Here is a 55,600-nt window from a genome sequence, read left to right as displayed (position 1 = left end):
GCTGGCGTCGATGGAGCGTCGTACGACGAACGCCGCGAGGTTTACCGAGGCGTATCGACGGTACTGCTGGCCGACCGACGGGCTGGACGGAGTACGGCTGGCGCCGTTCCAGGTGCTCGCGTCCGAGGGAGCGACATACCAGGATCGACCGCATGCTTGGCATCTCGACGTCGCCGACCGGATGGTTGCCAAAGGCCCGGAGCTGATCACGCAGACCCGGCGCCTGTTCGTCGACGCGGACATCTGGGACGACGGGATCGCTTGGTGGGAGGAGCTCACCGGCGCCGGGGGAGAGGGCATGGTCGTGAAGCCGGCCGCGAACCTGACCCGCACCGCCAAGGGCCTCGCCCAACCCGGTCTGAAGGTGCGCGGCCAGGAGTACCTGCGGCTGATCTACGGCCCCGACTACACCGACCCCGCCAACTTCACCCGCCTCCGCGACCGCAACCTGGGCCACAAGCGCTCCCTCGCCCTCCGCGAGTACGCCCTGGGCCTGGAGTCCCTCGACCGAGCCGCCCGCGGCGAGCCCCTCTGGCGCATCCACGAATGCGTCTTCGCCGTACTCGCGCTCGAATCGGAACCGATCGACCCACGACTCTGACCGCTGTCCCGCAGGCAGAAAGAGGCTTCATGACCAGCTACACGATTCCAGGTATGCATGTCCGTGAGCACACCGTCGACGTACCGCTCGACTGGTCGAACCCCGGCGACACGATCACGGTCTTCGCCCGCGAACTGGTGGATCCGACCCGCAAGGACGAGGACCTGCCGTGCCTGCTGTTCCTGCAGGGCGGTCCGGGCGGGAGGGGTCCGCGGCCGATCGGTGTGACCGGGTGGATCGGGCAAGCGCTGAAGAAGTACCGGGTCGTGCTGATGGACCAGCGGGGCACAGGGCGGAGTACGCCGGTCACCCGCCGGCGGATCGCGGCGATGTCGGCCGAGGAGGGCGCCGACTACCTCGCGTGCTTCCGGGCGGACTCGATCATCGCCGACGCCGAGCACCTGCGGAAGACGGTCTTCGGCGCCAAGCCGTGGTCGACGCTCGGGCAGAGCTACGGCGGGTTCCTGACGCTCACCTATCTGTCCAAGGCGCCTGAGGGTTTGACTGCGTGCTACGTGACCGGCGGGCTCGCGTCGATCGATCCGTCGGCGGCCGAGGTGTACCGGCGTACGTACCCGCGGGTCGAGGCGAAGAACCGCGAGTTCTACAAGCGCTACCCGCACAACGTGGAGCGGGTCGGTGCGATCGCGGACCGGCTGGCGGCGGACGACGTACGGCTGCCGGATGGCGATCGGCTGACTGTACGGCGGTTCCAGTCGCTCGGAATCGCCTTCGGGATGAAGCCTGGGTACGAGCGGATCCACTGGCTGATCGACGAAGCCTTCGACGGTGACGAGCTCTCGGACACCTTCCTGGGGCAGGCTCTCGACCTGTCGTCGTACCTCGAGGAGCCGTTGTTCGCCGCGCTGCAGGAGAGCATCTACGGATCCGGCGAGGGCGCGACCGGATGGGCGGCCGACGCGGAGCGGGCGCGGCGTCCGGAGTTCGCCGAGGACGCACGGCCGCTGCTGTTCACCGGCGAGATGATGTACCCCTGGATGTTCGAGGAGATCCGCGGGCTGCGGCCGTTCCAGGGCGCGGTCGAACTGATGGCGCAGCGGCCGCACTGGCCCGAGCTGTACGACCTCGAGCGGCTGGCGGCGAACGACGTACCGGTGGCTGCGGCGGTCTACTTCGACGACATGTACGTCGACTCCGGGTTGCAGCTCGACACCGCCGGGCGGGTCGGGAACCTGCAAGCCTGGGTGACGAACGAATACGAACACGACGGCCTCGGGACGGACCGCGTCTTCGAACGCCTCACCGAACTGGTCGCGTCGATCGGCGGAGGCCCTCAGAGGAGCTGACGATGGAGTGAGTCGGCAACAAACGTCTCGAACTCCTCCGGAGTCCAGCCGGACTCGTCGACCAGCTCCTGATACACACCGGGCGCCGCGAGCGCGCGGTAGACGGCCTGCGCCTGCTTGAGCGGGATCCGTAGATCAGCCTCCAGCGAGGCGATCATCGCATCCATCACTTGGTTGCGCCCGGCAAGCTTCGAGCGCAGGAGAGCTTTGGTTTCAGGGCTTTCGTCGGTCGCGGCCTCGAAGATCAGCACGACGTCGAAGCCGGCCGCGTACAAGTTGGTGAGCCAACCGGCCGCGCCGCGGAGACGGTCTGCCGGGCCCTCGATCGCAAACACCTGCTCGGCCCGCTCGAGTGCACCGGCCTCACTGAGCCACTGGTCGCAGATCAGCGACAGGATCTCCCGTTTGGTGCCGAACGCCGAGTAGACGGTCCGCGTCGCGACACCGGCCTCCTTGGCGATCGCGTCGATGCTCGTCGCGCCGTACCCCTGCGCGGCGAAGAGCGTGCGGGCCGCGCGGGCGATCCGCAGGCGGGTCTCTTCCGCCTGCACCTGGCGATAGGACTTGACAGCCTCGGGCATGTCGGCACACTATCACTGTGTTCAGTGCAGTGACACTGCATCGAGTGCACTGCTAGTGCAATCTCTTTGAGGGGGAATCATGGAAGGACCACGTGAGGTGCTGGAGCGGATCCTGCACGAGGGGTTCGCGACCGGGAACGACGCGATCGTCGACGAGCTCTGCGCGCCGGACCTGGTCGAGCACCAGTTCCGGCCGGGCCAGTCCGGCGGCGAGGCCCGCGAGCAGGTGAAGGCCGCGATCCGGCAGGTGCACGAACTGATGCCGGACATCAAGTACACGCTGGAGGAGTCGGTCGTCGTCGGCGATGTCGTCTGGGCCCGAGGCCGGGCACGAGGAACCGCCACCGGCGCCTTCTTCGGCCCACCCAGCAACGCCCCGATCGACATCGCCCTCTTCGAGATGGCCCGGGTCGTCAACGGCCAGATCGTCGAACACTGGGGCTGCCCGGACCGCTTCGCCCTCCTCGAGCAGACCGGCGCCCTGGCACGGCTCTGACAGCAGCGCACCGACTGCCCGGCCGACCCCGAAGCCCGAACCGACATCTACATCTCGGACGAAGGTTTCACCTGCGACGGCGGACAGTTGCTCGGGCACGACGTGCACAGGACCGCGATCACGTGCGGATCACGAAGTCTTGAGGGCCTGCTTCGCAGTAGTCGCCGCGTCGGCGCCGTACGCCGTGGTGAGGCGGTCGAGGAAAGTGCCGTGGTCGAGGGTGTACTCCTGGGTGCCGACCGTTTCCAGGACAGTGGTGGCGAGCGTGCAGCCGAGGTGGGCGGCTGACTCGTGGTCGAGGCCCGAGGCGCGGCCCGTGAGGTAGCCGGCGCGGAAAGCGTCGCCGCCGCCGGTGGGGTCGACCAGGCCGGGAGCGGGCACGGCCGGAACCTTCGCCAGTACGCCGGTAGTGTCCTCGATCACCACACCGTCGCCGCCGCGAGTCGTCACGCGGACGCCGACCCGCTCGAGGATCTCGTTGTGGCTCCAGCCGGTCTTCTGCACCATCAGGCCGGCCTCGTACTCGTTGCTGAACAGGTACGCCGCCCCGTCGATCAACCGACGGATGTCCGTACCCTCCATCCGCGCCAGCTGCTGTGACGGGTCCGCCGCGACGGCGATCCCGTGCTGCTTGGCCAGCTCGGTGTGCTTGATCATCGCGTCCGGGTCGTCGGCCCCGATCAGCACCAGGTCGACGCCACCGGTGGCCTGATGGATCGCGCCCAGGTCGAGCTCCCGCGCCTCGGCCATCGCGCCGGTGTAGAACGAGGCGATCTGGTTCGCGTCCTGGTCCGTCGTACAGGTGAACCGCGCGGTGTGTACGTTCTCGCAGACGCGGACATGCGACACGTCCACGCCGGCCTCCGTCAGCGCCGCGCCGTACTCGGCGAAGTCGGCGCCGACCGACCCGACGAGCACCGACCCGAACCCGAGCTGGGCCATGCCGTAGCAGATGTTCGCGCCGACGCCGCCGCGGTGCACCACCAGCTCGTCGACCAGGAAGGACAAGGAGACCTTGTGCATCTGCTCCTCGAGGAACTGGTCCTTGAACCGGCCCGGGAACGTCATCAGGATGTCGGTCGCGATCGAACCGGCGACGGCGATGCGCATACGGAATGCTCCCTCGGGTGGGGTCGGTGTACGGCCAACAGACAGCCAATAGAGACTACAGGCGACCGAACAAATACACGGAGGGCGGGAATTCATGGGCCATCAGGTACCGGTGACCGAGGAACTGCACGACTACATGGTCGCCCACGGCATGCCACTGGACGAGATCGCGACCGAGCTGCGCGCCGAGACCGAGAAGCTCGGCAGCCCCGCGGGGATGCTGACCACCGCCGACCAGGCCGGCCTGCTGACCACGCTGACCCGGCTGATCGGCGCCCGCCGTGCGGTCGAGATCGGCACCTTCACCGGGTTCTCCGCGCTGGCGATCTCGCGCGGACTGCCGGACGACGGCGAGCTGATCTGCCTGGACGTCAGCGACGAGTGGACCTCGATCGGCCGCAGGTACTGGGAGCGGGCCGGCGTCGCGGACAAGATCGACCTGCGGATCGGTGACGCGCACGACTCCGCGGCCAAGCTCGACGGCGAGTTCGACCTGGCGTTCGTCGACGCCGACAAGGACTGGTACATCAAGTACTTCGAGACCGTGCTGCCGCTGATCCGCCCGAACGGGCTGATGCTGTTCGACAACACGCTGGCCGGCGGCCGGGTGATCGACGCGGACGGCCCGGCCGACCGCAAGGAGTTCAACGCCCACGTCGCGCAGGACGACCGCGTCGACGTGATCATGCTCGGCATCGGCGACGGGCTGACGCTGGTCCGGAAGAAGTGAGCTGCACTAAATGAGCAAGAAGGCGGCGCCGCGGCTGACGGTCACGGACCTGCAGCACAAGTACGGCGACCGGCCGGTGATCGAAGGCCTGACCTTCACGCTGGCCGCAGGACAGGCGATCGCGCTGGTCGGGCCGAACGGCGCCGGCAAGACGACCGTCCTGAAGTGCATCGTCGGTGCGGCCGAGCCGGCCGCCGGGAAGATCCTGCTCGACGGTCTGCCGATCGACGAACGGGCCGAGATGGTACGGCGTGACGTCGCGACGCTGCTCGACGATCTCGACTTCTTCCCGGACCTGACCGCGGCCGAGCATCTCGACCTGCTCGCCCGCGCGCACGGCAACGCGTCGCCGGAAGATCTCGTCGACACCACGCTCGACGACATCGGCCTGCTACCGGCCGCCGATCAGCTCCCCGGCTCGCTGTCGTCCGGTCAGCGCCGTCGCCTCGCACTGGCGACGGCGCTGGTCCGGCCGCGCAAGCTGATGGTGCTCGACGAGCCCGAAGCGCGGCTCGATACCGACGGCGTGCAGTGGTTGTCGAACCGGCTGATCGAGGAGAAGAAGTCCGGTACCTCGATCCTGTTCGCCAGTCATGATCCGGCCCTGGTCGAGACGGTCGCCGACTCCGTCGTGACGCTGACGCCGCTCCCATGAGCTCAGCGGACGGCCCTGTTGTCTTCGATCCCAGCGACTTCGGGGCGATCCCGACGTCTCGGTCGTTGCGGCAGTGGATGCGCACAACCCGGCGACGGCACGCGGATCGATCGTTCTGGCAGATCTTCGAGGACGTGTACCTGGTCCTGTTCACGCTGGCGATGGTCGGCGCGACCGCCGGCAACGTCGTCCGGCACCTGAACTCGAACGCGGCGCAGTGCGCGTCCTGGACCTGCGGTGAGCTGACGCACTGGATGCCGTGGATCCTCGTACCGTTGCTGTTGGCAATCACTCTGCGGATGTTGCTGGCGGTCGGTCCGGTGTCCGCGTCCCGGGCCAGTGGGTTCTGGCTGCTCGCGACGCCGGTGAACCGCGCGGGACTGCTGCGACCGGCGTACCGGCTGGTGGTCGGTTCTGTGGCGGTGATCGGGTTCCTGGTGGCGGCGATCATCTGGGCGCTGCTCGGGCGACAGTTCGTCGAGGTGCTCGAGGGTGCGGTGCTGATCAGCGCGCTGTTGGTCTGCGCTGTGATCGCGACGGTCTGGGCGCAGCAGACGGCGCGACGTTCCCGGTGGACGCTCCGGATGGCGGACCTGCTGCTGGCCGCGGCCGTGGTGCCGACGCTCGTTCTGGCACTTCAGCCCGACCCGACCAAGGGCGCCCAGGTGGCGAACGTGGTGCTCACCATCGGCGACGTACAGGACAACAACCTGGGCGGCCCGAGTGGGCTGCAGCTCTTCGTGACCTTTGCAGTGGCTGTTGTGGTGTGCGTCGGGTTGATGACCGTGACCTCGCGGACGCTCGATCGGCTGGGGCGGTCGAGTGTGATCGCCGGTGGTGAACTGCTGGCCGGGCTTGCGGGTGCGGCGAGCAGTTTGGACATCAGCATGCTGGGCGACGTGATCGCCGGGCGGCACTGGCGGTTGAAGGGCCGGGTGCGGTCGCGGCGCGGTATGGGGTCGCGGGGCGGGGCGATCGTGCAGCGCGAGTTCTTCCGGATCCTGCGCTGGCCGCGGCGGCTCGTGATCGCGGGCGCCTTGCTGGTCGTGCCGTACGCCGTCGCGGGTGCGGGGTTCGACGTACTCGTTCCGATCGCGGCTGCGTTCGCTGGGTTCATCGCCGTACGGCCGATGCTCGATGGACTGCGGACGGTCTGCCGTTCGACGGGGCTGGCGCGGGCGATGGGGATGGATCTGCGCGATCTGCGCGTCGTGATGGCGGTGGTTCCGGGGCTGTTCGCGGTGCTGTGGGCGGGGCTCGCGTTCCCGGCGATCGGCAGTCTGTCGGCGACGTTCGCGGTCGCGGGCGGGGTCATCTCCGGTGCGGTGCGGCAGGCGTCGGCGCGACCTCCGACGTACGCCGGTCCGCTCGTCGCCTCGCCGATGGGTGCGATCCCGCCGGGGCTGTTCTCGCAGCCGGCCCGCGGGTTCGACCTGCTGATCCTGTGCCTGGCGCCGGTGCTGCTCAACCTGCCGCCGCTGTGGGTCGTCGCGATCCCGGCGTTCGTCCTCACCGTGATGTTCTCGGTCCGCCCGAAAACTGACTGATCCTCGACTTGGCTTATCTTGGCGTGGACAGGTACCTTGTCTCGCATGGTAGCCGAGAAGGTCTTCACGCAACTGCGCCGCGGGACGCTGGAGTTCTGCGTCCTGGCGCTGTTGCAGGGAGAGCCTCGTTACGGTTTCGAGTTGGTCAAGGCGCTGAGCGAAGTCGACGGGATGGTCACGACCGAGGGCACGATCTACCCACTGCTGGCCCGGCTGCGCCGTGAAGGCCTGGTCGAGACGAGCTGGCAGGAGTCCGGATCGGGCCCGCCGCGGCGGTATTACACCTCGACACCCGAGGGCAGCCAGGCGCTGGCCGCGTTCACCGCGGACTGGCGACGGTTCTGCACCTCGGTCGACAAGATCTTAGAGAGTGGGAGACGGGGATGAGCATGGAACTGGACAGCGATCGCCTGATCGACGCGTACCTGAACGAGCTGGCCGCGGAGGCCGCGGAGTTGCCGGCCGGACGGCGCGACGAACTGCTCGCCGACGTGCGGGCGCATATCGCCGAGGCGCGCGCGGAGGGTGCCACGTCCGAGGACGAGATCCGCGAGATGCTGCAGCGGCTCGGCCGGCCGAGCGAGATCGTCGCCGCCGCGACCGAAGGCCTGGTGCAGGTCGAGGTGCCGCCGCGGCTGCGTCCGCGGGACTTCGTCGCGCTCGGGCTGTTGCTGGTCGGTCCGTACCTGCTGTCGGCCAGCGTGATCGTGGCCGTCGTTGCCTGGGGCATCGGCCTCGGTCTGCTCTGGACGTCGAACCGCTGGACGACAACCTGGAAGCTGATCGGCACCTTGAGCTGGCCCCTCGGGTACGCCGCGGCTATTGCCCTGGACACATTCCTCCAGGCCCCGATCTGGCTCAGCCTCCTGACCGACTCAGTGATCTCCCTCGGCCTCATCCTCGCCCTGGCCCTGAACGCCCGCCCCCCACGTCGGCCCTCGTAGACCAGCCACTTGCAACTTCAGCAGGAAACAGTCGCACCACAACGCACCAGGCCCCACCGACAACTGTCGGTGGGGCCTGGTGGGTTGTGTCAGGCCTTTTCGTCGACTGTGGGGAAGGGGTCGAGGTCGGGGAGGCTTGGTTCGGGGTCGGTGGTGGGGTCGGGGGCGGGCGGCTCCTGGGTGGGGTCGCCGTCTACTTGGAGGCTTTTGGGGGCGGTGGCCCAGACGGCGGCGGCTGCGCGGGCGGCGTCGGCGGCGTCGGTCTGGCGTTCGTAGTTCTTGATGTCGAGTGCGTACGCCTTCACCACCGCGGTGAGGTCGCGGCGCAGCTGCTTGTGCACCCAGAGGGCGTACGCCTGCGAGCGTGCCTCGATGAAGTTCTTGAGTTCCTGCATCTGGGCAGGCGTCATGTCGTCGTCCTCCGAATGGCCAGGGGTGAATTCGCCGCGGGCGATCGCGGCACGGGCGGGGTCGCCGGGGCAGTCTGTCGGCTCCGGGCGGACCGCGGAGTGCGGCCGGATCGCCGTACCGCGGGGGTAGAGCCTGCGGAAGTCGGCGATCACCGCGCGGGTGGTCGCCTTCATCGCGGCGGACGGCTGCTCGCCGGTGACGAGCACCAGCAGGATCGCGCCGTACCGCTCGTTCACGTCGTTGTCGCCGTTCGCGCCGGACTGGGTCCGCAGCCCGCGCAGCGTCCAGGCCCGCCCGGACTGGTCGACCGCGACCTGGTACGCGATGTCGGACCAGCCGCGGCTGTCCATGTGGTAGTCCTGCCACCCGCGCAACGCGGACGCGACCGCCGCCTGGGTGTGGATGACCTTCGTCGAGCCGGTCCCCGGCCAGTGGATCACCGCGCCCTCGACCCGGGACACGGTCAGGTTCCCCGGTCCGCCGGCTTTCGGCGGTCGCGCATTCCACGCGGACCGGGGCAGATAGTTGACCATCGATGCTCCTCACGTGCCTCACAGCGCCACATACCCACCGCTGGCGCTCGGTAATCAACCGATCACACTGGGCACGCGGCAGTCAAGCGGTGAGCAGCATCCTTTCAGCTCACTGGCGCAGCAGGGGCAGGAGTTGGTCGCCGATCCGGATGGTTTCTTCGCGGTACGGCGTGTCGGACAGGATGAAGTGGGTGATGCCGAGGTCGCGGTACTTGTTCAGCGACTTGGCAACCTCGTCGGGGGAGCCGACCAGCCACGTCGTGCCGGCGCCGCCCCCGCCGTACTTCCCGGGAGCCGTGTAGAGGTTGTCGTCGAGGACCTCGCCGCGCTCGGCCAGGTCGAGCAGGCGCTGCTGACCGACAGCCTTGAACCAGCGGCGGTCGCGATTGCCCTGCGCCTCGGCCATCTTCGCGACCTTCGCCTCCGCGTCGGCCCACGCCTCGTCGGCCGTATCGCGAACCAGCGTCGTGATCCGCAACCCGAACTCCAGTGGCGCATGCTCGCGCCCGAGCTCCTTCTCCAGATCCCGCAGATGTGAGATCCGCTCCGCGATCCCGTCCAGCGGCTCGCCCCAGAACAGTTGTACGTCGGCGTCCGTCGCCGCCACCCGCTGCGCCGCATCCGACGCCCCACCGAAGTACAGCCGCGGATGCAACCGCCCTTCCCGTACGACGGGACGGGTCGCGACCGTCGATCCGGTCACCGAGAAGTACTCGCCCGTGAACGTCACGTCCTCCTCGGTCCACAACCGCCGTACCAACTGGAGGAACTCCTTCGTCCGGGCGTAGCGCTGGGGCTGGTCGCCCTCGCTGTCGCCGTACGCCGCGAGGTTGTCCTGGCCGGAGACGATGTTGATCAGCAACCGCCCGCCGCTGAGCTGGTCGAGCGTGCTCGCCGACGACGCGAAGTGCGCCGGGTGCCAGTACCCGGGCCGGATCGCGGCCAGCGGCTGGAACGTCGTCGTACGCGCGGCGAGGGCGGTCGCGACCGTGAACGTGTCGGGCCGGCCCCACCCCGTGCCGAGCAGGGCGCCGGACCAGCCGTGGTCCTCGGTGAGCCGGGCCAGCTCGGTCAGGCGCTCGATGCTGTTGTGTCCCTGGACGGTGTCGTCGCCGCGGTGACCGGGGGCGACCTGGTTCGGGATGTACCAGAGGAAAGTCATGGAAATCAGCTTAAGTTCACTCGATTAGTCGACTTAGGATGTCTTGCTGGTCAAGATGGCGGTGCCGGGGCGACTCTGGAGAGATGGACGAGCCACTGACGGCGAAGGAGCGTGCAGCGCAGGGGAAGGCAGTCCGGAAGGAGGTACCGCTCGAGTCCCATGCTGAGGTCCGGCTGAGTGCGACCCGGGACCCGGTCGGGCTGCTGCTCACCCAGGCCGATGGGCGGGTGCCGGAGCTGGTGCCGATCCGGCACGGCCGCATGCTCGTCTCGCCGTTCACGTTCTACCGCGGCGCCGCGCTGGTGATGGCGGCCGACCTCGCGGAGACGCCGGCGACCGGGCTGCAGGTGCAGCTGTGCGGAGATGCGCATCTGTCGAACTTCGGTGCGTACGCGTCGCCCGATCGGCGGCTCGTCTTCGACGTGAACGACTTCGACGAGACGCTGCCGGGACCGTTCGAGTGGGACGTGAAGCGGCTCGCGACGAGTTTCGTGGTGGCGGGGCAGGACAACGGGTTCGATGCGAAGAAGTGCCGCGAGGTCGTGCTGAGCGTCGTACGGACGTATCGCGAGACGATGCGCGAGTTCGCCGGCCAGCCGATTCTTGCGGTCTGGTACGCGCGGCTGGACATCGAGGATACGGTCGCGCGGTTCAAGTCCTCGTTGCCGTCGGGTCAGCGGAAGGGATTGAAGGCAGCGCGCGGCAAGCTCGCGAAGGCGTACACCCGCGACAGCATGCAGGCGATCGGCAAGCTCACCACGACCGTCGACGGCCACCGGCGGATCGTCTCGAACCCACCGCTCGTCATGCCGATGAACGAGTTGGTCAACCTCGACGGGGCGCTGGTGCTCTCTCGGCTGCAGAACCTGGTGAGTGGTTATCGACGCACGCTCCAGCAGGACCGCCGTCATCTGCTCGATCACTTCCGGCTCACCGATGTCGCGCACAAGGTCGTCGGCGTCGGGAGCGTCGGCACCCGGGCGTGGATCATGCTGCTGGAGTCGACGGTCGCCGACGAGGCGTTGCTGCTCCAGGCGAAGCAGGCGGGTCCATCGGCGTTGTCGACGTACGCCGGATCGTCGGAGCGGATGAACCAGGGGGAGCGGGTCGTCGTCGGCCAGCGGATGATGCAGGCCACCAGCGACATCTTCCTCGGGTGGATGCGCGCGGACACCGCCGATGGCGAGCAGGACTACTACGTCCGCCAGCTCCGCGACTGGAAGATGTCCGCCGACATCGAGAGCCTCAGCCCCGACGCTATGACCCTGTACGCCCGGCTGTGCGGCTGGACCCTCGCCCGCGCCCATGCCCGCTCCGGCGACCGGTTCGCCCTCGCCGCGTACCTCGGCAAGTCCGACCGCTTCGACCAGGCAGTCACCGACTTCGCCAGCACCTACGCCGCGCAGAACATCCTCGACCACGAGACCTTCGCCAAAGCCGTCGCCGACGGCCGGGTCGAAGCCCGGACCGGAGTTTGATCAGGTCCCGTTGTAACGCATCGTGACGAGAACACGATGTAGCGGCCGACAGGGTCGCGCTCTGTGACCCGATCATAGGGGGGAATACTCGTGGGACAGCAGATCGTCCTGCCGAGGCGTGCGGGAATGCCGGTCGCGCAGGGAATGCAGATGAAGCTGCGTCACCCGGTCGGGGTCTGGCTCGGGCTGCCGTTGATCACGCTCGGGATCTATCACCTGGTCTGGTACTACAAGATCCACAAGGAACTCGCGCACTTCGACCGCCGGCGCGTGGTTCCGGTGGCCGGCCCGATGCTGGTGCTGCTCTTCCTGAGCTGGACCCTGGTCGCGCCGATGATCTCGTACTTCCGGACCGGCAAGCGGATCGCGGAGGGTCAGCGGGCCGCCGGGCTGCCGGTTACCTGCAGCGCCGGGATCGGGTTGTTGCTGATGTTCGTGTTCGGTCTGGGGACGCTGTACTACCAGCTCGAGCTCAACAAGGTGGTCAACTCGTACGGCGACGCCCCAGTGGGTACGCCGATCTCGCTGTACGTCTGACTCATCGCTGCGACTTGTCGGCGTCAGTAGTAACGCCTGTTGGACTCCTGCGCGGGAGCGTGATCTGGTGGCTGGAAACGTTCCCGTCTTCTAGGAGGGTGTTATGCCGCAGGCAGCGCAGCGTTCGTTGGGTGCAGGGGGAACGGCGGTCAGTGCGCTGGGCATGGGGTGTTGGGCGATCGGGGGACCGCATGCCCGGCAGGGGAATCCGGTCGGTTGGGGTGTCATCGACGACGGTGAGTCGAAGCGGGCGCTGCAGCGCGCGTACGAGCTCGGGGTGACGTTCTTCGACACCGCCGACGTGTACGGCTGCGGCCACAGCGAGACGCTGATCGCGGACGCGCTCGGCGACGTCCGCGACGACATCGTGATCGCCTCCAAGGCCGGTTACACGTACGTCGAGGAGACCCGCGAGGCGCCGGGGGAGAACGGCGACCCGGACTACATCCGCTGGGCCTGCGACGAGTCGCTCCGGCGGCTGAACACGGACCGGATCGACCTGTACCAGTTCCACCTCGGCGGGTACGACCTGGCCAAGGCGGACGACGTACTCGCGGTCTTCGAGGAACTGGTTGCCGCGGGCAAAGTTCGCGCGATCGGCTGGAGCACCGACGACCCGGAGCGGGCGGCGCTGTTCGCGAAAAGCCCGCACTGCAAGGCGATCCAGCAGCACTTCAACGTATTCGGCGGCAACGCCGACGTACTCGCGTTGTGTGAGGAGAAGGGGCTCGCGAGTATCGTCCGCGGTCCGCTCGGGATGGGCCTGCTGACCGGGAAGTTCGACCAGGACAGCAGCCTGCCCGAGGACGACGTACGGCACGGCTGGAACTTCCGTACCGGCGACCAGGCCGAGTCGTTGCGCCGCCTCGACGCGATCCGCGACGTACTCACCTCCGACGGCCGGACGCTGGCGCAGGGTGCGCTCGGCTGGCTGTGGGCGCGTAGCGAGGCGTTCGTCCCGATCCCCGGGTTCAAGACGGTCGCGCAGGTGGAGGAGAACGCCGGCGCGCTGCAGCACGGTCCGCTGGCCCCGGCGCAACTGGATGAGATTGCCACGATCCTGGGCCATTGACATCGTTGTCTGGTGCGACGACGATACATCCTCGGAAGCTCGGTGAAACGTTTCCAAGCCGCTCGAGGAGATCCGCCCATGGTCTTGCACCGTCGTACCTTCCGTCTGCTCGTGGCCGGGGCGGTGACGCTGGCGATCGGGCTGGGGTCACCGCCGGCCGGCGCCACTCCGCCGCATGCCGACGGCCCGACCGCCACCGCGCGCGCCCGCGTCGCGGCCGACGAACTGATGAGCTCGTACGAGCCGAACAAAGCCTGGTTCCCCTCGAGTTGGTGGAACTCCGCGGTCGCGCTGCAGACCATCGGCGACTACATGCAGCGCACCGGCGACCGGCGCTACCTGCCGCAGCTGGACAACACGTTCGAGAAGGACAAGGGCAAGTTCCCGGCCGGCTACCTGTCCGGTGACGAGCTGCTCGGCAACTTCACCAGCCGTGCGATCGACGACTCCGAGTGGTGGGGTCTGACCTGGATCCAGGCGTACGACCTGACCAAGAACCGCAAGTACCTCGACATGGCGGTCAAGATCGCCGAGTACGTTGAGGGCTACTGGGACCCGAGCACGTGCGGCGGCGGTGTCTGGTGGAACGGCGAACGCACGTACAAGAACGCGGTCACCAACGGCCTCTGGATCCGCCTCACCGCCGAGCTGCACAACCGCATGCCGCACGACAAACGCTGGCTCGGCCGCGCGCAGGAGGGCTGGAACTGGTTCACCGCCAGCGGCATGATCAACTCCGCCGGCCTGGTCAACGACGGCCTGAGGGACGACTGCACGAGCAACGGAGACACGGTCTGGAGCTACAACCAGGGCCTCGCGATCGGTGCAGGCCTCGAGCTCTATCGAGCCACCCACGACAGCAAGATCCTCCCAACAGTCCGGCGATTGGCCGACGCGGCGATCGCTCCTGGCGGCCTGGTCACCGACGGCGTCCTGACGGAGTACTGCGATGCGCCGGGCCGCACGTGTGACGACAACGGCAAGCAGTTCAAGGGCATCTTCATGCGCTACTGGATGGATCTCGCCGACACCACTCGCGACCCGCGCTACACCGCCTTCGTCGCGCAGCAGGCCGCCACGGTCTGGGACAACGACCGGGACGCGTCCGACCGGCTGGGGGAGCGGTGGTCCGGCGCCGAACCGAACGTCTTCGACTGGCGTACCCAGGCCAGTGCACTCAGCGCCCTGATCGCCGCCGTACCCACCTCGCCGCCGACCCGATCGTTGTCCGCGACAACCAATCCGGCCCTGCCGGTGATCATGCCCGCGACCGGCAGCGCGACGCATGTGAAGGTCACCGTCGGTCTGCAGGCGACCGGGTCAGCGCCGCTCCAGGTGGTGGTCCGGCCGTCCGCTCCTTCCGGATGGACCGTGACCCCGGCGCGGAAGACCGTCACCCTGCGCCCGCACGGCAACGCCGTACCAGTGCAGGCCTCCGTGGACCTCGACGTGACGATCCCCGCCGGCACCGCGGACGGTCTCCACTCGGTGACCGCCACCGCGACCTCCGGATCACTGTCGTTCAGCACGCGGTCGGACATCCTGATCGCGCACACCGCCGACTTCGACACCGGTACGGCGGCCGAGACCCCGTGGCTGTTCGACGCGGACGGTTCGCAGAGCAACGGCGTACAGAACAGGTTCGCTGACGGGCACTCGTACTTCGTCTACCGCTTCCCGTTCCCGGCCGACACCACGTCCGCTTCGGCGACCCTGACGATCGACAACGAGTTCGTCGTCCAGGTCAGCGGCGACGGGCAGACCTGGACCACGGTCGCGACCGAGACCAACCCGTACCACGACGGCGAGAACAAGGCCGCCCGCACGTTCGACCTCACGCCGTACCTCGGCGCCGACAAGGCCGGCTACGTACGAGTCTCGGACTCGTTCCCCGACGACGGCTGGGGCGGCCGCGTCTACCACATGACCGCGACGTACAACTAAGCAGCGGCGCGATCGGTGATCGTCCGGCGGCGCAACGACGCGTCGAGGATGGCCGGGGTGTCGTAGTCCATGTCGAGTCGGCCGACGTCGGTGCCGGGCGGGACGATCTTGTCGAGCTGGTCGAGGATGGCGTCATCGAGGGTGACGTCCATCCCGGCCAGTGCGTCGTCGAGATGCTCCATGGTTCGCGGGCCGATGATCGCCGACGTGACGCCCGGGTGCGCGATGGCGAAGGCCATGGCGAGGTGGGTCAGCTTGAGCCCGGCCGCGTCGGCGACCGGGATCAGCTGCTCCACGACCTCGAGCCGGCGCTCGTCGGTCATGTGCTTGAAGATCGCCGTACGCCGAAGATCCGCCGGCGCCCGCCCGGTCAGCTGCCCCTGGGCGAGCGGGCTCCAGACCAGCGCACCCATGCCGTACTTCTGCACCATCGGCAGCACCTCACGCTCGATTCCACGATTGAGGATCGAGTACGGCGGTTGCTCGGTCCGGAACCGCTCCAGCCCGCGACGTTCCGCGACCCACTGTGCCTCGACGATCTCGCTCGCCGGTGTCGCTGACGAGCCGACAGCGCGAACCTTCCCGCTGCGGATCAGGTCGGTCAGCGCCGACAGGGTCTCCTCGATATCGGTGTCCGGATCGGGCCGGTGCATCTGGAACAGGTCGATGTAGTCGGTCTGCAGCCGGCGCAGCGAGTCCTCGACCGCGGTGATGATCCAGCGCCGCGAGTTGCCGCGCTGGTTGGGGTCGTCACCCATCGGCAGGTGCGACTTGGTGGCGAGTACGACGTGCTCGCGGCGGCCCTTGAGCGCCGCGCCGACGATCTCCTCGGACTCGCCGTGCGAGTAGAAGTCGGCGGTGTCGACGAAGTTGATCCCCGCGTCCAGTGCCTTGTCGATCATCCGGAGCGACTCGTCGCGGTCGTTGTTGCCGACGGCACCGAACATCATCGCGCCGAGGGCGTACGGGCTGACCTTGATACCGGTCCGGCCGAGTGTGCGGTAGTGCATGCTTGTTCCTCCTTGGGATTGCCTCCAGGCTTGCTGCCGGGCCGACGGCGGAGAAGGCCCACTTCATCCACGGACAGGTTGTCCCTGGTTAGGCCTTGGGGCGTCGCGGATGATGGACGGTGTGATCGATCGTGACGGCCTGGCCGACTTCCTCCGCCGGCGCCGGGAGGTGCTGCACCCGGCCGACGTCGGGCTGCCCGACGGCGCACGCCGCCGTACGCCGGGACTGCGCCGCGAGGAGGTCGCTCAGCTCGCCGGTATGTCCACGGACTACTACTCGCGGCTGGAGCAGTCCCGGGGCGCGAATCCGTCCGAGCCGATCGTCGCGAGCCTGGCCCGCGCCCTCCGCTGCGACCTGGATGAGCGCGACCACCTGTACCACCTGGCCGGCCTCAACCCGCCGCTACGCCGGGCCGGTCGCCACATCCCGCCCGGCATGCTCGCACTGGTCAGCCGTCTGACCGACATTCCGGTGGTCATCTGCACGGATCTCGACGAGGTCCTCTGGCAGAACGCGTTGGCTGACGTCGTCATCGGCCCGCTCGCCGCCGAGGGCCGGGCCCGCAACCTCACCTGGCTGTGGTTCACCGATCCGGCGATCCGGCGCATCTTCCCCGAGGAGGACTGGGACGTCCACTCGGCCTCCCACGTCGCCGACCTGCGCGCGACGTACTCCCGCCGGATGGGCGACGCCGACATCACCGAGCTGGTCGACGATCTGACCGCCCGCAGCGAGGAGTTCCGCGCGTTGTGGCAGCTGCACGAGGTCGCCGTACGCCGTCTGCCGCGCAAGCGCTTCCTGAACCGCGAAGTCGGCGATCTCGACCTGACCTGCGAGACCCTCCTGACTCCTGCGGCCGATCTGCGCGTCCGCGCCTTCCTCCCGATCGAAGGCACCGACGCCCGCGAGAAGCTGGACCTCCTCCGCGTGATCGGCACCCAGAGCTTCGCCTAGCGGAGCCCGTTCACCAGGAGCGCGAGCAGGCGCTCTGTCTGCTCGCGCTGCTGCTCCGGCTCGGCAGCGATCACCGCGCCGGCCATCGCCGCGACCACGTCATCCGGTCGTACGTCGGACCGGAAGATCCCCGCGGCCACCCCGGCGTCGAGGAAGTGCGCGACCGCAGCGGTGAGCCGAGCGCGGGTGTCCGACTGCGTGATCGCACCCGAGGCGACCATGGCGCGTAGCGACATTCCCATCGCCCGCTTGGAGTCGACGAAGTCGAGATAGCGGTGCATCCACGCGAGCAGGCGTTCGTCAGCCGGTCCGGCGGCGGCCATCCCGGGAGCGGCGTCGCAGAGTCGCGCCAACTCCTGGCGGTAGACGGCCTCGAGCAGCGCCTCGCGGTTGGGGAAGTGGCGGTAGAGCGTGGCAACGCCGACCCCGGCCCGTGCCGCGACCCGATCCAGCGACAGCCGCACCTCCGAGCCGTCGCGCGCGGCCAGGGCGAGGTCAGCCAGCTCGTCGCCGGCCGCGACCACAACCTGCTCCCGCTTCCGCGCAGCATCCGCCCGCATAAGTGGAGAAACCTCCAGTTAGTGCTATCGTCGATCCGCAAGTGGAGAAACCTCCATTTCTCACTCTACCTGAGGACTCCGATGACCTCCCAGCGACCAGGCGGCACCGTCAAGCTCGGACAGCACGAGATCAGCAGGATCGGGTACGGCGCGATGCAGCTCGAGCAGGTGGACACCGCCGCGGCCACCGCCGTACTGCGCCGTGCCGTCGAGCTCGGCATCAACCACGTCGACACCGCCTCCTTCTACGGCCACACCACCGTCAACCAACACATCCGGGCCGCCCTGCACCCGTACGCCGACGATCTCGTCATCGTCAGCAAGGTCGGCGCCCGGCGCCTCGAAGTGCCGGTGCGAGTGCGGTTGGGCGAGGTGGAGGCGCCGGTGCACCTGGCGCTGGCGCAACGGCCCGAGCAGTTGCGCGAGCAGATCCACCTCGACCTGACCTCACTCGGCCTCGAACAGGTGCCGGTGGTCAACCTGCGCCGGGCGGACCACGGCCCCGGCTTGATCGCCGAAGGCGACCAGCTGGTTCCTCTCGACGACCAGCTCGCCGAACTGATTGCCCTGCGCAACGAAGGCTTGATCGGCGCGATCGGCCTCAGCAACATCAGCACCGAGCAGCTGAAGCAGGCACTCCCGGCCGGCATCGTCTGCGTCCAGAACGCCTACAGCCTCCTCGACCGCTCCTCCGAGGAACAGCTCCAACTCTGTGCGGCCAACGACATCACCTGGATCCCGTACTTCCCGCTCGGCTCAGCCTTCGACCGGATCCCGTCCCCGACCGAACACCCCGCCGTACAAGCCCTCGCAACCCGCCTCAACACCACCCCGGCGGCCATCTGCCTCGCCTGGATCCTCGCGCACGGCAACCACACCGCCCTGATCCCCGGCACCCGCAGCGTCGACCACCTCGAGGAGAACGTCCGCACAGCAGACGTCGAGCTCGACGAGGAGGCCCTCGCCGAGCTCGACGCCGTCGTCAACGCTTGAGCTGGATGCTCTGGGTGTAGGCGTCCTGGTTCGGGGTGTTCACGCCGGGCCGGCCTCGGAAATCGGTCCAGCACGGGTGGATGCGCAGGTCGTTGCCGATGGCGACGGCCGAGTAGTCGCCGATGAACACGCCCTGTACCTCGGTGCCGTCCGGGTTGACGGCGAGGAACTGGACCTGCGGGTCCTCCGAGACCGTCGTGATCCGCCGGGTGTCGGCCCGGCTGAGCGACTGGGTGCTGGAACCGGCCCAGTACGCGTAGTCGAGGTTGATCCCGTTGCGGTCGTAGTGCCTCGTGTACGACGCGATCGCGACCTTGCCGTCGCGCGCGGCGACCGCGCTGAAGAACTCGTCCTGTGGTGTGCCGATGACCAGCGGGCGGGACCAGTTCTTGCCGTTGCCCGATGCGGACACGACGTTGTCGCCGTTCGTGCGCACAGACGCTCCGGTGGTCGCGTCGTACAGGCCGTTGCGGTCGTCGGACCAGACCACCGTCAGCTTCTCGTTGGTCCGGTCGTAGGTGAGTTGCGGGTAGCTGTTGAGCCGGAAGTTCTCCCCGGTCAGCGTGTCCGGGAAGTCGTAGTTGGTGTCGATGATCGCGTGCCGGAACGTGCGTCCGTGGTCGGTCGAGGTCGCCACCACCGTGGCGTCCCGATCGGTCGCACCGTCACACGCTGCCGTCGCGCAGACCGAGGCCTCGTAGGCGATGTACAGCTGCCCGTCGTTGCCGACCTGCGGGTTCGAGCCCTGGTCGTACGGCGTGATGCCGCCGGGGAAGTTGGTCAGCGAGGGCGGTACCCGGACCGGCGTCCCGAAGTGGGAGCCGAAGTCGACACTGGCCGACGCCATGATCGGCGACTCGAGATAGTTGTCGTCGTTGTCGTAGGTGAACTTGGTCCAGGTCACGTAGACCCGGCCGTTGGACGGGTCCGCAGCGATCCACGGCTTGTCGTTGAAGATGTGGGTCACCGCCGGAGTGCCGTCCGGGTTGACGCCGTTCATCGCGACGACGTGCGGACCGCCCCAGTGCAGGCCGCCGTCGTGGGACACGTTGACGACGATCGCGGTGGCGTCCTGACCGCCGAGCGGCGCGGACCGGCTGAACAGCAGGCTGGCGAAGTACACCGTGTTGCCGGGACCGAAGGCGACGACCGGGTCACCGGACCCGTCGAACCAGCTGAAGGCGCCGGTTCCGCCCGCGGTGATGGTCAGGCCGGGGATCGCGACGTTCCTCCAGCTGTGTCCGCCGTCGAACGACGTGTACGCGAAGCTGGCGCTGTCGTTGCGGTTCTCGCGCGCATTGAACAGCCGGTAGTCGTTGGCGCCGGCAACGATATTGCGCGGGTTCCGCGGGTTGACCGCGATCGTGGTCTCGTTCTGGGCCGCGCTGCACCCGGCCTGCGAGCCCACCGGGACTACCGTGTCTCCGACGATCTGGTCGACGTTCGGTGCCGGGTTCCCGTACGGGTTCGGATGCCCGAGGAACGACTGGCACAGCGCGGACTGCGCCGGGTCGTCCTGATCGGGCTCCTCTTCCTCTGCCAGCACTTCCTTCAGCAACGGGTTGTGCACGGCGACCGCGGCGGCGTCCGAAGTGGCGGCGGTGGCAGGCGTAGCGACCAGTGCGAGCGACCCGATCAGGCTGATGACACCCAGGATCGCCGACCGGCGCATGATTGACGGCCTCACAGTGTTCCCCCTTCCGTGCCCCCGAGGGATAACACAGCGCATTCTGCGCCTCACCGGGAGGCCGGTCCAGGGCAGAGAAAAACCCTGTCCGGACCGGCCGGACAGGGCTTCTCAGCTACGTCTCAGTTAACTCAGACGTCGTAGTACAGCTCGAACTGCCACCGTGGCGTTGGGTGTCGTTGGTAGCCGACGGCAATCGGCGTCTGACCTTGGATCTCTCCGTTGGTGGACGTTGGCGAACGTTGAGCCGATACGGCTGTCTGACGGAACAGGGGCGGAACAGCGGAGCCGCGGACCTCCCCGCAACCGGTCTACCTCAACCCATCAGATCTGAGCGGCCCCCGCCGGTGCTGAAGACACCAGACGAGGGCCTAGACCGAACGCTAGGAGTTCGACCGTGAACACATCATCTACTAATCCCGAGGCGATCAACGCCCTCGTGGATTCGCTGGAGTCGCACGAGGGTGCGATGACCGAGCACGAGCGGCAGCTCTGCTCGACCCTGCTCTACGGGCTCGCGTCCGCCGGCCGCTTGGCGGGGGTTTCCCTCTCCGGTCATCTGCCGGACTTCGACTTCGAGGCCGCGTCCGAGTCTTAGCGGTGGGCGTACGACCAGGGCTACGAGCGCGGCTGGGATGCCCGCATGGACCTCGCGGGCATGGACATGGACGACGTGATCCACGAGATGCGGAATCTCGTCACCGTGCTCGACCGCCTCGCTACCGAGGCAGAGGGGCAGTCATGACCGAGGTGATCCGGGTCAGCATGCCGCTTGTCGAGCAGTTGCTGATCATCGGTGGCGCGTTCGTGACTGGCTTCTTCGGAGGCTGGTGGACGCGCGGCAAGTAGAGAGAGGATTTGAGCCATGGAGCTCAGTCGGAGAAGTTGGGTCCCGGACATCGAACTGATGGCACAGCAGCTGATCGCTGATGTCAGGACCGCCGAGACCGAGTACGAAGGCAACCTAGACGCTGTCGGCACGTTCAACGTGTTCGAGCAGGTCGCGGCAGCCGCCGGCGAAGAGTTGCAGCCGGATGACTACCAATCGCTGGCGATTCTGTTGGCGAGGATGTGCGCTGGTTTCGTACCGATGCCGGACGTCTGATCCGGCGTACGCACGCAACGCAGCACCCCACCGGCACGGGGGAACCGGTGGGGTGCTGCTGTGTGACCGGGCGCAACCCTGCTACGGACGCCCGGTCAGAACAAGATGCGCATCGACGGCTGTTCGGCTGCCGCGTGCCGGGCGAGCTTCTCGAGGTCGTCGCCGTCGAGCTCGGTCCAAATCCGGACCACGCGCGGCGGTTCCTTGTCGCGCCGACGTTCGGTGGACTTGGCCGTAGCGCGCTTGCTGGTCACGGGGTGACCACGTCGACCATGATCGCGAACCCGGACGCGCCACCGACCAGGCCGAGGCCGTAGCCCGCGATCGTCGACGTCGCGACGGTCAGCACGGACGTCTTGGGCAGGTAGTCGGTCTCGGTGATGACCGGCTGGGCTTCGAAGTACCGCGCGCCGGCTGCCAGGTTCGCGACCGTGATGAACCCGGTGTTGACCGCCGAGCTCGGGTACACCAGCGCACCGGAGAACTTCGTGAACCCTTCGGCCTGGGTGACACCACCGATCGGGGACACGTCCTGCAGCAACGCGGCGTTGGCCGGGTTCACCAGGATCACCAGATCCGCGGCGTCCGCGGCGGCGGTGTTGTCGATCACCTGCGCCATGGCCGTACGGATCGCGGCCGGCACGTCCGCGGTGAACGCGACCGCGGAACCGGCAGCGGTCTCGGTCGCGTCGATCAGCACCTTGTCGAGGTCCTTCGCGCAGGCGATCGTGTGCATGCCGACGATCGCGCCGGCGTCGGCACCGATCAGCGACTCGCGGGACAGGTCGGTCCACCGGCCGAAGCGGGCCAGCGTCACCGATCCGGCAGTCGACGCGGCGTACTCGGAGAGGGTGACGGTCTCGGCGACGCTCGCTGATGCCGTGGGCAACGTCAGGTTCGGGACCTGGGCGAAGATCGCGTCCACCGGCTGCTGCGGTACCCCGGCGGCCATGTGCAGCAGCCGCGGGCCGTTCAGGACGTTCGAGCCCCACGCCCGCGGAGCACCGAACGTGCCAGTCGTCAGCGCAGCACGTTGCTCCATGGCGCCGAACCGTCCGGACGTGCGGGAGTCGATCGCGGCCTGCACCGCATCGAGGGTCTGCGACGTGTACGCCAGCGGATGCCGGGACTCAGCCGCGGATGAGCCACCGGCCCGGTACGTCGCGTCGCGCGTGTTCAGCTGGCCATCGAGCGCCGCGTCCTCGGCCTGCAGCTTCTTCAGGGCCGCGATCTCGCCATCGGCCAGAGAGACATCCTCGGCGGCCGCGCGCTTCTGTTCCATCAGCTGCCGGGCCCGGTCAGCCTCGGCATCGTTCAGCAAGCTCCGGCCGGCGTTCTCGGCCAGCGACTGCAGATCCTTGACGCCACGGACGGCGTCGTTGACGCGCCGCTCGGCGTCGCGCCGCTTCGACTCAGCGGCAGCGATCAACTGGGGGTAAGTGGATGTGGTCACAGGGCACCTTCTTCAGGGCATGCGGGATCAGGGAAGTCGATCCGCGCCCGTAGCCACGGTCCGCACCTACCAACGTGGCCGAATCCGGATGCCGACCGGAGACCCGGCCCGCCCCAATCCCGCTCGGGAGGTGCTGACGCCATGCTACGGCCAGACACGCTCAATCCTCCAACCCCGACACGTCATCCGGCGCCACAGGAGCACCCGGCATGTCGGCCGGATCGATGCCGCGCCGGCGGGCGATGGCGTCGGCAACGAGCAGATACAGCGATTCCTTGTCCGGTCCCGGCTCGAACTCAGGGTTCGTCTCGTCCAGCCGGCCACGGAGCTCGAGCAAGCCATTCTCGGTCAACAGCCCAGCCGCGACCTGCTGCCGCCACTCGTGGAACAAGACTCGCCGGGCAAGCAGACCAGCTGCCTCGGGGGTGAACTCGGTCATCGTCGGGGTTCTCCTTGGATTCGTTCGTCGCACCGCCTGCGAGACGGTGAATGTGGGGGGTGGGGAGTAGGGAAACGCTACGGATAGACACCAGATGAGTGCGGTCATAGCTGGTCCTGGGTCTGAAAAACCGTGACCTGAGTCAGTCATTCTTCGGGGCGGGAGCGAGTGGTTCGGTGATCCCCCATCGCGCCATCAGGCGCGCGCTCATCGAGCGTTCGCCGGGTGGTCTGAGTGGGCATCGCCGGGTGTGTCGTACGACGATGGTGATGCAGCCGCCGATGGGGTCGCGGGTGGGGTGTGAGCATGCCGGTGCAGACGCTGCAGCCGCCGGGTTGTGCGGCTTGGTCGAGTTGGCTGAGGGTGAACTGACAGCTGGTCATCGGCCGGCCTCCGATCGGGTGGAGCTGTGTACTGGCTTGTCGAGGATGACGATGAGGTCGCGGACGGCGGGGATGTTGCGGCAGCGCTTGCCGTGGCCGCAGGTGCAGAACCAGCCTTCGGTGGGCAGGTGGCCGATGCGGTGAGTCTTGCTGTCGTCGGTGGTGACGAGTGCGTCGACGACGCGGTGGGCTGCGACGACGTGCCGGATGGTGATCTTCATGCCTGCCGATCCTTGGTCCACGAGGGTCGGGGACTCCCGGTGTCCCACACATACCTTCGGTATATGTGTGTGGGACTTGGGACTCCTGTCCCGCGGGTCATTGGGACTCCGTGGGACTGATGGGAATCTCTTCCTGCCGGTTGTCGACGGCGAGGGTGTAGACGGTGCTGCGACCTTCCTTGCGTTCGATCACCAATCCCTTGCCGATAAGGGCTTTGATGGATCTGTAGTACGTCGTCTTGGGCTGGTTCGTGGCTTCCTTAAGCTCGGACTTGGTAGCTCCGGCCGTCCCAAAGGAGTCCCGAATTACGCTCAAAAGCTCCAGCTCCGATTCGGTGCCTAAGGCAACGAGTCCCACGGCCTCGTGGGACAAAATCGCTGACTCTCCGCAACTGATCAAACTGAGAGTCATCGCGGGCTGTGCCGGCGCGTCCTTCTGCTTCGGGTTGGTGACGCCGACGGTGCTGCCGTCCTTGCTGGTCCGGATGATCGTCGTGGCCGCTCCCTCGAGCGCGGTGGAGCCGCGGAGGTTGTCGCCGTTGCGTGGCTCATGGTGGACGACGAGCACGCAGGCGCCGGACTCTCGGCGGAGCCGTTCGAGCGCCTCGACGAACAGGCCCATGTCGCGGCTGGAGTTCTCCTCGGCGCCGGTCGTGACGCGTGCTTGGGTGTCGAGGATGACCAGGAGTGGACGGAGCTCGGCGAGCAACTGGGAGAACGCGGACACGTCGAGCGAGGTCATCAGGTGAACAGGCACCGGGAGGAACGCCACCTGGTCGACCGCGGTGCCGTTGGCCAGCGACCAGGCCTCGACCCGCCGGCCGAGCCCGGATGCGCCCTCGGCGATCACGTACACGACTCGTCCGGGGGTGGTGTCGTGGCCGTGCCAGGATCGGCCGGTGCCGATGGAGCAGGCGAGGTCGACGGCGAGGAACGACTTCGCATGGCCCGGCTTGCCGCTGAGCCAGGCGAGGGAATCGGCGTACAGCCATCCGTCGACGATCGGCTCGGGTGGCCGGATGTCCCGGAGGCCGGCCGCGTCGACCAGGAGGGCGCGGAGCTCGTCCGCGCGCACCTTGCTGCGGTTGCTTGCGGATTGCTCGCCGGCCTGCTCGTCCTCGTCCCAGGGCGGCGGTATGTCGACGTCGCCGTAGTCGCGCCCGTAGGCGATGGGGAGTTCGGTCATGACGCTTGCTCCCGGCAAGGGCAGCTGTTCCGCCTGCTCCAGCCTTCGCGCTCGAGTACGCCGAGCGCGCCGCATCGGCCCGCGCACGGATCAGGTTCGGCTGGTTCGGGCGCGATGCCGGCGCTGAGCCAGGCCGCCTCGAGCGCGGCGAGGATGCGGCGGCGATGACGACGCGCAAGGTCCGGGGTGCGTTGTACCCTGGCCTCGATCGTCTCGCCGACGTCCGTGGATCCGGTCTCCATCAGGAGGCCGGATCTTTCGTTGTTAGGCGGCATCCCCGCCACCCGACTGTGCCTCACGCTCTGCCTTGAGCCAAGCCTCCACATCCTCGGCGGCGTACAGCACGCGGCGGCCCAGCTTGAAGCTCGCGGGTCCCTTCCGGATGTGTCGCCAGTACCGCACCGTCTCAGGCGCCGTCCGGCATAGCTCGGCAACCTCCGGTGTGGTCAGGTACCTCACTTCGGACATTCCGCCCCTCCTTTCGCTTGTCACCGTTGGGAACTGTTGACAACAGTGGCACGGTGGGGGCAGGGTTGTCCCTGCCAACAAGGCAGGGGCTTCTGGCGAGGAGAACACCGTGGTCTGGGAAGGTAAGCGACAGGTCACCGGCAGTGGGTTGGTGGGACTGGGCGATGGCGTCACTGCCAAAGAGGCGACGTTGACGTTCGAGGGCATCAAGGGTTCGCCGGATGCGACGGTGCGGTTCGAGTTGCGCGACGGTCGGCCGGAATGCGTCGAGATCAACGTGCGTGCCAAGCCGACCGGGCGTGGCATCCGGTCCGCCGACATTCGGATGTTCAACGTGGACGAGTTGACGATCGACGTATTCACCGAACTCGGCACCGTCGGCGTACGCGACGAACAGGTGATCGTTGCAACTGCTCGGTCGGTCCGAGAGGCACGGTCGGAACGCCGCGGTACCGTCTCTCGCGCGGAGCTCGAGAAGGTCGCCCGAATCTACCGGGAGTACCTCAACGACAAGCATGGGCCGACAGCAGCTGTCCGGGCGGCCGGAGGGTACACCGAGCGGACCGCCGCCCGCAGGGTCAAGCAGGCCGAAGAGGCGGGACTCCTGCCGAAGACCACGCCAGGCAAGCGCCGAGGGGGCGGGGACTGATGGGCTTCACGAAGGATCTCTGGAACACAACCGTCACGGATGCCGAGGGCAACAAGACAAAGGTTCCCACCGCACGGAACGGCAAGGGCAAACGCTGGCTGGCGGTCTGGCACGAGTCCGATGGACGGGAGCGCACGAAGGCGTTCGAGCGGAAGGTGGACGCTGATCGGTACTGGCCAGGCCAGGAGACCGACGTCAACCGCGGGACATACGTCAGCCCGGCGGACGCGAAGACCACAGTCGACGAGTGGTGCACGACCTGGCTCAAGGGGTACGCCACCCGGCGCGCCTCGACCGTGCGCCAGGCCAAGACGCACGTCGCGCTGATCCGGAAGGCCTTCGGGGAGCTGCCTCTCAACGGCGTGCGCCCGTCCGCGGTTCGGAGCTGGTGTGCGCAGTTGAAGGGCGACGGCTACGAGGCGTCGTACGTCTACGCGCTGCACGCGCGGCTGAGTCAGATCATGGCCGACGCGGTGCACGACGGGATCCTGAACAAGAATCCGTGCAGCCGGCGCACATCGCCCGGCGCCGGAAAGCAGAAGCCGTACTGCGCGACCACCGAGCAGGTCTGGGCGTTGTACGACGCGTTCCCGGAGCACCTGAGGCCTGCGATCCTGCTGGGAGCGTTCGTCGGGCTGCGGACCGCCGAGGCCTGCGGCGCCCGGATCGAGGACACAGACTTCATGCGCGGCGTGTTCACCCCGGCTGTCCAGTGGCCGGCGCAGCCGTTGAAGACGGACGCGTCCAAGACGCCGGTGCCGATGCCGGCCGAGCTCTCACTTCAGCTCTCGGCCGCCGTCGGCCGCTGGGGGAGCGAGTGGCTCGTGACGGACAGCGCGGGCGGTCAGGCGTCGACCTGGTCGATCGACCGGGCGATGCGATCGGTACGGAAGCGGCACGTCAAGCCGCTGCCACACGACCACGCGAAGGACTGCCGCGGTTGTCTGGTTCCGGGGCTGCCGGCCGAGTTCGTGTTCCACGACCTGCGGCACTACCTCGCGTCGCTACTGATCGCCTCGGGAGCCGACGTGAAGGTGGTGCAGGCCAGGCTTCGGCACGCGAGCGCGAAGACGACGCTCGACACGTACAGCCACTTGTGGCCGGACGCAGACGAGTCGACCCGCGCCGCCGTTGGTGCTGTGCTGGCGGCACGGGTCGGGAGTCTCACGGAACAGCCACGGAACGCGGGGGAGTCATGATGACGTTCCCGCAGGTCAGCGGCCGATCACCGGTCACACGTCGTAGTACAGCTCGAACTCGTGCGGGTGCGGGCGGAGCTGGATCGGGGCGATCTCGGACTCGCGCTTGAGGTCGATCCAGGTCTCGATCAGGTCCTCGGTGAAGACGTCGCCCTCGAGCAGGAAGGCGTGGTCGGCCTCGAGCGAGTCGATCACGGCCGGCAGCGAGGTGGGGACCTGCGGGATGCCCGCGTGCTCCTCCGGCGGCAGCTCGTACAGGTCCTTGTCGACCGGGTCGGCCGGCTCGATCTTGTTGCGGATACCGTCCAGGCCGGCCAGCAGCTGGGCCGAGAAGGCCAGGTACGGGTTCGCCGACGGGTCGGGGCAGCGGAACTCGATCCGCTTCGCCTTCGGGTTCGACCCGGTGATCGGGATCCGGATGCAGGCCGAGCGGTTGCGCTGCGAGTAGACCAGGTTGACCGGGGCCTCGAAGCCCGGCACCAGGCGGTGGTACGAGTTCACCGTCGGGTTGGTGAAGGCCAGCAGCGACGGGGCGTGCTTGAGCAGACCGCCGATGTACCAGCGGGCGATGTCGGACAGGCCGCCGTACCCGGACTCGTCGTAGAACAGCGCGTCGCCGTTGGAGAACAGCGACTGGTGGACGTGCATCCCCGAGCCGTTGTCGCCGAAGATCGGCTTCGGCATGAAGGTCGCCGTCTTGCCGGCCGCCCACGCGGTGTTCTTGACGATGTACTTGAACTTCATCAGGTTGTCGGCGGTCTTCAGCAGCTCGTCGAAGCGGAAGTTGATCTCCGCCTGACCCGCCGTACCGACCTCGTGGTGCGCACGCTCGACGACCAGGCCGGCCTTCTCCAGCGCCAGCGTGATGTCGTCACGCAGCTCGCCGAAGTGGTCGGTCGGCGCGACCGGGAAGTAGCCGCCCTTGTAGCGGACCTTGTAGCCGCGGTTACCGCCGTCCTCGACCCGGCCGGTGTTCCAGGCGCCGGCGACCGAGTCGATCGCGTAGTACCCGGTGTTGGCCTTGGTCTCGAACCGGACGTCGTCGAAGACGTAGAACTCGGCCTCCGGCGCGAAGAACGCGGTGTCCGCGATCCCGGTCGACTTCAGGTACTCCTGCGCCTTGCGCGCGATGTTGCGCGGGTCACGCGAGTACGCCTCGCCGGTGAGCGGGTCGTGGACGAAGAAGTTGATGGCCAGCGTCTTCGTCCCGCGGAACGTGTCGAGGAAGGCCGTGGTCGGGTCGGGCAGCAGCTTCATGTCCGATTCGTGGATCTGCTGGAACCCGCGCACCGACGAACCGTCGAACATCAGGCCGTCTTCGAAGACCTCCGGCCCGAACGACGACACCGGGACGGTGAAGTGCTGCATGATGCCCGGCAGGTCGGAGAACCGGACATCGATGATCTCGATGCCCTCGTCCTTGACGTAGGCGAGCAGCTCCTCAGCGCTGGAAAACATACGTACTCCTAGGGTGGCTCAGAGATTGCATCTGAACGTAGGGCCCGCCGGTTTCTCCGTCGTGACCCTGATGTTTCGCGGATGTTACGCCCAGCGTGTCCGCGCTGACCCACTGGTGTACGGCGGCTACGCCCTGAGATCTTCCGGTCCTGGGTGAACCGGTCGCTGGCGCCGTCCGTAGGCTAGTCATCATGGCATCGTCGGCGCAGCCGGGCACAGGACCCACCGAAGAATTCCGATTTCCGGGGAGCCGGCTGGGTCTGCCGGAGGACGGCCCGGGCTCGGTCGCGGGCTGGGGGCGCCGGCTGCTGGCGCTGCTGATCGACTGGCTGATCGCCGGCCTGGTCGCGTCGGTCGTGGTCGGCAAGCCGATGTGGGCGGGCGGCAACGACTACAACACGTCACACCTGGCGATCTTCTTCCTGATCACCGCGATCCTGACCGGCCTGGCCGGCGGTACCATCGGCCACCGGATCTGCGGGCTGCGCGTGCTCAACCTGAAGAGCAAGGACGTTCCGCAGGTCGGGCTGCTCGGGGGAGTGATCAGGTCGTTCCTGATCTGCCTGCTGATCCCGGCGGTGATCTTCGATCGCGATCACCGCGGCCTGCACGACCTGGCCGCGAAGACGGTCGTCGTACGGCGTTGATCAGCGGCGCGTGAGCCGGAGTTGTACGTCGTCGAGGTATCCGGTGCGGAAGCCGGCCTCGGAGTACGCGAGGTAGAACTCCCACATCCGCCCGAACGTGTCGTCGAAGCCCAATGCGGAGATGGCCGGCCAGCGCTCGACGAAGCGGTTCCGCCAGACCCGCAGCGTGCGCGCGTAGTCCGCGCCGAGGTGCCGTACGACGTCCGCCCGCAGGCCGGTGTGCTGGGCGGTGACGTCCTCGATCACCTTGATCGACGGGATCAGGCCGCCGGGGAAGATGTACTTCTGCACCCAGGTGAACGTGTTCCGGGTCGCCAGCATCCGCTCGTGCGGCATCACGATCGCCTGTACGACGGCGACGCCGCCCGGCGCCAACCGGCGCTCGATCGCCTCGAAGTACACCGGCCAGTACTTCTCGCCGACCGCCTCGATCATCTCCACACTCAGTACGGCGTCGAACTCGCCGATCTGGTCGCGGTAGTCCCGCAGCGCGACCTGCACCCGGTCGCCGACGCCCGCATCCGCGATCCGGCGCTGCGCCAGCAACGCCTGCTGCGAAGCGATCGTGATCGCCGTCACCCACGCGCCACGCTGGGCCGCCCGGATCGCGAGACTCGCCCAGCCGCACCCGATGTCGAGCACCCGCGACCCGGACACAATCCCGGCCGCATCGAGGATCGAGTCGAGCTTGCGCAGCTGGGCATCGGTCAGCTCGTCGTACGACGCCGTTGCCAGATCACTGTGAGCAGCATCACCGAAGTACGCCGCCGAATAGGTCAGCGTCGGATCGAGGAACTCCGCGAACATCGCGTTGCTGAGGTCGTAGTGCCGGCTGATGTTCTCCCGCGCGCCGGCCCGGTCGTTCTCCTGGTCGCCCGGCTGGGAGCGGGTGACCAGCCAGCGCAGCGACTGCGCCCACTTCGGCAGCAGGTGCCGGGTCTCCTCGTTGCTGAACCGCTCCGCGAACGGGACCAGCAGGTCGGCCAGGTCGGTGCCCGGCTCCGGATCCCAGTCGCCCGCCAGATACGCCTCGCCGAACCCGGAGCCCGCGTCGTGCCCGAGCCGGTCCAGGAACGCCGACGTCCGGTGCACCCGCATCGCCGGCCCGCCGAGACCGTACGACCGGTTGCTGTCCAGGTGGATCGTGGCGGGCAGGTCCTTGGCGATCAGCTTGATCGCGGTGGCCGCGCCGTACCTCCGGACCGGATTCGAGCGTGGCCGAGCCAGTGTCGGCCACGTCTCGGCCACCGGTTGGTGCACACGTCGGTGCACTGGCGGCATCAGATCCGTCATGTCAGCTGTTCCCCTGTAATCCGTCCTGGTCGCACCCTAAGGGCTCCCAGCCTCCCCACGGCGCATGTCTGAACAGATCAACTGTCGAGCATGCCGCTTGGTTACCGTCCCCGCATCGCCTGACGGGCGCCCTTCAGGCTGCTCGGCACCGGCCCCTTCGGCATCGGCACCTGCGGCCGGACCGCGTCCAGCGCCTTCAGCCGCTGGAGCAGATCGGTGATCTCCGACGGCTGCATCACCGCCGGCAGCTTCATCACGTACTTGGTGAGCTTGCGGATGTCGATCTCACCCTCGCCCTGACCCGCGACGATCTGCGTCACCGGGGCGCCGCCGGCGACCCGGTTGTGCTTCTTGGCCTCGGCCGTCAGCAGGTTCTTCACCCGGCTCGCCTGACCCTCGCCGACCAGGATGATCCCGGGCCGGCCGACCACGCGGTGGACGATGTCGGCGTTCTTGGTCACCGCGATCGCGGGCGTCACGTTCCAGCCGCGGCGCAGCGTCTGCAGCGCCGACGCGGCCGCACCGGCCTGGCCCTCGATCTGGCTGTACGCCGCCTTCTCGACCTTGCGGCCGAACACCAGCGTCGCGGCCAGGAAGCCGAGCGCGACGCCGAGCGGGATCCAGATCACCAGCGGGCCGACCAGGAATCCGCCGAGCACGGCGAGCCCGACGATGCCGAGGAAGATCCCGGCGAGCACGAGGCCGACCGTCGGGTCGGACTTCTGGGTCAGCTTGTACGCCGACACGATCTGCTTGAGCCGGCTGGTCTTCTCTTCGGGCGCGTCGTTCTTGGCCATCTCTACCTGCTCTACCTGTCCTGGATGTTCATACGTGACTCAACGGCCTGACGGTACAAGCGTCCGGCGCGGTACGAGGACCGTACCAGCGGCCCGGACATGACTCCGGCGAAACCGATCTCCTGCGCCTCGGCGTCCAGCTCGACGAACTCCTCGGGCTTGACCCAGCGCTCGACCGGGTGGTGCCGCACCGAGGGACGCAGGTACTGCGTGATCGTGATGATCTCGCAGCCGGCAGCGTGCAGGTCCTTCAGTGCCTGGCTGACCTCGTCGCGGGTCTCGCCCATGCCGAGGATCAGGTTCGACTTTGTGACCAGGCCGTAGTCGCGGGCCTGGGTGATGACGTCCAGCGACCGCTCGTAGCGGAAGCCGGGACGGATCCGGCGGAAGATCCGCGGGACGGTCTCGACGTTGTGCGCGAACACCTCCGGCCGGGAGGAGAACACCTCGGCCAGCTGCTCGGGTACGGCGTTGAAGTCCGGCGCGAGCATCTCGACGCCGGTGCCCGGGTTGAGCTCGTGGATCTGGCGGATCGTCTCGGCGTACAGCCAGGCGCCGCCGTCGTCCAGGTCGTCGCGGGCGACGCCGGTCACGGTCGCGTACCGCAGACCCATGGTCCGGACCGACTCGGCCACGCGGCGCGGCTCGTCGCGGTCCAGCGCCTCCGGCTTGCCGGTGTCGATCTGGCAGAAGTCACAGCGCCGTGTGCACTGGTCCCCGCCGATGAGGAAGGTCGCCTCGCGGTCCTCCCAGCACTCGAAGATGTTCGGGCAGCCGGCTTCCTGGCACACCGTGTGCAGTCCCTCGGACTTCACGAGTTTCTGCAGCGCCTGGTACTCCGGGCCCATCTTGGCGCGGGTCTTGATCCACTCGGGTTTGCGCTCGATCGGGGTCTCCGCGTTGCGCACCTCGAGCCTGAGCAGTTTCCGTCCTTCTGGGGCGATGGTCACGCCCCCAAGGGTACGCGTCCGCGCTCAGGGCCGTCTCACCCGTACGCTGATGAGCTATGTCCCAGAGTTCATGGACCCGGCCCGCGCCGACCGCCCGCGAGCAGCGGTACGACGTACTGCTGGGACTCGGGATGGCGCTGGCGTCCCTGCTCGGGACCGAGCTGGCCCGCGGCGGCTCGCCGACCCACGTCGACCTCGGCATCGGCGGCGTCGAGCCGTACGTGCTGAGCGCGGCGATCGCGCTGCCGCTGTGCTTCCGGCGCCGGTGGCCGATCCCGGTGCTGCTGGTGGTCGCGGGGCTGTTCGTGCTGAACGGCGAGCGGGCGATCTTCGCGTTCGCAGGCAACCTGGTCACCCAGTCGACGATGTTCATGGCGATCTACGCGGCCGTGGCCTGGGCCCGCGACCGGCGGCTGATGAAGGCGTCGGTCGCGGTCGTCTTCGTGGTCATGTTCGGCTGGCTGGCGATCAACTTCGTCCGTGCGCTGCGCGCCAACTCGATCGAGGGCCCCAACCACGCGCTGTTCTCGCCGTACGTCTCGAACGTGGTCCTGGCCGTCGCGCTCAACGTCCTCTACTTCTTCGGCGCGTACTTCTGGGGCCGTACGGCGTGGGGCACCGCCCGGCAGCGCGCCGAGCTCGAGCAGCAGGCGACCGAGCTGGCCGCGCAGCAGGAGGCGAACTCCCGGCGTGCGGTGATCGACGAGCGGCTGCGGATCTCCCGCGAACTGCACGACGTCGTCGCACACCACATCAGCAGCATCGGCGTCCAGGCCGGGGGAGCCCGGCGAGTGATGGACAGCGATCCGGATGCCGCGAAGAGCGCGCTGAACGTGATCGAGGAGTCCAGCCGGAGCGCCGTGAACGAGATGCGCCAATTGCTCGGCATGCTTCGCGCGGCGGATCCCGATGTCGACGTCACCACACCGGACCCGAAGGCGCCGCAGGCCGGCGCCGATCGGCTGCCGGCGCTGATTTCGGAGGTGAACGGTCAGGGCCTCGAGGTCGGGTTCCACCAGATCGGCGCGCCGTCCGAGCTGCCCAAGACCGTGTCCGTGTCGGTGTACCGGATCGCCCAGGAGGCGCTCGCGAACGTCCGCAAGCATTCGACAGCCCGTAGCGCTCACCTCACGTTGCGTTATCTCGGCGACACGGTCGAGCTCGAAGTACTCGACGACGGCCGCCCGAAGCACGCGCCGGTCGGCAGCCGGCTGGGTCACGTCGGGATCCGGGAGCGGGTTGGTCTGCTCGGCGGCGAGAGCGAGATCGGCCCGCGGCCCGTGGGAGGATTCCGGGTCCGGGTCCGCATCCCGTTGGACCACCCGATGCTTGATCAACCACTGTCTGGAGCGCCACATGAGTGACCCGATGCGGGTCCTGCTGGTCGACGACCAGGACCTGGTCCGGGCCGGCTTCCGGATGATCCTGTCGGTCGAGCCGGAGATCGAGGTCGTCGGTGAGGCGTCCGACGGCGAGAAGGCGATCGAGCTGGCGCTCGCGCTGCGGCCTGACGTCGTACTGATGGATGTCCAGATGCCCGGGATGGACGGGATCACCGCTACCCAGCGGATCGTCTCCGAGGACGCCGGGAAGGTGGTCATCCTCACGACGTTCGACCGCGACGACTACCTCTTCGAGTCGCTCGGGGCCGGTGCGAGCGGGTTCCTGCTCAAGAACACCGCGCCCGAGGACCTGGTCGAGGCGATCCAGATCGTCCACTCGGGCCACGCGCTGCTCGCGCCCGAGGTGACGCGCCGGGTGATCAAGCGATTCACCGGCGGCGGCGAGCGCGTGTATCGGCCCGATCTCCTCGCGGACCTGACCGAGCGTGAGCGCGAGGTCCTCGGCCTGATCGCCCGCGGCCTCACCAACACCGAGATCGCCACCCAACTCTTCGTCGGCGAGGCCACGGTCAAGACCCACGTCTCCCGGGTCCTCCTCAAACTCGGCCTCCGCGACCGCGTCCAGGCCGTCGTCTTCGCCTACGAATGCGGCCTGGTCACCCCGGGGGACGACACCTCCGCCTAGCGGGTGACCCGCGCGATCACCCTCGCGGGCGACGTACCCGGAGGCCTGTCCTCACTAGGTTTGTCAGTGTCGGGTGAACGCCCGGCGGGGGCTGACCTGTAGGGAACGGTGACACACATGCTGAGGGTGGCTGGGCTCACTCGGCGGTTCGGTGATCATCTGGCGCTGGACGACGTGACGTTTGACGTCGTACCTGGACGGATGACCGGATTCGTCGGGGCCAACGGTGCCGGTAAGACGACGACGATGCGGATCATCCTCGGGGTCCTGGCCGCGAACGCCGGTCAGGTGCTCTGGAACGGCGAGTTGCTGACCCAGGAGGTACGGCGCGACGTCGGGTACATGCCCGAAGAGCGCGGGCTGTACCCGAAGATGAAGATCCGCGACCAGCTGGTCTTCTTCGGCCGGCTGCACGGGCTCTCGCCGGAGAGGGCTTTGGAACGGACCGACAAGCTGCTCGAACGGCTAGGGCTGGCCGAGCGGGCCACGGACGCGCTGGAGACGCTGTCGCTGGGCAACCAGCAGCGGGTCCAGATCGCGGCCGCGCTGGTGCACGAGCCGATCGCGCTGGTGCTGGACGAGCCGTTCAGCGGCCTCGACCCGCTCGCCGTCGACGCGATGGTGGACCTGCTCCGCGAGGAAGTCACGTCCGAGGTGCCGGTGCTGTTCTCGAGCCACCAGCTCGACCTGGTCGAGCGGCTGTGCGACGACCTCGTCGTACTGTCCCGCGGCAAGGTGGTCGCGGCGGGTTCGGTCGCGGACCTGTCGGCGGGCTCGACCTCGACGTACCGGCTGGTGGTGGAGGGCGACGCGGGCTGGCTGCGTGACGTGCGCGGCATCGAGGTACGTGATGTGGCCGGCGGTACGGCGCTGTTCGACGTACTGGATGCGGCCGTCGAGCAGAAGATTCTTCAGGAGGCGCTCAGCCGCGGACCGGTCCGCCAGTTCGGGCCGGAGCGGGTGGCGCTCAGCGACGTCTTCCGGGAGGCGACCCGATGAACGTGTTGGACAGGCCGTGGGCGCTGATCGCGGAGCGCGAGATCAGTACGAAGCTCCGGGACAAGACCTTCATCGGCTCAACGCTGGTGATGCTGTTCATCGTGATGGTCGCGGTGATCCTGCCGGCGATCCTCGCGGGCAAGGGCGGGGCGGACAAGATCGCGGTCGTCGACGATGCGGCTGCCAAGGTCGTGCAGCAGGCGTCGACGACGATCGGCGGCGACGGCTATGAGGTGGTCCGCGCCGGCGATCGGCCCGCCGCGGAGAAGCTGGTCACCGACGGCGACGCGAAGGCGGCGCTCGTGCCCGGCACCGACGGGTACGTCGTGATCGGCAAGGACAGCGTCGATTCGGGGATCGAGAGCGCGCTGCGCGAGGCGGCCGCGACCGTCGGCATGGAGACGAATGCGTCGAAGGCGGGGCTGACTCCATCGGAGTTGCACGCCGGTACGAAGGTCGAAGTACAGCTGCTGAAGCCCGGTCCGCTGCCGGATATCGTCTCGCAGTTCGTGAACATCGGGCTGGCGCTGGTGTTCTACATGACCGCGCTCGGCTTCGGCATGATGATCGCGCAGAGCGTCGTACAGGAGAAGGAGAGCCGGGTCGTCGAGATCCTGGCCGCCGCGGTGCCGATCCGGTCGCTGTTGTGGGGCAAGGTGCTCGGAAACACCGTGCTGGCGCTCTCGCAGATCGTGGTGATCGCGGCTGCGTCGCTGATCGGGCTGTTGGCGACTGATCAGGCCGACATCCTCGAGGTGGTCGCGCCGGTGGCCGGGTGGTTCGTGGTGTTCTTCGTGCTCGGGTTCGTGGCGCTGGCCGGGCTGTGGGCGGTCGCGGGTTCGCTGGCGACTCGGCAGGAGGATCTCGGGTCGACCACGCTGCCGGGGCAGATGATCCTGATGATCCCGTTCTTCTTCTCGGTGTTCGCGGGGTCGTCGGCCAAGACGGTGGCGTCGTTCGTCCCGATCGCGTCGTCGATGTCGATGCCGGGCCGGATGCTGACCGAGGACGTGCCGATCTGGCAGCCGCTGGTCGCGATCGCGCTGCTGCTCGGCGCGACGGTGCTGATCGTCCGGCTGGGCGCGCGGCTGTACGAGCGGACGCTGCTGCAGACCGGGCGCCGGCTCGGCTACCGCGAGGCCCTTGCCCTCGAAACTTCGTAGCACATCGTCACAGCCGGGCCCGGCGTTACAGGTCCAGGCCCGGCTGTGACAAAACCGCAATGTTGGGTACCTGTGTGCTGTGCCTACACCTGGACTACGGTCTCAACGCATGAACGTCGAGCTGCGCCACCTGCGGGTGGTGGTCCTGGTGGCAGAAGCGGGGTCCGTCGGACGGGCCGCCCGCTGGCTCAAGGTCAGCCAACCGAGCCTGACGGCGCAGCTGAAGCGGATCGAGGCGGCGTTCGGCGGGGAGCTGTTCGAGCGCTCCCGCACCGGGGTCACGCCGACCCCGCTCGGCCGGTACGCCGTCGACCGCGCGCGGGCCATCCTGGTCGACGTCGACCACCTGTCCGCGACCGTGTCCGCGATGACCGCGGTGGAGTCGTCCGCAGTACGGCTCGGTGGGTTCCCGACCGCGCCGATGTCCGGGATCGCGTCCCGGCTGCGTTCGCACGGCGAGATCGAGCAGGTCAGCATCGAGGTCGAGTGGTCCACCAGCGTGCTGTTGCAGCAGCTGGAGAGCGGGCGGCTGGACTTCGCGTTGCTGCGGGAGTTCCCGGGGTTCGAGCTGCGGCTGCCGGCGGGCGTCGAGTCCACGACGGTGGTCGAGTCGGAGTCGGCGTACGTCGCTCTGTCGGCGGACCACCCGGTGGCGGAATCGACGCGGACGCGCGGCGAGGTCGAGCTGGCGTCGCTGTCGGACGAGGAATGGATCGGGGAGCCGCCGGACGACAGCGGGTTCCATGTGTTGTTCCGGGCGGCGTGCGAGGCTGCCGGGTTCCAGCCGAAGGTGGAGCATCATTCGGTGGATACGTCGGTGCTGATGGGGTTCGTGACGAGTGGTCAGGGTGTGGCGCTGATCTCGCCCACGTCGTACCGGATGTTGTCCTCGGATGTCACGACGCGGACGCTCGCGGGTGACCCGATCCATCGGAAGCTGGTGCTCGCGTGGAGCACGGAGTCACCGCGTGCGCAGATGGCTGGCGACGTGCTGGGGATGGCGAGCTCGGCGTACGACGAGGCGATCACCGAGCATGCACGGCGCGGTGCGGTGCAGCAACGCATGCACGTCGCTTGAGGTACTAGGCCGGCTTGACCACCGGATTCTCGAACGCCAGGTAGAACTCGCCGGTGTCCTCCGGGTCCTCCATGCGCTCCCGGTACTGCGATCCCACCTGCTCCTTACCCGAAAACTCCGCCGCCTTCGGCCGCTCACCTTGAGCCTGCTGCGGCTTCGCCGGCGCGGCCTCCTCAGCCTTGGCTTCCGGCGCCTTCACCTCAGCCGGCGCCTTCACCTCAGCCGGCGCCTTCACCTCAGCCTTGGCCTCCGGGGCCTTCACCTCGGCCGGCTTGGTCTCCGCTGCTGGCATCGCCTGGGTCTCGTCGACCGGCATCGCCTGGGTCTCGTCGCCTACGTCGGCGTCCGGCGTCTTCGACTCGGCAGGCTTGTTCTCCGCGACCGGCATCGCTTGGGTCTCCTGGACCGGCGCCGCCTGGGTCTCCTCGACCGGCTTGGCCTCGGCTGCCGGGGCTTCCTCCGCTGCGGGCTCCTCCTGCGCGGGGGCCTGCTGCGGCTCCTGCTCCTGCTCCTGTTCTGCAGCGTCCTCTGGCACCGGCGTGGCAACCGTCTCGTCGCCTACGTAGTTGCCCCGAGCATCATCCTCGGGGAACTGTCGCGTCTGCTCGAACTCAGCCCCGAGCGGGAACTGCCGCGTCTGCTCATCCGCCTGGTTCCGCGGCTGCACCGGCTCCGGCTCGTCGAACAGATCGTCGTACCGCGAGCGGCTCTCGTACGGCACCGGCTCCGCATAGGTGCTCCCGGCAACCGGGTACACAGCCGCGACATCCGCCTCCTGCTGCGCCTGCGCCGCCTCCTGCTCGCGCTGCAGCCGCTCCTCCTCGACCCGTACCCGCCGCCGCTTCTGCACACTGCGGACGATCAGCTGGATCGCGTACACCAGCGAGATCACCCCGAGGATGGGGACGACCCCGTTCAGCGTGTACTGCTTCGACCCGTCGATCATCCCCGTGGTGACCCCGGGGACGTCGTTCAGGAAGTTCGTGGTCCGGTTCGGGATCCAGAGCCAGCAGTAGACCTGAACGCCGAAGGCGAGGAACGCCCCGAGCGCGGCCGCGCCGGAGAAGTACGACACCACGGCCCAGAAGACCAGCGCGCCGATGCCGAAGGCAAGCGCCAGCTCCTTCGCATTCAGCTCGATACCACCCGGTGCCGCGAGTACTCCGAAGACGGCCGGTCCGGCCAGAGCAACGGCTATGCCGAGCAAGAACCCAAGAAATTTGGCCACAACCCCAAGGTAGCGACGATCGGCCGTCACACCCTGCAGACACTTCGGCGCGCCACACCAGACACATCCGCCCCAAGCGCACCGGCAATCGCTTGCCTAGGCTGTTCCCGTGGACCGTCCTCCGAACATCCTCGTAGTCCTGTCCGACGAGCACACCGCCGCCGCAGCGGGGTGGGCCGGCCATCCGCACGTACAGACGCCGCATCTGGACCGCCTGGCCGCACAGGGCGTCTCGTTCGACCGTGCGTACACGAACAGCCCGATGTGCGTCCCGTCCCGGCTCTCGCTGATGGCAGGGCAGTACGTGCACCAGATCGGGGCCTGGGACAACGGCGTGATCCCCGGTCCGTCGTACCGCACCTGGGGTCACCATCTGCGCGATGCCGGTTACACCTCGGTCATCGCCGGCCGGACGCACTTCAACGGACCAGACCGCTTGCTGGGCTTCGACAAGCGCCTCACGGACGACCTGGACTTCTGGCTGGACCACAGCGGACGGCCACCCCGCCGTACGCCGGACTGGCGGCGCCCGACCAACTCACACGTCACCGAACAAGGCGCAGGCGACCACGTCCACACCCAGCACGACATCGCTACAACCGATGCCGCACTGGACTTCCTCCGCGGTCCCGGCGACGACCCATTCCTGCTGTACGTCGGCTACATGCACCCGCACTTCCCATTGGTCGCCCCACCGGAGTTCCGTGCGCTGTACGACGCTGCCGACGTCGAACTGCCATCCGTCGCCGACGACCAGCACCCGGTGATCTCGCTGCTCCGACACGGCTTCCGCAACGACGAACCGCTGACAGAGGAGCAGATCCGCGAGGCAACGGTCTGCTACTGGGCACTGATCAGTCACCTCGACCACCAGATCGGCCGGCTGCTGGCCGCCGTACCGGACGACACAGTGGTCATCTACACCAGCGACCACGGTGAAATGGCCGGACACCACGGCATCTGGCAGAAGCAGTGCTTCTACGACCCCGCCGTACGCATCCCGCTCCTGCTGCGCCACCCAGCCCTCACGCCCGGCCGCACCGACGCCCACGTCAGCCTGATCGACCTATTACCCACCCTCAGGGACGTTGCTGGGCTGGCGTCCGATCCCGCTCTACCAGGCCATTCGTTGCTCGACCCAACGGACCGCCCAGTGCTGTCGGAGTACCACGCCCAAGGCATGCTCGACGGCGGCTTCATGCTGCAGTCGGGCCCTTGGAAGTACTGCTACTACGGCGCCGCCAACCCGCCACAGGTCTTCAACCTCGACAACGACCCACTCGAGCAGCACGACCTGTCCGGCGACACAGCTCTGGTGCATCGCCTGGACGGCGAGCTGAGACTGCTGCTCGACCCAGACGCAACCGATGAACGTGCCAAGTCCGACCAGGCCGCCCGCATGGCTGTCTCCACGAGAGGTTGAGCCCGTGTCCACTTCCAATACGTCTGCTCCGAACATTCTGCTGATCGTTTCCGACGACCACGGGTACGCCGACCGCGGCGGCCTCGGCCTGCACCCCGACGTACACACTCCGTCCCTCGACCGTCTCGCCTCCGAGGGCGTGACCTGCACCGATGCCTACGTGACAGCGCCGATCTGCAGCCCGTCCCGCGCCGCGATCATCTCCGGGCAGTACCAACAGCGGTGGGGCGGCCAATGGTTCGACTCGGCCGCGTTCCCGCCGGACGAGGTACCTAGCTTGGCGGAGATCCTGCAAGGCCAGGGCTACCGGACGGGCTACTTCGGCAAGGTGCACTACGGCCAAGAGGACGTGGGGGACAGGGCCTGCCCACCGCACCACGGCTTCGAGGAAACGCTCTACGGACTGGCCGGCCACTCATTCGGCCGCTTGAACTACCTGCACCACTCAGAGGACGCAATGGCGTCGTACGGCCAGCCCGCAGCACACCACATGGCTGTGCAGCCGCTCCTGTCCGGTGACACACCGGTCGAGCACGAGGGCTTCCTGACGGCCGAGTTCGGACGGCGGGCAGCCGAGTTCATGGGTACTGCGGACGAGCGCCCGTACTTCTGCATGGTCGCGTTCAACGCAGTACACAACTTCTGCTGGCAACTGCCCGACTCCGAGTTGGAGGCACGCGGTCTGCCGGCGTTCCGCGACTGGTCCCCGGACACCGACGGCGCCTTCACGGAGTGGTACGACGACGTGATCGTGCCGAACCTTCCGCACGGCCGCGAGTACTACCTCGCCCAACTGGAGCTGATGGACGCCGAGATCGGACGCCTCCTCGATGCGGCCGACGAGAACACCATCGTCGTGTACATCACCGACAACGGTGGGTCGACCTGCAACTTCGGCGACAACGCGCCGCTCCGCGGGACGAAGTACACGCTCTGGGACGGCGGCATCCGCATCCCGATGATCTGGCGCTGGCCGGGCCAACTGCCGGCGGGCCGCAATACCAACGCTCTCGTCAGCACCATGGACCTGGTTCCCACTCTGGCCGGCGCCGCTGGCGCGAATGTCACCGAAACCGACGGCCTGGATATCCTTCCGGCCCTCGCCGGCACTTCACCTACGGCCCACGAGACTCTGCATTGGGACTGCGGTTTCCAGTGGGCCGTCCGCTCGGGGTCGTGGAAACTCAGCTGGGTGGCCGACGACGCCAACACCCAGCATCTGAAGGACTACGAACACGCGCCTATGGGCAACGGCTGGTCCCTCACAGACCTCTCCACCGACATAGCCGAACAGACCAACCAGTGCGCCGAGCAGCCGGACGTGGTCGCCCGCCTCAACGACCTGCACACGGCATGGCGGGCTGAGGTCGGCCTGCCCGCTAGCTGAGGCTCAGACGGTCAGGCCGTACGTGATCGGCGTCGGACCCTCGTCGGCGTGCTCGATGTCCGGGCTGCGCTCGTACTCTTCCCACGCGAGCAGTTCGTCGAGGTGCCGACGTAACGAATCCAGCACCTCGGTCACCGCGACCTCACGGCCGAGCTCCTTCGACAGCGTCGTCACGTCCGCGTCCGAGATCCCGCACGGCACGATCCGGTCGAACCAGGCCAGATCGTTGTTGCAGTTCAACGCGAACCCGTGCATCGTCACGCCCTGCGCGACCCGGATCCCGATCGCCGCGATCTTCCGCTCGCGCCCACGCTCATCGGCCGCGACCCAGACACCGCTACGTCCCTTGACCCGACCGGTCTTCACGCCGAAGTCCGCGCAGACCGCGATCAACGCCTCTTCGAGCCGCCGCACGTAGTCGACGACGTACACATGTGAGGCCAGCTTCACGATCGGGTACCCCACGAGCTGACCCGGCCCGTGCCACGTGATCTTCCCGCCGCGGTCGACATCGACCACCGGCGTACCGTCGAACGGCCGCTCCTGCGGCTCGGTGCGCTTGCCGGCCGTGTACACCGGCGGGTGCTCGAGCAGGATCACCGTGTCCGAACCGGTGCCCTCGGCAACCTCCGCATGCAGCCGCCGCTGCTCCGCCCACGCGGTCTCGTACTCCACCGCGTCGGCCCCGAAGCCCGCTTCCACATACTCGATAACCCTCACCCGATCGAGTGTAAGCGCCCCCGACGACGCCCTCGCCGTGGCCTCCATCACCACCACCTGCCTGTGGATAACTTCGACGGCGGATGTCGCGATCGGTGCATCCTCTTGGGCATGGACCTCGCCGACTTCACCGGGTACAGCCTGCGCCGGCAGCTCGGGTCCGGACCGACCGGCACCGTCTGGCAGGTCCGTGACCGCACGTCGGGCCGCAACGCCGTACTCAAACAGATCCCGATCAGCGCCGTATCCGACCTGAGGAGACTCCGTGAAGACCTGAGCATGCTCACCCGCATCCACCACCCGCACATCGCGCGCGTGCTGGAGTTCCGCGAGACTGAGACAGACCTCATCGTCATCAGCCAGTACGTCCCCGCCGGCAGCCTCGCCAAGCTCCTGGCCCGCCGCGGCCCGCTGTCCCGCGGCGAGCTGGTAACCCTCCTGGTCCCACTCGCCGAGGCCGTCGCCCACCTTCACCGCTCGAACCTGGCCCACGGCGCTATCACCCTCCACAACGTCCTCCTCGACGCCGACGGCCGCCCAGTCCTCTCCGACGCAACCCTGCACCCCGCCCCACCAACCGCCGACCTGACCGCCCTAACCACCCTGTCCCACCAGGCAGGCGCAGACCCCACTGTCTTCACCTCAGCCCTCTTCACCAACACCCCACCCACCTCCCTCCCACGCCAGCTCCTCTCCCTAGCCACCCCCACCCCCATCGACCTAGCAGTCCCCGAAGCAACCCCACCGGCGGCGACAGCCGACGCGGCAGGAGCTGCAGCTACCGCGGGCGGCCCGGCCGCGGGTGCCACCCCGGGTGATCCACCTGTGGGTCCTACCCCGTCCGGCGGGCCGGACCTGTCTGCTCTTCTCAGCGCCCCTCGCCCGAAGACCTCCGACGAGACTCCAGGCGACGACGACCCGATCGCCCTGTCCCGCGGCCCGCTGGCCGCACCCCCGCCCAAGCCGCCTACACCACCGCCTACGTCTCCCGACCGCCCCGAACAGTCCCCAACCGCGCCAGGAGGCTCAAAGCCCAGCCGCCCAAAACGCCGCACCCCGTCCCGCCGCGACCGCGTCCTGAGACACCTCCAACACCTGCCGCACGACGCCCTCGCCACGGTCTTCGGCCGAGGATTCCGACGCCCGCCGTACGGCACACTCGCGGCAGCTGCTCTGGCTGCCGTCGTCGTGCTGGCCATCGGCGTCGTCACGCTCCGGACGCTCGACGCCCCCGCAACCGCCCAGGCCGACCCAGCCCATCCGCGACCCAGCCAGCCCAGCGCCACACGGCAACAATCCGCGGAGCCGAGCACAACGCAATCGCAGTCCACCCGCCCGCCGCCAACGGCGTCCGCGACTGCCGAGCGAACTACTTCCAGCAAGTCCGCTTCGCCCACCTGGACGAGGACTCTTCAAGCGCTCGACGCTCAGCGGGCACGAGCGTTCTGGACCCTTGATCCCGACATCCTCGACCGCATCTACGTTCCAGGCAGCTCACCCTGGCGGTCCGACCACGCGCTCCTGTCCAGCTACCGCAAGCAGCAGATCCGGGTCGAAGGTCTCCGGGTCCAGATCGACAGCTCCACAATCGCCCGCCGCACGCGAACCACAATCACCCTCAAGACAACCGACCACCTGGCCGCCGGCCAAGCAGTCGACCGGACCGGCACCAAGACCCCACTTCCGCGCGGCACCCCGACCACCAAACTCATCACCCTGACAACCAGCCCAACCACCAAGGCCTGGCGCATCACCGCCATCACCCAACCCTGACCTCCGTGCGGGTGCTCAGGCGAGCGCGGCCGAGAGCGCGGTGGTGACCGTCGGGTGGTGGAAGGCGAAGCCGGCGGACTGGAGGCGGGTCGGCAGCGCGCGTTTGCTTCCCAGGAGTTCCCAGGCGAACTCGCCCAGGGCGGCCTTCATCAAGAAGGCCGGGACCGGGACAAAGGCCGGGCGGTTAAGCGCCGTCGCGAGAGCCGCAGTGAATTCGGTGTTCGTGGCTGGAGTGGGGAGGGCGACATTGACCGGGCCACTGATCGTGTCGTTCTCGGCGACGAAGCGGACGGCTCGAAGCCAGTCGGTCAGAGAGATAACGGGGAAGTACTGCGTGCCCGAGCCGAGGCGGCCGCCGAGGCCGATACGGAAAGGAAGGGAGAGGAGTTGGAACGCCGGAGCCTTGCGATCGAGTACGACGCCGGTGCGCAGCGCGGCAACCCGGCTACCTGCCGTACGGGCGGGCTCGAGCGCGCCTTCCCACAGCCGTACGACGTCGGAGAGGAAGCCCTCGCCGAGTTCGGAGTCCTCGGTGAGGATGCGATCGCCGAGGTCCGTCCCGTATCCGCCGATCCCGCTCTGCGTGATCAGCACCGGATGCCGGTCGAGCTGCGACGCGACCGTGGCCAGCGTCGCCGTCGTACTGACGCGGCTCTCGCGGATCGTGTTGCGGTACGTCGGGGTCCACGGACGGCCGATGTTCGCGCCGGCCAGGTTGACCAGGACATCGGGGTCGCCGAGGTCGGCCGGATCGAGTTCACCGCTCGCCGGGTTCCAGCGGATCTCGTCCGGTGTCGACGGCGCACGGCGTACGAGTCGGAGGACCTGGTGGCCGTCGGCAACCAAGTCGCGGGTCAGGGCCTTGCCGAGGAAGCCGGATGCCCCGGCCAGCACGTACTTCATCCCGCTTTGCTCCTTGTCGGTTCACTGAACACAAAAGCGCCGGTGCCCGTCTCCGGGGGAGACAATGCACCGGCGCCCTGTGATCCGATCGGATCAGACGTCGAACTGGGCCTCTTCGAGGCGCTTCTTGACCGCGGTCAGGTAGCGGGCCGCGTCGGCGCCGTCGACCAGACGGTGGTCGTAGGTCAGCGCCAGGTACACCATCTGCCGGATCGCGATCGTCTCGCCGAGCTCCGGGTGGGTGATGACGACCGGGCGCTTCACCACAGCACCGGTCCCGAGCATGCCGACCTGCGGCTGGTTCAGGATCGGGGTGTCGAACAGCGCGCCCCGGCTACCGGTGTTGGTGATGGTGAACGTACCGCCCGCCATCTCGTCCGGCAGCACCTTGTTGTTGCGGGTGCGGTCGGCGAGGTCGGCGATCTTCTTGGCCAGGCCGGCGATGTTCAGGTCACCGGCGTTGTGTACGACGGGGACCATCAGCCCGCGCTCCACGTCCACCGCGATGCCGAGGTGCTCGGCGGCGTGGTACGTGATCTCGCCCTTCTCCTCGTCGATCGACGCGTTCAGCTTCGGGTACTGCTTCAGTGCGTCGACGGCGGCGAGGGCGAAGAACGGCAGGAACGACAGCTTGGTGCCCTCGCGGGCCTCGAACTCAGCCTTCTTCGCGTTGCGCAGCTTGGCGATCTCGGTGACGTCGACCTCGACCACGGTGGTGAGCTGGGCGGACACCTTCAGCGAGTTGACCATGTGGGCCGCGATCGCCTTGCGGATCCGGCTCATCTTCTCGGTCGTGCCACGCAGCGGGCTGATCGTCGCAGCCTGCGCGGGGGCCGCGGCCGGAGCAGCAGCCGGGGCGGCCGGGGCTGCGGCGGCAGCCTTCTTGGCCTCGGCGGCGGCGATCACGTCCTGCTTGCGGATCCGGCCGCCGACACCAGTTCCCTGTACCGCGTTGAGGTCGACCTGGTGCTCAGCGGCGAGCTTGCGGACCAGGGGAGTGACGTAGTTCGGACCGTCGGTCGCAGCACCGTTCGGAGAAGGCGCGGCAGCCGGAGCAGCCGCCGGTGCCTGAGCGGGAGCAGCCTGCGGGGCCGGAGCAGCCGCGGCCGGAGCCGGAGCGGCGGCCGGAGCAGCAGCCGGGGCGGCGGCAGGAGCCGGGGCCGCCTGCGGTGCCGGAGCCTGAGCAGCCGGAGCCTGAGCGGCAGGTGCCTGGGCGGCCGGAGCCTGAGCAGCGGGCGCCTGGGCGGCCGGGGCCGGAGCGGCGGCGGGTGCCGGGGTCGCGGCGGGGGCGGACTGGGCGGGGGCTGCGTCGGCGGAGCCGACGATGGCCAGCTCGGCGCCGACCTCGACGGTCTCGTCCTCGGCGACCTTGATCTCCAGCAGCTTGCCGGCGATCGGCGACGGGATCTCGGTGTCGACCTTGTCGGTGGAGACCTCGAGCAGGGGCTCGTCGACGGCGACGTCGTCACCGACCTGCTTGAGCCAGCGGGTGACCGTACCCTCGGTGACGCTTTCACCAAGCGCCGGGAGCGTGACCGACGTACCGGAAGCAGCACCACCGGACTGAGCCGGCGCGGCCTCAGCCGGTGCCGCCGGCTCGGCCTGAGCCTGCGCCGGTGCGGCCTGCTCGGCCGGCGCTTCGGGAGCCGGCGCGGCCTCGGCCTGAGCCGGTGCGGCCTCAGCGGCCGGCTGCTCAGCGGCGGGCTGCTCGGCCGCGGGCTGCTCGGCGGCGGGCTGCTCGGCGGCCGGGGCCTCCTGGGCGGGCGCGGCCGGAGCGGAGGATGCTTCGCCGGCATCGCCGATGACGGCGAGTTCGGCGCCGACCTCGACGGTCTCGTCCTCGGCGGCCTTGATCTCGAGCAGCGTGCCGGCCACCGGCGACGGGATCTCGGTGTCGACCTTGTCGGTCGAGACCTCCAGCAGGGGCTCGTCGACGGCAACCGTGTCGCCGACCTGCTTGAGCCAGCGGGTGACGGTTCCTTCGGTGACGCTCTCCCCGAGGGCCGGCAGGGATACAGAGGTCGGCATGACGGTCGTTGCTCCTTCGTCTGATCGGTCGAGTGTCAGCCTACGGTGCCGCCGGAGCGGGCGAGATCCGGGTTACGGGCCTCGCACGCTCCTACGGCTCAAACCTACTGGGACGGTCCAGTAAGCGGTCCCGCAAGCTCAGTCATGGAAGTGCAAAGGTTTCCCGGCGAGCGCCAGATGCGCCTCGCCGAGGGCCTCGTTCTGGGTCGGGTGCGCGTGGACCAGCGGCGCGACGTCGGCCGGGTACGCCTCCCAGTTGTAGATCAGCTGCGCCTCGCCGATCAGCTCGCCGACACGCGAGCCGACCATGTGCAGCCCCACGACCGCGCCGTCCCGAGCCCGGACCAGCTTGACGAAGCCGGACGTCTTCAGGATCTGCGACTTGCCGTTGCCGCCGAGGTTGTAGTTGAGGATCTCCACGTCGCCGTACTTGGCGCGGGCCTGCTCCTCGGTCAGCCCGACCGACGCGACCTCCGGCTCGGAGTACGTCACCCGCGGGATGCCGGCCTCGTCGATCGGCGTCGGCGCGAGGCCCGCCAGGTGCTCGGCGACGAAGATGCCCTGCTGGAACCCGCGGTGCGCGAGCTGCAGCCCCGGCACGATGTCGCCCACGGCGTACACGCCCGGCACGCTCGTCTGCAGTGTCGAATCGACCGTCACGAACCCGCGATCGAGCGCGACCCCGACCTCTTCATACCCGAGGCCCGTGGTGTTCGGTCCGCGGCCGACGGCGACGAGCAGTACCTCGGCCTCGATCACCTCACCGCCCGCGACGGTCACGCGTACGCCGGAATCGGTCACCTCGACCGACTCGAACGGCGTACCGGTCTTGAAGGCGATCTTCCGCTTCCGGAACGCCCGCTCGAGCGTCTTCGAGCAGTCCGCGTCCTCGGCCGGGACCAGCCGCGGCAGCGCCTCGACGATCGTCACGCGCGTGCCGAACGAGGTCCACGCCGAGGCGAACTCGACCCCGATCACGCCGCCGCCCAGGACGACGGCCGACTCCGGGACCCGATCGAGCGTCAGCGCGTGCTCGCTCGCGATCACCCGGTCGCCGTCGATCTCCAGGCCGGGAAGCGAACGAGAGTAGGAGCCGGAGGCAAGGATCACGTTGCGGCCTGTGTACGTCGTGTCGCCGACCTGCACCGTGGTTGGGGAGGTGAGTCGTCCCTCGCCCTCGACGACCGTGATGCCGCGCGCCTTCAACTGACCCTGCAGACCCTTGAACAGCCGGTCGACCACGCCGTCCTTGTACTTGTTCACACCGCCCATGTCGACGCCCTCGAGCGTCGTCCGGACACCGAACTGCTCACCCTCGCGGGCCGAGTCGGCGACCTCCGCGGCGTGCAGCAGCGCCTTGGTCGGGATGCATCCGCGATGCAGACAGGTCCCGCCGACCTTGTCCTTCTCCACCAGCGCCACGGACATGCCGAGCGTCGCAGCGCGCAGTGCGGCGGCATAGCCACCGCTGCCGCCACCGAGAATCACCAGGTCGTACGTCGTACCACTGTCAGTCACAGGTTCCTCCGTGGGTGTGGTCCAAGGCAGGCGGTCCCGGATCGCGGTTCCGGCCCGGCGCAATCTTGTCACCGATCCGGCCCCGATCCACGCTGGGGCCGCCCCGCGCCGGGGACATCGCTACTACCCGCAACCGTTATCCAGGATTTCGGCCATGACTTGCACACATAGTGGACACTTACCTCATGAAGTGGTTCGGTCGCCGGCAGAAGGCCGGAACGATGCGCCGGGCGGACACTCCGGACCAGGCGCACCTGAGGGAGTTCGTGCAGACCCGCCAGGGAGTCGAGGGATTCGTCGAGCCGCGGACCGCGGTGACGGAGTACACCCTGCTCCTGGTGGCCATCGACGGTGAATGGACCCGCCGTCGGGTCCCGTCGGTGCAGTGGGCGCACAACTTCGCCAACAAGCTCGGCATCCCGTCGTACGACGCGGCCGTGGTCGGGTACCCGCCCCGGATGCGCGAGTACAACGCGCGGATGAAGAAGAACGGTCGGTGAAGGAAGAGCACGAGTTCTTCCCGTCCGGCGAGCTCGCCTGGACCGATGCCGGCAACGGCATCTCCGAGCGGGTGCTGAGCCGCGACGCCGATGGAACGCTGACCCGGTTGGCCCGCTGGGCACCGGCGACGGTTTCAGGTGCCGAAATCATCCGTCACGAATACGTCGAAGAGGTCTACCTGCTCGAGGGTGAGCTGACTGATCTCACCCTCGAGCAGACGTTCCGCCCCGGCGACTACGCCTGCCGTCCGCCGGGGATGCCGCACGGTCCCTACAGGACAGAGACCGGCTGCACCATGCTGGAGATTCGCTACTCAGCTCGCTGAGGCGGCCAGCTCGACCAGGGTGCGGACCGCGTACCCGGTGCCGCCGTTCGGGATGTAGCCGGACGCGCCGCCGTCGTTGAAGGCCGGGCCGGCCACGTCCAGGTGCACCCAGTCGATGCCCTCAGCAACGAAGTCGCCGAGGAAGGCGGCCGCTGCCAGTGCACCGCCCCAGGCCTCGCCGGTGATGTTGGCCAGGTCCGCGACCTTCGAGTGCGACTTCAGCTTGTCCAGCATCTCGGCCGGGATCGGCAGCGGCCACATCGATTCGCCGGCCGCGATCGCCGCGTCGACCACCCGGTCGCGCGCGGTGTCGGTGTTCGCGAACGCGCCGGCCACCTTGGTGCCCAGGGCAACGACACACGCGCCGGTCAGCGTCGCCACGTCGACGATCAGGTCGGGCTGGTCCTCCGACGCCCGCACCAGCGCGTCGCCGAGCACGAGCCGGCCCTCGGCGTCGGTGTTCAGCACCTCGACGGTCTTGCCGCCGTACATCGTCAGTACGTCGGACGGCCGCGCCGCCGAGCCGGACGGCATGTTCTCGGCCATCGCCGCGTACGTCGTCACCTGTACCGGCAGGCCGAGTCGCGCGATCGCGAGCGTCGCGCCGATGACCGCGGCGGCGCCGGCCATGTCGGACTTCATGCTGACCATGCCGGTCGACGTCTTCAGCGACAGACCGCCGGAGTCGAAGGTGATGCCCTTGCCGACGAAAGCGAGGTGGGTGACCGGCTTCTTAGGCGTGTAGGTCAGCCGGACCAGCCGCGGCGGGTTGGCCGAGCCCTGGCCGACGCCGAGGATGCCGCCGTACCCGCCCTTTGCGAGCGCCTTCTCGTCGAGCACCTCGACCTTGACGCCGTACTCCTTGCCGAGCTTGACCGCGTCGGCGGCGAACTCGACCGGGTGCAGGTCCGACGGCGGGGTGTTCACCCAGTCCCGCACCTGCGCGACGGCGTCCGCGGTCACCTCGGCGCGCTCGAGCGCGGCCTTGGCGTCCTTGTTGCGAGCAAGGTCGGTGAGCAGCGTCAGGTTGCCCGGCGCCTCAGAGCTGTCCGAAGACTTGTACGCCGTGAACGCGTAACGTCCCATCAACGCGCCCTCGGCCACCGCGCGGATGCACTCGGCGTCCGGCATCGGCAGGGCGAACGCGACCGACTGGGAGATCTTGGCCGCACGCACACCCGTGCCGGCCGCGGTGCGCAGGTCCTCGGTCTTCAGTGCGCCGTCCGGGGCCGCGCCGAGGCCGACCGCGATCAGCGTCGCCGACTTACCCGGCTTCGGCCCGGGCACCTTGGTCACCTCCCCGGCCTTGCCGGTGGCGCCGAGTCCGGACAGCACCTCCACCAGCTTCCCGCCGTACGCGGCGTTCAGCGACTCGGTGCCGGCCGGCAGGGTGACGCCGCCGCCGAGTTTGACCACGCCGATGACCACGGCGTCGGTCTTGACGCCGGCGGCATCGGACTTGCTCAGGGTGATGGTGGTCACGAAATCCTCAGTCCTCCTTGACCGGCGACTCAGATGGCCGGTCGTGACGGTACGTGCAAGCTGCCTGAGCATGCTACGCGTCGGGTAAGTTCCGCTCCATGACCGAGTCGCCTGAGTTGAAGAAGTCCCCGCTGCACGAGCGCCACGTCGCGCTCGGCGCCAAGTTCGCCGAGTTCGGCGGCTGGGAGATGCCGTTGGAGTACTCCGGTGTCGTCGCCGAACACACCGCGGTCCGTACGTCGGTGGGCGTCTTCGACGTGAGCCATCTCGGCAAGGTGACCGTGACCGGCCCAGGCGCGGCGGCGTACGTGAACGCGTGCCTGACCAACGACCTGGGCAAGATCGCGGCCGGCCAGGCGCAGTACACGCTGTGTTGCAACGCGCGCGGGGGAGTGGTCGACGACCTGATCGCGTACCTGCACGGTGACGACGAAGTGTTCCTGATCCCGAACGCGGCGAACACCGCCGAGGTGGTCCGGCTGCTGCAGGCCGACGCACCCGAGGGCGTCGAGGTGACGAACGTCCACGACGACTACGCGATCCTCGCCGTACAGGGCGCCAACAGCGACGAGGTCGTCGCCGCGATCGGCCTTCCGACCGGACACGACTACATGGCGTTCGCCACAGCAGACTTCGGTGGTACGCCGGTTGTCGTGTGCCGTACTGGTTATACCGGCGAACGCGGGTACGAACTCGTCGTACCGAACGCCGCCGCGGTCGCGGTGTTCGACGCGCTGCTGGAGGCCGGGAAGCCGTACAACATCGTCCCGGCCGGCCTCGGGGCGCGTGACACGCTGCGGACCGAGATGGGGTACCCGCTGCACGGCCAGGACATCACGCCGGACATCACGCCCGTTCAGGCGCGCTCCGGATGGGCCGTCGGGTGGAAGAAAGAGCACTTCTGGGGTGACGAGGCCCTGCGCGCCGAGAAGGAGCGCGGACCGGCCCGGATCCTGCGCGGTCTCCGGGCGGCCGGACGCGGCATTCCGCGGCCGCACATGACGGTTCTGGATCAGGCCGGAACGGAGCTCGGTGAAGTCACCTCCGGGACGTTCTCCCCGACCCTCAAGAAAGGCATCGCGCTGGCCCTGCTGGACGCGACGGTAAAGGAAGGCGATCAGGTCACGGTCGACATCCGGGGCCGCCAGGAGTTGTTCGACGTGGTCAAACCGCCGTTCGTCACCGTGCACGTCCGCTAGGGCCAAAACGGTAACTTTCTGTAATAACGTGGCACAAATTGGCCACTGTCGGTGCTGTGCCGACGCGTTTTGCGAAGGATTGACTGCGAACGGTGACGAATCGGGGCAAATGTTCCGTTCCAGTACCCGTTCCGGTAACGATTTGTGCACTGGTGCCGGGCACCGCTGGTTTGGTGTCACAGTGTCAGGCAGGCTTTCCCGCGGTTGTGGGGGATCGGCTCTGTCAAGGGGATTTGACCAGAGCCCTCCACAAAGCAAAGGCTCGGCACGCTATCCACCGATAAGTGCCGGATCTGCGGACCGAAATCCGGCCGACTGAACTGACGGAGTGCGAATGAGTATTGGGTCGCCCGACTCGACCGTAGGGATCGAGGACCACCCGGCGTCGGCGGAGCCGGTCCGCACCTCGGCCACCCCGCACGGGAAGTCGCCGAGCCGGATCGCGTTCGACCGGTTGCGCAAGGACCGGGTTGCGGTGATCTGCGCGTCGATCGTGCTGTTCTTCATCCTGATCGCGGTCTTCGCGCCGCTGCTGGCCAAGCTCGAGGGCCAGGACTACAGCACCTTCCACACAGACCTGATCGACGAGTACGGCTACCCGACGATCGGCGTCAACAGCTCACACTGGTTCGGTGTCGAGCCGAAGACCGGCCGGGACAACTTCGCCCGCTGGGTGTTCGGTGCCCGCCCGTCGCTGATCATCGCGTTCCTGGCCACCGTCGTCGGCACCGTGATCGGCGTCGTGATGGGTCTGCTCGCCGGCTTCCTCGGCGGCTGGGTCGACCGGGTGATCTCCTGGCTGATCGACTTCGTCCTGAGCCTGCCGTACCTGCTCTTCGCGATCGCGCTGGTGCCGATCGTCGAGTCGATGCGCGGCGGTTCGTTCAACCTGACGCCGCAGCAGCAGGCGTCGATCCGCTTCTACGTACTGATCTTCGTCCTCTCGTTCTTCGGTTGGGCCGGCCTGGCCCGGATCATCCGCGGCGAGGTGCTCTCGCTGCGAGAACGTGAGTTCGTCCTTGCTGCCAAGGCGATCGGTGTGCCGACCCGGCAGGTCCTGTTCAAGGAACTGCTGCCCAACCTGGTCGCCCCGATCGTCATCTCGGCCTCGCTTGCGCTGCCCGCGTACGTGACCGCGGAGGCCGGACTTTCCTTCCTCGGTGTCGGACTCGTCGAACCGATCCCCTCCTGGGGTCAGACGATCGCCGTCGCCACGAACTGGTTCAAGGCCGACCCGATGTACCTCTGGCTGCCCGTGATCGGGATCACCGCTCTGGTGCTCGCTCTCGCGCTGCTCGGAGACGCCATCCGGGACGCCTTCGACCCCAAGACTCGCCGGTAGTTCGGCGATTGCCCCAGCGGCAGAAAAGGAGAAACCCGACCATGCAGTGGAAACGGATAACCGCGGTTGCGGCGACGGTCATGCTGGCCGCCGTGGCCTGTGGCAGCCCGTCCTCGAACAGCGGCAACAAAGGTGACACCAACAACGTGGGGGGCGCTCAGGCCAAGGCTACGGACCCCACTGCGAAGGGCCCTGCACCTGACGTCGACGGAGCCAAGAAGGGCGGCACGATCACGGTCCTGAGCGACGTGACGCCGGACACCTTCGACCCGACGAACATCTACTACGTCGACGGCAACCAGATCGGCAAGCTGTTCTACCGGGCGCTGACCCAGTACCGCCTGGACGGCCCGGACCACAAGCCGGTGCTGGTTCCGGACCTGGCTGAGGACCTCGGCACGAAGTCCGCGGACGGTCTGACCTGGACCTTCAAGCTGAAGCAGGGCATCAAGTACCAGGACGGCACGCCGGTCACGGCCAAGGACTACGCGTACGCGATCAAGCGGTCCTTCGCGCACGACCTGTACGACGCCGGACCCACGTACCAGCAGCAGTTCTTCCTGGACGGCGACAAGTACAAGGGCCCGTACGGCGCCGGCGGCGCCGACTACAAGGGTGTCGAGACGCCGGACGACCACACGCTGGTCATCAAGCTGGCGAAGAAGTTCGACGACCTGCCCTACTACGCGGCGTTCCCGATGTTCGCGCCGATCCCGCAGGCCAAGGACACCCAGAAGAACTACGAGCAGCACCCGATGGTGACCGGCCCGTACCAGGTCCAGTCCTACACCCCGGGTACCGAGCTCAAGCTGTCGAAGAACCCGAGCTGGGACCCGAACACCGACCCGGTGCGGCACCAGTACGTCGACGGCTGGGACTTCAAGTTCAGCCAGGACCTGATCAAGGCCCAGCGTCAGGTGCTGGCCAGCTCCGGTCCGGACGCCGACGCGGTGAACTACTCCAACCTGGACGTCTCGCTGCTGCCTGAGGTCAAGGACCAGAACCAGCTCGTCAAGGGCCAGTCCCCGTGTTCGATCATGTACACGATGGACACCCGGAAGATCCCGCTGGAGGTCCGCAAGCTGATCGCCAAGGCGCACCCGTACGACGCGTGGCGCAAGGTTGCCGGTCTGAACCCGACCGACGACCCGCCGTCGTCGACGATCCTGCCGCCGGCCGTTCCGGGCTTCGAGAAGTACGAGCTCCCGGGTCTGACCGGTACCGGTAAGGGCGCCGAGGACGACGCGGTGGCCGCCGAGGTCAAGTCCGAGCTGGCCAAGCTGGGCAAGTCGAACTTCGAGCTCAGCTGGTACTACTCGATCGACGACAAGATCTCGACCCAGACCACGCAGCTGCGCAAGCAGATGTTCGAGAAGGCCGGCTTCAAGGTCCGCGCCATCGGCGTGCCGAAGGCGAAGATCCGTACCTTCACCGGTGACCAGAACGCTCCGGTCAACATCGGCAAGACCCCGACCGGTTGGTGCTCCGACTGGCCGAGCGGTACGAGCTGGTTCCCGGTTCTGTTCAAGTCCGACGCGATCCCGCTGGGCAACAGCGTCGGTCAGCTGCAGGACAAGGCCCTCGACGCCGAGATCGACGCGATCACGGCCAAGACGCCGGACGAGCAGCTGAAGGAGTGGTCGAAGATCGACAAGGAGATCCTGGAGAAGTACCTCCCGGTCCTGCCGCTCTACTACAGCTCCAGCAACATGCCGATCGGTAAGAACATCGGGCACGCGATCAACGACCCGACACAGGGCATCTTCGAGTTCACCTCGATGTTCCTGAAGCAGCCCTGATCGGCCCGTTCTGAAGTAGTAGTCAGTCAATGAACGGTGATGTGGTGGGCGGGGCCCCCCCCCCGCCCCCCCCACAACAGGGAGGTGTGAAAAACAGGGTCATATAAAAAAAAAAAAAACCCCCACCCAAACACAAAAAAGAG

The 55,600-nt window shown here is 68.1% G+C and carries 56 protein-coding genes (1 of these 56 running past the window's edge); 32 read left to right on the top strand and 24 right to left on the bottom strand.

What is annotated here, in order from left to right; genetic code table 11:
* Together ACFWUU_RS02220 and ACFWUU_RS02215 are read left to right on the top strand one after the other, a co-directional pair.
* Positions 1-601, top strand: partial view of a polynucleotide kinase-phosphatase gene (locus ACFWUU_RS02220; protein WP_380171960.1) — the 3' portion only. The gene continues 1,922 nt to the left of window position 1, outside the view; the window shows 601 of its 2,523 coding nt (coding positions 1,923-2,523); its start codon lies beyond the left edge, outside the window; it ends in the stop codon at positions 599-601.
* A 29-nt stretch (positions 602-630) separates the two neighbouring features.
* Entirely contained in the window at positions 631-1,908 is a 1,278-nt protein-coding gene (locus ACFWUU_RS02215) for an alpha/beta fold hydrolase (protein ID WP_380171958.1), read from the top strand.
* Here the strand turns inward: ACFWUU_RS02215 and ACFWUU_RS02210 are convergent.
* The gene (locus ACFWUU_RS02210; protein ID WP_380171956.1) at positions 1,896-2,489 is read right to left on the bottom strand and encodes a TetR/AcrR family transcriptional regulator; all 594 of its coding nucleotides are present in this window, start codon (positions 2,487-2,489) and stop codon (positions 1,896-1,898) included. The two genes, ACFWUU_RS02215 and ACFWUU_RS02210, sit on opposite strands and share 13 nt — an antisense overlap.
* Before the next feature lie 79 nt (positions 2,490-2,568).
* Here ACFWUU_RS02210 and ACFWUU_RS02205 point away from each other — a divergent pair, with 79 nt between their 5' ends.
* The gene (locus ACFWUU_RS02205; protein WP_137254292.1) at positions 2,569-2,985 is read left to right on the top strand and encodes an ester cyclase; all 417 of its coding nucleotides are present in this window, start codon (positions 2,569-2,571) and stop codon (positions 2,983-2,985) included.
* Positions 2,986-3,114: 129 nt separating this feature from the next.
* Here ACFWUU_RS02205 and ACFWUU_RS02200 read toward each other — a convergent pair whose 3' ends face one another.
* Positions 3,115-4,095 carry a carbohydrate kinase family protein gene (locus tag ACFWUU_RS02200; protein ID WP_380171954.1) on the bottom strand — a complete coding sequence of 327 codons (981 nt, stop codon included), beginning with the start codon at positions 4,093-4,095 and terminating at the stop codon, positions 3,115-3,117.
* A 94-nt stretch (positions 4,096-4,189) separates the two neighbouring features.
* On the opposite strand from ACFWUU_RS02200, the gene ACFWUU_RS02195 reads away from it, so the two are divergent.
* From ACFWUU_RS02195 to ACFWUU_RS02175, 5 genes are read left to right on the top strand one after another with little or no spacing between them, the layout of a single operon-like run.
* Positions 4,190-4,825 (top strand): O-methyltransferase, encoded by a 636-nt coding sequence (locus ACFWUU_RS02195; RefSeq protein ID WP_137254294.1) that lies wholly within the window; start codon positions 4,190-4,192, stop codon positions 4,823-4,825.
* Between the two features lie 10 nt (positions 4,826-4,835).
* Positions 4,836-5,480, top strand: coding sequence for an ATP-binding cassette domain-containing protein (locus ACFWUU_RS02190; RefSeq protein ID WP_380171952.1), 645 nt, complete (start codon positions 4,836-4,838; stop codon positions 5,478-5,480).
* A complete protein-coding gene (locus ACFWUU_RS02185; RefSeq protein WP_380171950.1) occupies positions 5,477-7,027 on the top strand; it encodes a DUF6297 family protein in 1,551 nt (516 codons plus the stop codon). The genes ACFWUU_RS02190 and ACFWUU_RS02185 overlap by 4 nt, the downstream gene beginning before the upstream one ends.
* Positions 7,028-7,072: 45 nt before the next feature.
* Positions 7,073-7,414, top strand: a complete 342-nt coding sequence (locus tag ACFWUU_RS02180; protein WP_137254297.1) for a PadR family transcriptional regulator — start codon at positions 7,073-7,075, stop codon at positions 7,412-7,414.
* On the top strand, positions 7,411-7,971 hold the full coding sequence (locus ACFWUU_RS02175) for an HAAS signaling domain-containing protein (RefSeq protein WP_380171948.1): 561 nt from the start codon (positions 7,411-7,413) through the stop codon (positions 7,969-7,971). The genes ACFWUU_RS02180 and ACFWUU_RS02175 overlap by 4 nt, the downstream gene beginning before the upstream one ends.
* Before the next feature lie 89 nt (positions 7,972-8,060).
* Here the strand turns inward: ACFWUU_RS02175 and ACFWUU_RS02170 are convergent, their stop codons facing one another.
* Both ACFWUU_RS02170 and ACFWUU_RS02165 read right to left on the bottom strand, forming a co-directional pair.
* Complete coding sequence (locus ACFWUU_RS02170) at positions 8,061-8,915, bottom strand: peptidoglycan recognition family protein (protein ID WP_380171946.1); 855 nt, start codon at positions 8,913-8,915, stop codon at positions 8,061-8,063.
* A gap of 109 nt (positions 8,916-9,024) precedes the next feature.
* Entirely contained in the window at positions 9,025-10,077 is a 1,053-nt protein-coding gene (locus ACFWUU_RS02165) for an LLM class flavin-dependent oxidoreductase (protein ID WP_380171944.1), read from the bottom strand.
* A gap of 83 nt (positions 10,078-10,160) precedes the next feature.
* Here ACFWUU_RS02165 and ACFWUU_RS02160 point away from each other — a divergent pair, with 83 nt between their 5' ends.
* The 4 genes from ACFWUU_RS02160 to ACFWUU_RS02145 all read left to right on the top strand — a co-directional run bounded on the left by ACFWUU_RS02160 (position 10,161) and on the right by ACFWUU_RS02145 (position 15,108).
* The gene (locus ACFWUU_RS02160) at positions 10,161-11,555 is read left to right on the top strand and encodes a DUF2252 domain-containing protein (RefSeq protein ID WP_380171942.1); all 1,395 of its coding nucleotides are present in this window, start codon (positions 10,161-10,163) and stop codon (positions 11,553-11,555) included.
* Positions 11,556-11,705: 150 nt separating this feature from the next.
* Complete coding sequence (locus ACFWUU_RS02155) at positions 11,706-12,092, top strand: DUF4234 domain-containing protein (RefSeq protein ID WP_233714687.1); 387 nt, start codon at positions 11,706-11,708, stop codon at positions 12,090-12,092.
* A gap of 103 nt (positions 12,093-12,195) precedes the next feature.
* The gene (locus tag ACFWUU_RS02150; protein WP_380171940.1) at positions 12,196-13,164 is read left to right on the top strand and encodes an aldo/keto reductase; all 969 of its coding nucleotides are present in this window, start codon (positions 12,196-12,198) and stop codon (positions 13,162-13,164) included.
* Positions 13,165-13,242: 78 nt separating this feature from the next.
* Positions 13,243-15,108 carry a glycoside hydrolase family 76 protein gene (locus ACFWUU_RS02145; protein WP_380171938.1) on the top strand — a complete coding sequence of 622 codons (1,866 nt, stop codon included), beginning with the start codon at positions 13,243-13,245 and terminating at the stop codon, positions 15,106-15,108.
* Here ACFWUU_RS02145 and ACFWUU_RS02140 read toward each other — a convergent pair.
* Complete coding sequence (locus ACFWUU_RS02140; protein ID WP_380171936.1) at positions 15,105-16,118, bottom strand: aldo/keto reductase; 1,014 nt, start codon at positions 16,116-16,118, stop codon at positions 15,105-15,107. The genes ACFWUU_RS02145 and ACFWUU_RS02140 overlap by 4 nt on opposite strands.
* A gap of 121 nt (positions 16,119-16,239) precedes the next feature.
* On the opposite strand from ACFWUU_RS02140, the gene ACFWUU_RS02135 reads away from it, so the two are divergent.
* Positions 16,240-17,073 carry a helix-turn-helix transcriptional regulator gene (locus ACFWUU_RS02135; protein ID WP_380171934.1) on the top strand — a complete coding sequence of 278 codons (834 nt, stop codon included), beginning with the start codon at positions 16,240-16,242 and terminating at the stop codon, positions 17,071-17,073.
* Here the strand turns inward: ACFWUU_RS02135 and ACFWUU_RS02130 are convergent.
* The gene (locus ACFWUU_RS02130) at positions 17,070-17,633 is read right to left on the bottom strand and encodes a TetR/AcrR family transcriptional regulator (protein WP_380171932.1); all 564 of its coding nucleotides are present in this window, start codon (positions 17,631-17,633) and stop codon (positions 17,070-17,072) included. The genes ACFWUU_RS02135 and ACFWUU_RS02130 overlap by 4 nt on opposite strands.
* Before the next feature lie 81 nt (positions 17,634-17,714).
* Here ACFWUU_RS02130 and ACFWUU_RS02125 point away from each other — a divergent pair, with 81 nt between their 5' ends.
* The gene (locus ACFWUU_RS02125) at positions 17,715-18,626 is read left to right on the top strand and encodes an aldo/keto reductase (protein WP_380171930.1); all 912 of its coding nucleotides are present in this window, start codon (positions 17,715-17,717) and stop codon (positions 18,624-18,626) included.
* Here the strand turns inward: ACFWUU_RS02125 and ACFWUU_RS02120 are convergent.
* On the bottom strand, positions 18,616-20,313 hold the full coding sequence (locus ACFWUU_RS02120; protein ID WP_380171928.1) for a sialidase family protein: 1,698 nt from the start codon (positions 20,311-20,313) through the stop codon (positions 18,616-18,618). The two genes, ACFWUU_RS02125 and ACFWUU_RS02120, sit on opposite strands and share 11 nt — an antisense overlap.
* 397 nt (positions 20,314-20,710) lie before the next feature.
* Between ACFWUU_RS02120 and ACFWUU_RS02115 the strand changes: the two genes are divergently transcribed.
* Both ACFWUU_RS02115 and ACFWUU_RS02110 read left to right on the top strand, forming a co-directional pair.
* Entirely contained in the window at positions 20,711-20,911 is a 201-nt protein-coding gene (locus ACFWUU_RS02115; RefSeq protein WP_380171926.1) for a hypothetical protein, read from the top strand.
* 267 nt (positions 20,912-21,178) lie between these two features.
* Positions 21,179-21,418, top strand: a complete 240-nt coding sequence (locus ACFWUU_RS02110) for a hypothetical protein (protein ID WP_380171923.1) — start codon at positions 21,179-21,181, stop codon at positions 21,416-21,418.
* Between the two features lie 95 nt (positions 21,419-21,513).
* Here the strand turns inward: ACFWUU_RS02110 and ACFWUU_RS02105 are convergent, their stop codons facing one another.
* The 7 genes from ACFWUU_RS02105 to ACFWUU_RS02075 all read right to left on the bottom strand — a co-directional run bounded on the left by ACFWUU_RS02105 (position 21,514) and on the right by ACFWUU_RS02075 (position 25,568).
* Positions 21,514-21,672, bottom strand: a complete 159-nt coding sequence (locus ACFWUU_RS02105; protein ID WP_380171922.1) for a hypothetical protein — start codon at positions 21,670-21,672, stop codon at positions 21,514-21,516.
* Entirely contained in the window at positions 21,669-22,871 is a 1,203-nt protein-coding gene (locus tag ACFWUU_RS02100) for a hypothetical protein (RefSeq protein ID WP_380171920.1), read from the bottom strand. Before ACFWUU_RS02100 ends, ACFWUU_RS02105 begins: the two co-directional genes overlap by 4 nt.
* Positions 22,872-23,031: 160 nt before the next feature.
* On the bottom strand, positions 23,032-23,310 hold the full coding sequence (locus ACFWUU_RS02095; RefSeq protein ID WP_380171918.1) for a hypothetical protein: 279 nt from the start codon (positions 23,308-23,310) through the stop codon (positions 23,032-23,034).
* Between the two features lie 379 nt (positions 23,311-23,689).
* A complete protein-coding gene (locus tag ACFWUU_RS02090) occupies positions 23,690-23,914 on the bottom strand; it encodes a hypothetical protein (protein WP_380171916.1) in 225 nt (74 codons plus the stop codon).
* Positions 23,915-24,011: 97 nt separating this feature from the next.
* Entirely contained in the window at positions 24,012-25,100 is a 1,089-nt protein-coding gene (locus tag ACFWUU_RS02085; RefSeq protein ID WP_380171914.1) for an AAA family ATPase, read from the bottom strand.
* Entirely contained in the window at positions 25,097-25,342 is a 246-nt protein-coding gene (locus ACFWUU_RS02080) for a hypothetical protein (RefSeq protein WP_380171912.1), read from the bottom strand. The genes ACFWUU_RS02085 and ACFWUU_RS02080 overlap by 4 nt, the downstream gene beginning before the upstream one ends.
* Before the next feature lie 22 nt (positions 25,343-25,364).
* Positions 25,365-25,568, bottom strand: coding sequence for a helix-turn-helix transcriptional regulator (locus ACFWUU_RS02075; RefSeq protein WP_380171911.1), 204 nt, complete (start codon positions 25,566-25,568; stop codon positions 25,365-25,367).
* A 109-nt stretch (positions 25,569-25,677) separates the two neighbouring features.
* On the opposite strand from ACFWUU_RS02075, the gene ACFWUU_RS02070 reads away from it, so the two are divergent.
* Positions 25,678-26,217 (top strand): hypothetical protein, encoded by a 540-nt coding sequence (locus tag ACFWUU_RS02070; protein WP_380171909.1) that lies wholly within the window; start codon positions 25,678-25,680, stop codon positions 26,215-26,217.
* On the top strand, positions 26,217-27,416 hold the full coding sequence (gene xerC, locus ACFWUU_RS02065) for a tyrosine recombinase XerC (protein WP_380171907.1): 1,200 nt from the start codon (positions 26,217-26,219) through the stop codon (positions 27,414-27,416). Before ACFWUU_RS02070 ends, xerC begins: the two co-directional genes overlap by 1 nt.
* A gap of 33 nt (positions 27,417-27,449) precedes the next feature.
* On the opposite strand, the gene glnA is transcribed toward xerC, so the two are convergent.
* A complete protein-coding gene (gene glnA / locus ACFWUU_RS02060) occupies positions 27,450-28,874 on the bottom strand; it encodes a type I glutamate--ammonia ligase (protein WP_380171905.1) in 1,425 nt (474 codons plus the stop codon).
* 191 nt (positions 28,875-29,065) lie between these two features.
* Here glnA and ACFWUU_RS02055 point away from each other — a divergent pair, with 191 nt between their 5' ends.
* Positions 29,066-29,521, top strand: a complete 456-nt coding sequence (locus tag ACFWUU_RS02055; RefSeq protein ID WP_380171903.1) for an RDD family protein — start codon at positions 29,066-29,068, stop codon at positions 29,519-29,521.
* On the opposite strand, the gene ACFWUU_RS02050 is transcribed toward ACFWUU_RS02055, so the two are convergent.
* From ACFWUU_RS02050 to lipA, 3 genes are all read right to left on the bottom strand, one after another.
* Entirely contained in the window at positions 29,522-30,814 is a 1,293-nt protein-coding gene (locus ACFWUU_RS02050; protein ID WP_137254310.1) for a cyclopropane-fatty-acyl-phospholipid synthase family protein, read from the bottom strand.
* A 101-nt stretch (positions 30,815-30,915) separates the two neighbouring features.
* On the bottom strand, positions 30,916-31,611 hold the full coding sequence (locus ACFWUU_RS02045) for a DUF4191 domain-containing protein (RefSeq protein ID WP_137254311.1): 696 nt from the start codon (positions 31,609-31,611) through the stop codon (positions 30,916-30,918).
* 11 nt (positions 31,612-31,622) lie between these two features.
* Positions 31,623-32,561: a lipoyl synthase gene (gene lipA / locus ACFWUU_RS02040; RefSeq protein WP_137254312.1), complete on the bottom strand. Its 939-nt coding sequence runs from the start codon at positions 32,559-32,561 to the stop codon at positions 31,623-31,625.
* A 56-nt stretch (positions 32,562-32,617) separates the two neighbouring features.
* Here lipA and ACFWUU_RS02035 point away from each other — a divergent pair, with 56 nt between their 5' ends.
* The 5 genes from ACFWUU_RS02035 (at position 32,618) to ACFWUU_RS02015 (ending at position 37,829) form a co-directional block, all read left to right on the top strand.
* Positions 32,618-33,925, top strand: a complete 1,308-nt coding sequence (locus ACFWUU_RS02035; protein ID WP_380171901.1) for a sensor histidine kinase — start codon at positions 32,618-32,620, stop codon at positions 33,923-33,925.
* Positions 33,918-34,589 (top strand): response regulator, encoded by a 672-nt coding sequence (locus ACFWUU_RS02030; protein WP_380171899.1) that lies wholly within the window; start codon positions 33,918-33,920, stop codon positions 34,587-34,589. The genes ACFWUU_RS02035 and ACFWUU_RS02030 overlap by 8 nt, the downstream gene beginning before the upstream one ends.
* 117 nt (positions 34,590-34,706) lie before the next feature.
* Entirely contained in the window at positions 34,707-35,588 is an 882-nt protein-coding gene (locus ACFWUU_RS02025; protein ID WP_380171897.1) for an ABC transporter ATP-binding protein, read from the top strand.
* Positions 35,585-36,751, top strand: coding sequence for an ABC transporter permease (locus tag ACFWUU_RS02020; RefSeq protein WP_380171895.1), 1,167 nt, complete (start codon positions 35,585-35,587; stop codon positions 36,749-36,751). Before ACFWUU_RS02025 ends, ACFWUU_RS02020 begins: the two co-directional genes overlap by 4 nt.
* A gap of 109 nt (positions 36,752-36,860) precedes the next feature.
* Positions 36,861-37,829 (top strand): LysR family transcriptional regulator, encoded by a 969-nt coding sequence (locus ACFWUU_RS02015; RefSeq protein ID WP_380171893.1) that lies wholly within the window; start codon positions 36,861-36,863, stop codon positions 37,827-37,829.
* A gap of 4 nt (positions 37,830-37,833) precedes the next feature.
* On the opposite strand, the gene ACFWUU_RS02010 is transcribed toward ACFWUU_RS02015, so the two are convergent.
* A complete protein-coding gene (locus tag ACFWUU_RS02010) occupies positions 37,834-39,057 on the bottom strand; it encodes a hypothetical protein (protein ID WP_380171892.1) in 1,224 nt (407 codons plus the stop codon).
* 109 nt (positions 39,058-39,166) lie between these two features.
* Between ACFWUU_RS02010 and ACFWUU_RS02005 the strand changes: the two genes are divergently transcribed.
* Positions 39,167-40,480 (top strand): sulfatase-like hydrolase/transferase, encoded by a 1,314-nt coding sequence (locus ACFWUU_RS02005; protein WP_380171890.1) that lies wholly within the window; start codon positions 39,167-39,169, stop codon positions 40,478-40,480.
* Between the two features lie 4 nt (positions 40,481-40,484).
* The gene (locus ACFWUU_RS02000) at positions 40,485-41,867 is read left to right on the top strand and encodes a sulfatase (RefSeq protein WP_380171888.1); all 1,383 of its coding nucleotides are present in this window, start codon (positions 40,485-40,487) and stop codon (positions 41,865-41,867) included.
* A 3-nt stretch (positions 41,868-41,870) separates the two neighbouring features.
* Here ACFWUU_RS02000 and lipB read toward each other — a convergent pair whose 3' ends face one another.
* The gene (gene lipB / locus ACFWUU_RS01995) at positions 41,871-42,587 is read right to left on the bottom strand and encodes a lipoyl(octanoyl) transferase LipB (protein ID WP_380171886.1); all 717 of its coding nucleotides are present in this window, start codon (positions 42,585-42,587) and stop codon (positions 41,871-41,873) included.
* A gap of 111 nt (positions 42,588-42,698) precedes the next feature.
* Here lipB and ACFWUU_RS01990 point away from each other — a divergent pair, with 111 nt between their 5' ends.
* Positions 42,699-44,360 (top strand): protein kinase, encoded by a 1,662-nt coding sequence (locus tag ACFWUU_RS01990; protein ID WP_380171884.1) that lies wholly within the window; start codon positions 42,699-42,701, stop codon positions 44,358-44,360.
* Between the two features lie 15 nt (positions 44,361-44,375).
* Here the strand turns inward: ACFWUU_RS01990 and ACFWUU_RS01985 are convergent, their stop codons facing one another.
* From ACFWUU_RS01985 to lpdA, 3 genes are all read right to left on the bottom strand, one after another.
* Complete coding sequence (locus tag ACFWUU_RS01985; protein WP_380171882.1) at positions 44,376-45,263, bottom strand: TIGR01777 family oxidoreductase; 888 nt, start codon at positions 45,261-45,263, stop codon at positions 44,376-44,378.
* 93 nt (positions 45,264-45,356) lie between these two features.
* A complete protein-coding gene (gene sucB / locus ACFWUU_RS01980; protein WP_380171880.1) occupies positions 45,357-47,291 on the bottom strand; it encodes a 2-oxoglutarate dehydrogenase, E2 component, dihydrolipoamide succinyltransferase in 1,935 nt (644 codons plus the stop codon).
* Positions 47,292-47,429: 138 nt separating this feature from the next.
* Positions 47,430-48,809 carry a dihydrolipoyl dehydrogenase gene (lpdA, locus tag ACFWUU_RS01975; protein WP_380171878.1) on the bottom strand — a complete coding sequence of 460 codons (1,380 nt, stop codon included), beginning with the start codon at positions 48,807-48,809 and terminating at the stop codon, positions 47,430-47,432.
* A 185-nt stretch (positions 48,810-48,994) separates the two neighbouring features.
* Here lpdA and ACFWUU_RS01970 point away from each other — a divergent pair, with 185 nt between their 5' ends.
* Both ACFWUU_RS01970 and ACFWUU_RS01965 read left to right on the top strand, forming a co-directional pair.
* Positions 48,995-49,309 (top strand): hypothetical protein, encoded by a 315-nt coding sequence (locus ACFWUU_RS01970; protein ID WP_371401243.1) that lies wholly within the window; start codon positions 48,995-48,997, stop codon positions 49,307-49,309.
* Positions 49,306-49,635 carry a cupin domain-containing protein gene (locus ACFWUU_RS01965; protein WP_380171875.1) on the top strand — a complete coding sequence of 110 codons (330 nt, stop codon included), beginning with the start codon at positions 49,306-49,308 and terminating at the stop codon, positions 49,633-49,635. The genes ACFWUU_RS01970 and ACFWUU_RS01965 overlap by 4 nt, the downstream gene beginning before the upstream one ends.
* Here ACFWUU_RS01965 and ACFWUU_RS01960 read toward each other — a convergent pair.
* On the bottom strand, positions 49,624-51,117 hold the full coding sequence (locus tag ACFWUU_RS01960) for a leucyl aminopeptidase (RefSeq protein WP_380171873.1): 1,494 nt from the start codon (positions 51,115-51,117) through the stop codon (positions 49,624-49,626). The two genes, ACFWUU_RS01965 and ACFWUU_RS01960, sit on opposite strands and share 12 nt — an antisense overlap.
* A 98-nt stretch (positions 51,118-51,215) precedes the next feature.
* Between ACFWUU_RS01960 and gcvT the strand changes: the two genes are divergently transcribed.
* From gcvT to ACFWUU_RS01945, 3 genes are all read left to right on the top strand, one after another.
* Positions 51,216-52,316, top strand: coding sequence for a glycine cleavage system aminomethyltransferase GcvT (gcvT, locus tag ACFWUU_RS01955; protein ID WP_380171871.1), 1,101 nt, complete (start codon positions 51,216-51,218; stop codon positions 52,314-52,316).
* A gap of 334 nt (positions 52,317-52,650) precedes the next feature.
* Positions 52,651-53,658, top strand: coding sequence for an ABC transporter permease (locus ACFWUU_RS01950; RefSeq protein ID WP_137254330.1), 1,008 nt, complete (start codon positions 52,651-52,653; stop codon positions 53,656-53,658).
* A gap of 41 nt (positions 53,659-53,699) precedes the next feature.
* Positions 53,700-55,457, top strand: coding sequence for an ABC transporter substrate-binding protein (locus ACFWUU_RS01945; RefSeq protein ID WP_137254331.1), 1,758 nt, complete (start codon positions 53,700-53,702; stop codon positions 55,455-55,457).
* Positions 55,458-55,600 lie beyond the last annotated feature (143 nt).

Origin of the sequence: Kribbella sp. NPDC058693, assembly GCF_042715335.1 — a bacterium.
GTDB lineage: Bacteria > Actinomycetota > Actinomycetes > Propionibacteriales > Kribbellaceae > Kribbella > Kribbella jiaozuonensis.
Note: the sequence above shows the minus strand (reverse complement) of the source record. Positions and strands in the feature narration are given on the sequence as shown.

Coding starts and splice junctions, on each gene's coding strand:
- ACFWUU_RS02210 (WP_380171956.1), bottom strand. CDS start 2,489: ATGCCCGAGGCTGTCAAGTCCTATCGCCAGGTGCAGGCGGAAGAGACC.
- ACFWUU_RS02050 (WP_137254310.1), bottom strand. CDS start 30,814: ATGACGGATCTGATGCCGCCAGTGCACCGACGTGTGCACCAACCGGTG.
- ACFWUU_RS02095 (WP_380171918.1), bottom strand. CDS start 23,310: ATGACCGAGTTCACCCCCGAGGCAGCTGGTCTGCTTGCCCGGCGAGTC.
- ACFWUU_RS02110 (WP_380171923.1), top strand. CDS start 21,179: ATGGAGCTCAGTCGGAGAAGTTGGGTCCCGGACATCGAACTGATGGCA.
- ACFWUU_RS01945 (WP_137254331.1), top strand. CDS start 53,700: ATGCAGTGGAAACGGATAACCGCGGTTGCGGCGACGGTCATGCTGGCC.
- xerC (WP_380171907.1), top strand. CDS start 26,217: ATGGGCTTCACGAAGGATCTCTGGAACACAACCGTCACGGATGCCGAG.
- ACFWUU_RS02140 (WP_380171936.1), bottom strand. CDS start 16,118: ATGCACTACCGCACACTCGGCCGGACCGGTATCAAGGTCAGCCCGTAC.
- ACFWUU_RS02160 (WP_380171942.1), top strand. CDS start 10,161: ATGGACGAGCCACTGACGGCGAAGGAGCGTGCAGCGCAGGGGAAGGCA.
- ACFWUU_RS02200 (WP_380171954.1), bottom strand. CDS start 4,095: ATGCGCATCGCCGTCGCCGGTTCGATCGCGACCGACATCCTGATGACG.
- ACFWUU_RS02075 (WP_380171911.1), bottom strand. CDS start 25,568: ATGTCCGAAGTGAGGTACCTGACCACACCGGAGGTTGCCGAGCTATGC.
- ACFWUU_RS02125 (WP_380171930.1), top strand. CDS start 17,715: ATGACCTCCCAGCGACCAGGCGGCACCGTCAAGCTCGGACAGCACGAG.
- ACFWUU_RS02015 (WP_380171893.1), top strand. CDS start 36,861: ATGAACGTCGAGCTGCGCCACCTGCGGGTGGTGGTCCTGGTGGCAGAA.
- ACFWUU_RS01990 (WP_380171884.1), top strand. CDS start 42,699: ATGGACCTCGCCGACTTCACCGGGTACAGCCTGCGCCGGCAGCTCGGG.
- ACFWUU_RS02055 (WP_380171903.1), top strand. CDS start 29,066: ATGGCATCGTCGGCGCAGCCGGGCACAGGACCCACCGAAGAATTCCGA.
- ACFWUU_RS01970 (WP_371401243.1), top strand. CDS start 48,995: ATGAAGTGGTTCGGTCGCCGGCAGAAGGCCGGAACGATGCGCCGGGCG.
- ACFWUU_RS02170 (WP_380171946.1), bottom strand. CDS start 8,915: ATGGTCAACTATCTGCCCCGGTCCGCGTGGAATGCGCGACCGCCGAAA.
- sucB (WP_380171880.1), bottom strand. CDS start 47,291: ATGCCGACCTCTGTATCCCTGCCGGCCCTCGGGGAGAGCGTCACCGAA.
- ACFWUU_RS02080 (WP_380171912.1), bottom strand. CDS start 25,342: ATGGAGACCGGATCCACGGACGTCGGCGAGACGATCGAGGCCAGGGTA.
- ACFWUU_RS02130 (WP_380171932.1), bottom strand. CDS start 17,633: ATGCGGGCGGATGCTGCGCGGAAGCGGGAGCAGGTTGTGGTCGCGGCC.
- ACFWUU_RS02155 (WP_233714687.1), top strand. CDS start 11,706: ATGAAGCTGCGTCACCCGGTCGGGGTCTGGCTCGGGCTGCCGTTGATC.
- ACFWUU_RS02085 (WP_380171914.1), bottom strand. CDS start 25,100: ATGACCGAACTCCCCATCGCCTACGGGCGCGACTACGGCGACGTCGAC.
- ACFWUU_RS02180 (WP_137254297.1), top strand. CDS start 7,073: ATGGTAGCCGAGAAGGTCTTCACGCAACTGCGCCGCGGGACGCTGGAG.
- glnA (WP_380171905.1), bottom strand. CDS start 28,874: ATGTTTTCCAGCGCTGAGGAGCTGCTCGCCTACGTCAAGGACGAGGGC.
- ACFWUU_RS02020 (WP_380171895.1), top strand. CDS start 35,585: ATGAACGTGTTGGACAGGCCGTGGGCGCTGATCGCGGAGCGCGAGATC.
- ACFWUU_RS02090 (WP_380171916.1), bottom strand. CDS start 23,914: ATGAAGATCACCATCCGGCACGTCGTCGCAGCCCACCGCGTCGTCGAC.
- ACFWUU_RS02215 (WP_380171958.1), top strand. CDS start 631: ATGACCAGCTACACGATTCCAGGTATGCATGTCCGTGAGCACACCGTC.
- gcvT (WP_380171871.1), top strand. CDS start 51,216: ATGACCGAGTCGCCTGAGTTGAAGAAGTCCCCGCTGCACGAGCGCCAC.
- ACFWUU_RS01985 (WP_380171882.1), bottom strand. CDS start 45,263: ATGAAGTACGTGCTGGCCGGGGCATCCGGCTTCCTCGGCAAGGCCCTG.
- ACFWUU_RS02205 (WP_137254292.1), top strand. CDS start 2,569: ATGGAAGGACCACGTGAGGTGCTGGAGCGGATCCTGCACGAGGGGTTC.
- ACFWUU_RS02175 (WP_380171948.1), top strand. CDS start 7,411: ATGAGCATGGAACTGGACAGCGATCGCCTGATCGACGCGTACCTGAAC.
- ACFWUU_RS02195 (WP_137254294.1), top strand. CDS start 4,190: ATGGGCCATCAGGTACCGGTGACCGAGGAACTGCACGACTACATGGTC.
- ACFWUU_RS02025 (WP_380171897.1), top strand. CDS start 34,707: ATGCTGAGGGTGGCTGGGCTCACTCGGCGGTTCGGTGATCATCTGGCG.
- ACFWUU_RS02045 (WP_137254311.1), bottom strand. CDS start 31,611: ATGGCCAAGAACGACGCGCCCGAAGAGAAGACCAGCCGGCTCAAGCAG.
- ACFWUU_RS02035 (WP_380171901.1), top strand. CDS start 32,618: ATGTCCCAGAGTTCATGGACCCGGCCCGCGCCGACCGCCCGCGAGCAG.
- ACFWUU_RS02165 (WP_380171944.1), bottom strand. CDS start 10,077: ATGACTTTCCTCTGGTACATCCCGAACCAGGTCGCCCCCGGTCACCGC.
- ACFWUU_RS02150 (WP_380171940.1), top strand. CDS start 12,196: ATGCCGCAGGCAGCGCAGCGTTCGTTGGGTGCAGGGGGAACGGCGGTC.
- ACFWUU_RS01950 (WP_137254330.1), top strand. CDS start 52,651: ATGAGTATTGGGTCGCCCGACTCGACCGTAGGGATCGAGGACCACCCG.
- ACFWUU_RS02030 (WP_380171899.1), top strand. CDS start 33,918: ATGAGTGACCCGATGCGGGTCCTGCTGGTCGACGACCAGGACCTGGTC.
- ACFWUU_RS02145 (WP_380171938.1), top strand. CDS start 13,243: ATGGTCTTGCACCGTCGTACCTTCCGTCTGCTCGTGGCCGGGGCGGTG.
- ACFWUU_RS02185 (WP_380171950.1), top strand. CDS start 5,477: ATGAGCTCAGCGGACGGCCCTGTTGTCTTCGATCCCAGCGACTTCGGG.
- ACFWUU_RS02190 (WP_380171952.1), top strand. CDS start 4,836: ATGAGCAAGAAGGCGGCGCCGCGGCTGACGGTCACGGACCTGCAGCAC.